The 57,671-nt window shown below is 32.8% G+C and carries 49 protein-coding genes and 2 tRNA genes (2 of these 51 cut by a window edge); 31 read left to right on the plus strand and 20 right to left on the minus strand.

Annotated features, from left to right (window positions below; all coding sequences use genetic code 11):
* Nucleotides 1-1,196, plus strand: partial view of a DUF418 domain-containing protein gene (locus NO995_RS09535; protein ID WP_258227306.1) — the 3' portion only. Its footprint begins 100 nt before the window's first position; the window shows 1,196 of its 1,296 coding nt (coding positions 101-1,296); its start codon lies beyond the left edge, outside the window; it ends in the stop codon at nucleotides 1,194-1,196.
* Between the two features lie 17 nt (nucleotides 1,197-1,213).
* Here the strand turns inward: NO995_RS09535 and NO995_RS09540 are convergent, their stop codons facing one another.
* The 7 genes from NO995_RS09540 to NO995_RS09570 form a co-directional block, all read right to left on the minus strand.
* The gene (locus NO995_RS09540; protein ID WP_258227307.1) at nucleotides 1,214-4,585 is read right to left on the minus strand and encodes a tetratricopeptide repeat protein; all 3,372 of its coding nucleotides are present in this window, start codon (nucleotides 4,583-4,585) and stop codon (nucleotides 1,214-1,216) included.
* 156 nt (nucleotides 4,586-4,741) lie between these two features.
* Complete coding sequence (locus tag NO995_RS09545; protein WP_240574561.1) at nucleotides 4,742-4,927, minus strand: DUF2892 domain-containing protein; 186 nt, start codon at nucleotides 4,925-4,927, stop codon at nucleotides 4,742-4,744.
* A gap of 18 nt (nucleotides 4,928-4,945) precedes the next feature.
* The gene (locus NO995_RS09550; RefSeq protein ID WP_258227308.1) at nucleotides 4,946-5,251 is read right to left on the minus strand and encodes a hypothetical protein; all 306 of its coding nucleotides are present in this window, start codon (nucleotides 5,249-5,251) and stop codon (nucleotides 4,946-4,948) included.
* A gap of 36 nt (nucleotides 5,252-5,287) precedes the next feature.
* Nucleotides 5,288-8,482, minus strand: a complete 3,195-nt coding sequence (locus NO995_RS09555; protein WP_258227309.1) for an efflux RND transporter permease subunit — start codon at nucleotides 8,480-8,482, stop codon at nucleotides 5,288-5,290.
* Between the two features lie 125 nt (nucleotides 8,483-8,607).
* Nucleotides 8,608-9,684: an efflux RND transporter periplasmic adaptor subunit gene (locus NO995_RS09560; RefSeq protein WP_258227310.1), complete on the minus strand. Its 1,077-nt coding sequence runs from the start codon at nucleotides 9,682-9,684 to the stop codon at nucleotides 8,608-8,610.
* 9 nt (nucleotides 9,685-9,693) lie between these two features.
* Nucleotides 9,694-11,004: a TolC family protein gene (locus NO995_RS09565; protein ID WP_258227311.1), complete on the minus strand. Its 1,311-nt coding sequence runs from the start codon at nucleotides 11,002-11,004 to the stop codon at nucleotides 9,694-9,696.
* 138 nt (nucleotides 11,005-11,142) lie between these two features.
* Complete coding sequence (locus NO995_RS09570) at nucleotides 11,143-11,985, minus strand: universal stress protein (protein ID WP_258227312.1); 843 nt, start codon at nucleotides 11,983-11,985, stop codon at nucleotides 11,143-11,145.
* Between the two features lie 225 nt (nucleotides 11,986-12,210).
* Between NO995_RS09570 and NO995_RS09575 the strand changes: the two genes are divergently transcribed.
* The 20 genes from NO995_RS09575 to NO995_RS09670 all read left to right on the plus strand — a co-directional run bounded on the left by NO995_RS09575 (nucleotide 12,211) and on the right by NO995_RS09670 (nucleotide 35,637).
* Nucleotides 12,211-12,978 (plus strand): DUF3108 domain-containing protein, encoded by a 768-nt coding sequence (locus tag NO995_RS09575; RefSeq protein ID WP_258227313.1) that lies wholly within the window; start codon nucleotides 12,211-12,213, stop codon nucleotides 12,976-12,978.
* A gap of 7 nt (nucleotides 12,979-12,985) precedes the next feature.
* A complete protein-coding gene (locus NO995_RS09580; protein WP_258227314.1) occupies nucleotides 12,986-13,498 on the plus strand; it encodes an FUSC family protein in 513 nt (170 codons plus the stop codon).
* 120 nt (nucleotides 13,499-13,618) lie between these two features.
* Complete coding sequence (locus NO995_RS09585; RefSeq protein ID WP_258227315.1) at nucleotides 13,619-14,674, plus strand: M28 family peptidase; 1,056 nt, start codon at nucleotides 13,619-13,621, stop codon at nucleotides 14,672-14,674.
* Nucleotides 14,675-14,738: 64 nt separating this feature from the next.
* Nucleotides 14,739-15,749, plus strand: a complete 1,011-nt coding sequence (locus tag NO995_RS09590) for a M28 family metallopeptidase (RefSeq protein ID WP_258227316.1) — start codon at nucleotides 14,739-14,741, stop codon at nucleotides 15,747-15,749.
* A gap of 118 nt (nucleotides 15,750-15,867) precedes the next feature.
* Nucleotides 15,868-16,044 (plus strand): hypothetical protein, encoded by a 177-nt coding sequence (locus tag NO995_RS09595; RefSeq protein WP_240574571.1) that lies wholly within the window; start codon nucleotides 15,868-15,870, stop codon nucleotides 16,042-16,044.
* 215 nt (nucleotides 16,045-16,259) lie between these two features.
* Nucleotides 16,260-16,344: transfer RNA gene (locus NO995_RS09600), tRNA-Ser, on the plus strand.
* A 280-nt stretch (nucleotides 16,345-16,624) separates the two neighbouring features.
* Nucleotides 16,625-17,845: a site-specific integrase gene (locus NO995_RS09605; protein ID WP_258227317.1), complete on the plus strand. Its 1,221-nt coding sequence runs from the start codon at nucleotides 16,625-16,627 to the stop codon at nucleotides 17,843-17,845.
* 68 nt (nucleotides 17,846-17,913) lie between these two features.
* A complete protein-coding gene (locus NO995_RS09610) occupies nucleotides 17,914-18,933 on the plus strand; it encodes a hypothetical protein (protein WP_258227318.1) in 1,020 nt (339 codons plus the stop codon).
* A gap of 87 nt (nucleotides 18,934-19,020) precedes the next feature.
* Nucleotides 19,021-19,338, plus strand: coding sequence for a helix-turn-helix domain-containing protein (locus NO995_RS09615; protein WP_258227319.1), 318 nt, complete (start codon nucleotides 19,021-19,023; stop codon nucleotides 19,336-19,338).
* A 49-nt stretch (nucleotides 19,339-19,387) separates the two neighbouring features.
* Nucleotides 19,388-19,924, plus strand: a complete 537-nt coding sequence (locus NO995_RS09620; RefSeq protein WP_258227320.1) for a hypothetical protein — start codon at nucleotides 19,388-19,390, stop codon at nucleotides 19,922-19,924.
* Nucleotides 19,925-19,934: 10 nt separating this feature from the next.
* Nucleotides 19,935-21,353 (plus strand): hypothetical protein, encoded by a 1,419-nt coding sequence (locus NO995_RS09625; protein ID WP_258227321.1) that lies wholly within the window; start codon nucleotides 19,935-19,937, stop codon nucleotides 21,351-21,353.
* A gap of 328 nt (nucleotides 21,354-21,681) precedes the next feature.
* Nucleotides 21,682-21,840 (plus strand): hypothetical protein, encoded by a 159-nt coding sequence (locus tag NO995_RS09630; RefSeq protein WP_258227322.1) that lies wholly within the window; start codon nucleotides 21,682-21,684, stop codon nucleotides 21,838-21,840.
* A 215-nt stretch (nucleotides 21,841-22,055) separates the two neighbouring features.
* Entirely contained in the window at nucleotides 22,056-24,977 is a 2,922-nt protein-coding gene (locus NO995_RS09635) for an ATP-dependent DNA helicase (protein WP_258227323.1), read from the plus strand.
* 1 nt (nucleotide 24,978) lies between these two features.
* Nucleotides 24,979-27,348, plus strand: coding sequence for an AAA domain-containing protein (locus NO995_RS09640; RefSeq protein WP_258227324.1), 2,370 nt, complete (start codon nucleotides 24,979-24,981; stop codon nucleotides 27,346-27,348).
* Between the two features lies 1 nt (nucleotide 27,349).
* Nucleotides 27,350-29,302 (plus strand): site-specific DNA-methyltransferase, encoded by a 1,953-nt coding sequence (locus NO995_RS09645; protein WP_258227325.1) that lies wholly within the window; start codon nucleotides 27,350-27,352, stop codon nucleotides 29,300-29,302.
* A 5-nt stretch (nucleotides 29,303-29,307) separates the two neighbouring features.
* The gene (locus NO995_RS09650) at nucleotides 29,308-31,974 is read left to right on the plus strand and encodes a TnsA endonuclease N-terminal domain-containing protein (protein ID WP_258227326.1); all 2,667 of its coding nucleotides are present in this window, start codon (nucleotides 29,308-29,310) and stop codon (nucleotides 31,972-31,974) included.
* A 24-nt stretch (nucleotides 31,975-31,998) separates the two neighbouring features.
* Nucleotides 31,999-32,343, plus strand: coding sequence for a hypothetical protein (locus tag NO995_RS09655; RefSeq protein ID WP_258227327.1), 345 nt, complete (start codon nucleotides 31,999-32,001; stop codon nucleotides 32,341-32,343).
* Between the two features lie 18 nt (nucleotides 32,344-32,361).
* Nucleotides 32,362-34,194: a DUF262 domain-containing protein gene (locus NO995_RS09660; RefSeq protein WP_258227328.1), complete on the plus strand. Its 1,833-nt coding sequence runs from the start codon at nucleotides 32,362-32,364 to the stop codon at nucleotides 34,192-34,194.
* Nucleotides 34,195-34,200: 6 nt separating this feature from the next.
* Nucleotides 34,201-35,328, plus strand: a complete 1,128-nt coding sequence (locus NO995_RS09665; RefSeq protein ID WP_258227329.1) for a DUF4268 domain-containing protein — start codon at nucleotides 34,201-34,203, stop codon at nucleotides 35,326-35,328.
* Between the two features lie 21 nt (nucleotides 35,329-35,349).
* Complete coding sequence (locus NO995_RS09670; protein WP_258227330.1) at nucleotides 35,350-35,637, plus strand: helix-turn-helix domain-containing protein; 288 nt, start codon at nucleotides 35,350-35,352, stop codon at nucleotides 35,635-35,637.
* Between the two features lie 39 nt (nucleotides 35,638-35,676).
* On the opposite strand, the gene NO995_RS09675 is transcribed toward NO995_RS09670, so the two are convergent.
* Entirely contained in the window at nucleotides 35,677-35,925 is a 249-nt protein-coding gene (locus NO995_RS09675) for a hypothetical protein (protein WP_258227331.1), read from the minus strand.
* A 96-nt stretch (nucleotides 35,926-36,021) separates the two neighbouring features.
* On the opposite strand from NO995_RS09675, the gene NO995_RS09680 reads away from it, so the two are divergent.
* The gene (locus NO995_RS09680) at nucleotides 36,022-36,339 is read left to right on the plus strand and encodes a hypothetical protein (RefSeq protein WP_258227332.1); all 318 of its coding nucleotides are present in this window, start codon (nucleotides 36,022-36,024) and stop codon (nucleotides 36,337-36,339) included.
* Nucleotides 36,339-37,058 (plus strand): recombinase family protein, encoded by a 720-nt coding sequence (locus tag NO995_RS09685; protein WP_258227333.1) that lies wholly within the window; start codon nucleotides 36,339-36,341, stop codon nucleotides 37,056-37,058. The genes NO995_RS09680 and NO995_RS09685 overlap by 1 nt, the downstream gene beginning before the upstream one ends.
* A gap of 125 nt (nucleotides 37,059-37,183) precedes the next feature.
* On the opposite strand, the gene NO995_RS09690 is transcribed toward NO995_RS09685, so the two are convergent.
* From NO995_RS09690 to bshB1, 6 genes are all read right to left on the minus strand, one after another.
* Nucleotides 37,184-37,444: a hypothetical protein gene (locus NO995_RS09690; RefSeq protein ID WP_258227334.1), complete on the minus strand. Its 261-nt coding sequence runs from the start codon at nucleotides 37,442-37,444 to the stop codon at nucleotides 37,184-37,186.
* Nucleotides 37,445-37,624: 180 nt separating this feature from the next.
* Nucleotides 37,625-39,895: a hypothetical protein gene (locus NO995_RS09695; protein ID WP_258227335.1), complete on the minus strand. Its 2,271-nt coding sequence runs from the start codon at nucleotides 39,893-39,895 to the stop codon at nucleotides 37,625-37,627.
* Nucleotides 39,896-40,119: 224 nt separating this feature from the next.
* Nucleotides 40,120-41,772, minus strand: coding sequence for a hypothetical protein (locus NO995_RS09700; RefSeq protein WP_258227336.1), 1,653 nt, complete (start codon nucleotides 41,770-41,772; stop codon nucleotides 40,120-40,122).
* Nucleotides 41,773-42,317: 545 nt separating this feature from the next.
* Nucleotides 42,318-42,494: a histone H1 gene (locus NO995_RS09705; protein WP_240574572.1), complete on the minus strand. Its 177-nt coding sequence runs from the start codon at nucleotides 42,492-42,494 to the stop codon at nucleotides 42,318-42,320.
* 271 nt (nucleotides 42,495-42,765) lie between these two features.
* Nucleotides 42,766-42,841 (minus strand) — tRNA-His (locus NO995_RS09710).
* Between the two features lie 143 nt (nucleotides 42,842-42,984).
* Entirely contained in the window at nucleotides 42,985-43,704 is a 720-nt protein-coding gene (gene bshB1, locus NO995_RS09715) for a bacillithiol biosynthesis deacetylase BshB1 (RefSeq protein ID WP_258227337.1), read from the minus strand.
* Nucleotides 43,705-44,059: 355 nt separating this feature from the next.
* On the opposite strand from bshB1, the gene NO995_RS09720 reads away from it, so the two are divergent.
* Nucleotides 44,060-45,901 carry an SLC13 family permease gene (locus NO995_RS09720; RefSeq protein WP_258227338.1) on the plus strand — a complete coding sequence of 614 codons (1,842 nt, stop codon included), beginning with the start codon at nucleotides 44,060-44,062 and terminating at the stop codon, nucleotides 45,899-45,901.
* A gap of 30 nt (nucleotides 45,902-45,931) precedes the next feature.
* A complete protein-coding gene (gene pckA / locus NO995_RS09725; protein ID WP_258227339.1) occupies nucleotides 45,932-47,563 on the plus strand; it encodes a phosphoenolpyruvate carboxykinase (ATP) in 1,632 nt (543 codons plus the stop codon).
* An 86-nt stretch (nucleotides 47,564-47,649) separates the two neighbouring features.
* Here the strand turns inward: pckA and NO995_RS09730 are convergent, their stop codons facing one another.
* A complete protein-coding gene (locus NO995_RS09730) occupies nucleotides 47,650-48,930 on the minus strand; it encodes a RuBisCO large subunit C-terminal-like domain-containing protein (RefSeq protein ID WP_258227340.1) in 1,281 nt (426 codons plus the stop codon).
* A 175-nt stretch (nucleotides 48,931-49,105) separates the two neighbouring features.
* Between NO995_RS09730 and NO995_RS09735 the strand changes: the two genes are divergently transcribed.
* Nucleotides 49,106-49,762, plus strand: a complete 657-nt coding sequence (locus tag NO995_RS09735) for an HAD family phosphatase (protein ID WP_258227341.1) — start codon at nucleotides 49,106-49,108, stop codon at nucleotides 49,760-49,762.
* On the opposite strand, the gene NO995_RS09740 is transcribed toward NO995_RS09735, so the two are convergent.
* The 5 genes from NO995_RS09740 to NO995_RS09760 form a co-directional block, all read right to left on the minus strand.
* On the minus strand, nucleotides 49,754-50,176 hold the full coding sequence (locus tag NO995_RS09740) for a DM13 domain-containing protein (RefSeq protein ID WP_258227342.1): 423 nt from the start codon (nucleotides 50,174-50,176) through the stop codon (nucleotides 49,754-49,756). The genes NO995_RS09735 and NO995_RS09740 overlap by 9 nt on opposite strands.
* A gap of 50 nt (nucleotides 50,177-50,226) precedes the next feature.
* Complete coding sequence (locus NO995_RS09745; protein ID WP_240574582.1) at nucleotides 50,227-50,397, minus strand: hypothetical protein; 171 nt, start codon at nucleotides 50,395-50,397, stop codon at nucleotides 50,227-50,229.
* Nucleotides 50,398-50,399: 2 nt separating this feature from the next.
* Nucleotides 50,400-50,846, minus strand: a complete 447-nt coding sequence (gene mscL / locus NO995_RS09750; RefSeq protein ID WP_258227343.1) for a large conductance mechanosensitive channel protein MscL — start codon at nucleotides 50,844-50,846, stop codon at nucleotides 50,400-50,402.
* 103 nt (nucleotides 50,847-50,949) lie between these two features.
* Nucleotides 50,950-54,132: a cytochrome c biogenesis protein CcsA gene (gene ccsA, locus NO995_RS09755; RefSeq protein ID WP_258227344.1), complete on the minus strand. Its 3,183-nt coding sequence runs from the start codon at nucleotides 54,130-54,132 to the stop codon at nucleotides 50,950-50,952.
* 132 nt (nucleotides 54,133-54,264) lie between these two features.
* The gene (locus tag NO995_RS09760) at nucleotides 54,265-54,657 is read right to left on the minus strand and encodes a group III truncated hemoglobin (RefSeq protein WP_258227345.1); all 393 of its coding nucleotides are present in this window, start codon (nucleotides 54,655-54,657) and stop codon (nucleotides 54,265-54,267) included.
* A 59-nt stretch (nucleotides 54,658-54,716) separates the two neighbouring features.
* On the opposite strand from NO995_RS09760, the gene NO995_RS09765 reads away from it, so the two are divergent.
* The 5 genes in view from NO995_RS09765 to NO995_RS09785 are tightly spaced (at most 20 nt apart) and all read left to right on the plus strand, a layout consistent with a single transcriptional unit that may run on beyond the window.
* On the plus strand, nucleotides 54,717-55,484 hold the full coding sequence (locus NO995_RS09765) for a Rossmann-like and DUF2520 domain-containing protein (RefSeq protein WP_258227346.1): 768 nt from the start codon (nucleotides 54,717-54,719) through the stop codon (nucleotides 55,482-55,484).
* A complete protein-coding gene (locus NO995_RS09770) occupies nucleotides 55,465-55,974 on the plus strand; it encodes an HAD family hydrolase (RefSeq protein ID WP_258227347.1) in 510 nt (169 codons plus the stop codon). Before NO995_RS09765 ends, NO995_RS09770 begins: the two co-directional genes overlap by 20 nt.
* Before the next feature lie 20 nt (nucleotides 55,975-55,994).
* On the plus strand, nucleotides 55,995-56,312 hold the full coding sequence (locus tag NO995_RS09775) for a hypothetical protein (RefSeq protein ID WP_258227348.1): 318 nt from the start codon (nucleotides 55,995-55,997) through the stop codon (nucleotides 56,310-56,312).
* A 7-nt stretch (nucleotides 56,313-56,319) separates the two neighbouring features.
* Complete coding sequence (locus tag NO995_RS09780) at nucleotides 56,320-57,234, plus strand: geranylgeranylglycerol-phosphate geranylgeranyltransferase (RefSeq protein ID WP_258227349.1); 915 nt, start codon at nucleotides 56,320-56,322, stop codon at nucleotides 57,232-57,234.
* Nucleotides 57,234-57,671 carry the 5' portion of a Maf-like protein gene (locus NO995_RS09785; protein WP_258227350.1) on the plus strand. The gene runs 156 nt beyond the window's last position, so the window shows 438 of its 594 coding nt (coding positions 1-438); it begins with the start codon at nucleotides 57,234-57,236; the stop codon falls past the right edge of the window. Before NO995_RS09780 ends, NO995_RS09785 begins: the two co-directional genes overlap by 1 nt.

The raw sequence follows: 57,671 nt of genomic DNA on the forward strand, positions 1-57,671 counted from the left end.
TGAATATTAACGGTATGGGACTTGCACGAGCCTATGCAGACCCTACCATTTCTGGTGGTTATACTGGCTGGGATTTAACAACCTGGATTACTGCTAACATGTTTTTTGAAGGTACCATGCGCGCTTTGTTTTCGCTTCTTTTTGGTGTAGGCATGTATATTCTGTTAGATCGCTTAGAAAAGAAAGGTGCAGGGATTAAAGCAGCAAATATTTATTTCAGACGATTATTATGGTTATTGGTTTTCGGATTGATTCATGCCTACTTATTACTCTGGTTTGGAGAGATTCTGTATAATTATGCCTTGATGGGCTTTTTAGTTTTCTCCTTTAGATACATGAATCCTAAAACACTAATTGCAATTGCTGCATTTTTAATTATCGCTGGAACAACCTGGGATTACTTCGATATTAAATCGGATTTAGAATTTGCTGAACAAGCAAAAATAGCAAATCAATACAAATCTGAAGGAAAAGAATTAACCGACGATTTAAAAGAAGCTTCAAAAAAATGGGAAGCCATGCAAAACAAAAGAACTCCGGCCTCAATTGAAGAATATAATGAAAATATGCGCAAGGATTATTTTTCGGTAGTCGCATTTTTAGCGCCATTTAACACTAAATTTAATGAACATGATTCGTATCGTTATGATTTATGGGATGTGTTAAGTATGATGCTTTTAGGTATTGCTTTATTTAAATTAAATATTCTTTCGGCTGAAAAATCTTTTAAATTTTATAGCGTAATAGCACTCATCTGTTATGCCATTGGATTATCCATAAATTACCATGAAACCAAACTGATATTAGATAACAACTTCTCTTATTCAGCCTTTGCCAAATCATTTTACACCTATCAACTAGGACGCGTACCCACATCTCTGGGACATGTAGCTCTTATAATGATATTTTGTAAGCTACCTATATTACGATGGCTAAAAACAAGTCTTTCGGCGGTAGGCAAAATGGCTTTAACTAATTATGTTATGCATTCGGTTTTTGCTATGTTTATATTTACCGGGGTTGGTTTTGGGTTATTCGGAACATTGCAGCGTCATGAACTAATGTATATTGTTTTTGCAATATGGATATTTCAACTCATTGTCAGTCCGATTTGGCTAAAATATTACCAGTTTGGTCCTTTGGAATGGCTATGGCGAAACCTGAGTTATTTAAAACGCCATCCGATAAAAAGATAAACTCTAAAATTACTTTTCTACTTCACCGGAATTGTATTCACATGATCCCAATCATCAGGTGCTCCTGAAATGGTATATTCTGCCGATTTGGTTAAAAAATATTTTGCCACCAAATCGGTTGGATGCATCGCCAATACACTATCGAACGCAACTGAAGCTTTAGGAAATTCCTTTGCAAAAAAATGAGTCATTCCCCTTTCGAATTGCTCCATAGTTTTGCGTTTCAATGCAATGCTTTCTTCCTCATCACCATCAAAACATTCATAAATCCCCATGGTATTATACTTTCCTTTCACCCTAACTTTACCTAAATATCTAAAATTAAAATCTTCTTTGTTACTTATTTTCGCCAGACTACTATCGCTGATAATAATTTTTGCTCCATAATATTTTGTTACGCCTTCCATTCTTGAAGCAGTATTTACTGTATCGGCAATAATCGCTGTATCATTTCGGTAAACATCCCCAATAATACCCATAACAAGCTCGCCGGTATGCAAGCCCATACCAACTGAAATGGGTTTAAATCCTTCAGAAACTCTACGTTTATTGTATTCTATAATTACCTTTTGCATATCGATAGTGGCCTGTAACGCATGAGCCGCATTTTCTGGAAAAAGCGCCATAATACCATCACCTAAATATTGATTTACAAAACCTTTATTCTTTTTAATTAAAGGTCCCATACGTCCAACATAAGCATTCACAAATTTAAAATTTTGTTCCGGCGTCATACTCTCTGACAGACTCGTATAATCTCGAATATCGGTAAATAAAACAGTGACGTGCTTTTCAATATGATCGCCCAAAACCACATCGGTAATGGCTTCTCGCCCTACAGATTTTAAAAATTCGGCTGGCACAAATCGACTTGTAGCTTTATGAATTCCATTTAAATTAACATGTGTTCTAATTCGACTAAGCAATTCATTTTTAGAAAATGGTTTGGTTAAATAATCGTTGGCCCCTACATTAAAACCAGCAACTAAATCGCTCACTCTGTTTTTAGCTGTAAGTAAAACAATGGGCAACTCGCTAGCGGAAAAGTCTTTTCTAATGATTTCACAAACCTCATACCCGGAAAGATTCGGCATCATAATATCAAGAAGAATCAAATTAAAATTTTCAGTTTTCATTAAATTTAAAGCTTCTTGACCACTACCTGCTTCTACAACCGAGTACCCTGCAACCGTTAAATGATTTTCCAAAACCCGACGATTTATAGGTTCATCGTCTACCACTAAAATCTTAATATCTTTGTTTTCCGAAGGCAAGACTTCTACCTTGCTATCTTCTCTATCTGCTTTAATTTTCTGAACCTTATCGTTTGATGCTACTCTTTTTATAATCGCTACATCCTTTCTATCTGTTTCACTTAAAGACAAAGTAAACGTAAACGTTGATCCTTCTCCAACTTTAGATTCTACGTTAATAGTACCACCATGTAACTCTACCAACTGTCTGGTCACCGACAAGCCTAGTCCAGTGCCACCATACTCACGCTCCACCGATCCATCTACCTGCTCGAAAGACTTAAAAATGCTTTCAAATTTATCTTCCGGAATACCAATACCTGTATCGGAAACAGAAATTTTTATTTTGTTTTCTTCCTGATGGGCCTTTACCTGAACCGTGCCTTTTTCGGTGAATTTTATGGCATTACCTATTAAATTATAAAGTATTTGCTGAAGACGATTTTCATCAGCCTCAACCAAATGAATATCTTTAGGAACAGAATTAATGAGCTGAAGCGATTTCCCTTTGATTAAACTTTCTGACACCTTCAAAACCAAATCTGTAATAGCATATAAATCGACCGGATGAACAGACAATTGTAAGTCGTTGTTTTTCAACTTTGAAAAATCTAAAATATCATTAACCAGATTCGATAAACGCTTGCCACTATTAACAATCATATCGAGATCCTCGATAGCTTTTAAGGACATGGGGCCAGCTGCACCATCTTTTAAAGATTCTGACAAGCCTATTATCCCATTTAAAGGGGTTCGCAGTTCGTGTGAGGTATTGGCTAAAAACTGGTCTTTTAACTGATCGACCTGTTTTAATCTTGTAACAACTTCTCGCTCTTGTTTTAACTTAATACTTTTACGTCTGGAGCGCCAGTAAATAAAACCAATAAGCAGCAATCCAATGGTAGTAAACACCACTAAATTGGATTTGTTGCGTTGTTTACTAATACTTTCGGCATACTGTAATTCCTGCTCCGCCTTTTGTTTGTTAAATGCAATACTATCTGCCAGCTTTTCACGCTCAAACTGGTATTCCATTTCCTGACGTGTAATTTCCTGAGCCTTTTCATTATTGAATAATGAATCTTTTGCGACAATAGATTGCTTATAATATGATAATGCCTTACTATAATTTCCCAGATTTTGCCATGCGTTACTTAAACACTCACATGCTTCCTTTTTAACCAAAAGCATTTTGGTTGCCTTTGCTAATTCTAAGCTTTTCTGACAATCTAAACGGGCTTTTTCAAATTGGTTTAAACCCATATAGGCATTTCCTCTCGTTAGGTATATACTCACCAATCCATCACTATCATTAATTTCATTTTTAATCTGAATTCCCTTATTTAAATATTCCAGAGATGTTTTAAAATCGCCTTTTAAGTTATTCAACTCTCCTATATTTTCGTAAGCACGACTTAAAGATATTTTATTATCTAATTCTTCAGATAGTTCAATACATATTTGAAAGTTCTCAAAAGCTTTATCGAATTGTCTCAAACTATTATGAACCAAACCAATGTTATTATAAGCATGAATTAAGGCACCCTTATCGCCAATTTTCTTTTTCAGATTTAAACTGTAGGTATAGTATTCTAAAGCTTTTTCATTATTATTCTGCCTGAAAAACACATTTCCTAAATTGTTAGTCAGCCGTGCTAAATTTGAAGTATCATTAGATTTTTCAGCTATTTTCAACCCTTTTAATTCATTATCGATAGCTTTGGTGAAATCGCCTAATTCGTAGTATATAGATCCAATATTATTATAAGTAGTCGATAAAGCTTTAACATCACCTAATGCTTCAAGGATATTGTGGCTCATTATAAAATACCTTAACGCCTCTTGAAAATTACCCTGATATGCATAGGTGTTTCCTATAAATCGCAGTGTGGTAGCCTCCCAGTTCTTATTTTGTTTTTGATTGGAAAACTCTAATAATGAATTTGCATAATGGCGGGCACTATCCAAATCTTTTCTGAATAATAACATGAAAGCATCAAGCCCCGACTCAAACCTTAAAGAATCTGATATTTTATCGTTTTGAAAAGCAGCTTGTAAACTGTCTAATTTAGTCGATTGACTAAAAGAAACAGCAAAAGAAAGAAGTAATACAATTCTAAAATAATTGCATTTCATTGAAATTTAAGGTTTGGCTGATTACCCTATAAAGTTAATAGTTAATATCTTACAGTGAAAATATTTTTTCACAAGAAATAACCTTAACACATTAATAACTTAAACAACATCAATTTTGAGAACCAACCAAACCTTGTTCAATTTCAAATAAAAACATTAATCTTTAACACCTAATTTCTCTAAAATGGTATCCATTAAACACCATTTGGTTAAAGAGGATTGTAATAAATTAGCGCCTACAAATGCCGTAAACCACAACCAGTTTTGATTGACATAAATCGCTAATAATAAACTTACCAGAATAAAGGTTCCGGCAATACCACGTACTATTCTATTTTTCATTTTTACCTATTTTAATTCTTATATAAATCGTTCTATTGGAAGTACAATAGCCCTAATTGGATTATTGGTTTCCATATGACTATTAAATTCTTCAATTCCCTTAAACAAAGCATCAATACGATCTTCTTCAGTAAAAGAAAAAAACATATTAGACTCATTACCTTTGGATTCTCCGGCAAACCAATTTGAAGCCACTATTAAAGGATTGGTTGTTTTATAGCCGTCAATATCCGACTCACTAAAATTTTCTATTTGCGCTTTTCTGAACAGTTTTATAATATCATTATGAAACTCCTCTACTGCTGTTACTATTACTAATTTCATGGTCTGTAATTTTTATATGAACTACCCCTCAACAGATTATTTATAATTTTTTCTTTCAATCATGTAATATACTAATGGCACTACCAACAAGGTTAATACTGTAGATACTATTGTACCTCCCATTAACGAAATAGCTAAACCTTGGAATATAGGGTCGAACAAAATAACGAATGCTCCAATAACTACGGTTCCTGCAGTTAGTAAGATTGGTGTTGTTCTTACAGCTCCGGCCTCGATTGCTGCTTGTTTTAACGGCACGCCTTCTTCTAATCGAAGATTGATAAAGTCGATAAGTAATACCGAATTACGAACCATAATACCTGCCAAAGCAATCATTCCAATAAATGACGTTGCCGTGAAAAAGGCGCCCATCATCCAGTGACCTAAAATGATACCGATTAACGATAACGGAATAGCCACCATCATAACCACTGGTGCTTTAAAGTTCTGGAACCAACCTACAATTAAGATGTAAATCAAGATAATCGCTCCTAAAAAGGCAATTCCTAAATCTCTAAATACTTCTAAGGTAATTTGCCATTCCCCATCCCATTTTACAGTATAATCATCTTCATAATCTGGTTGTCCCAAATACATTTCGTTCATCTCATAACCTTGAGGTAAATCAATGGCTTTAAGTTTTTCTTCCATACCTAAAATCGCATACGCCGGACTTTCCAGTTCCCCCGCCATATCAGCCATCACATACACCACGCGTTTCTGATTTTTTCTATAGATACTTTTAGCACTTGTCGTTTCAACAATGTCAACTAAATCCGCGATTGGCACTAAATTACCTTGTTGCGATTTCACTTTTAACTGCGAAATATCCTGAATGGTAGATTTTTCCTTTTCATCTAAACTCAACACCACACCAACCTGATTTACAGCATCTTCATCATACAAGGTTGTTATTGGACGATTTGCCAGAGCCATATTCATCGTGTACGCTATATGCTTAGGCGCCACACCGTAAAGCATCGCTTTTTCCTTATCGATTGTAAACTGATATTCTGTTTGATCGGCTTCTACCATCCAATCGATATCCACCACATCTTCGGTGTTATGTAATATGCTTTGAATGCTATCGGCTATCTGCATTTGCTTGTCGTAATCTGGGCCATAAACCTCAGCTACAATCGTTGATAATACCGGTGGTCCTGGCGGAACTTCAACAATCTTCACATTAGCATTGTATTTTGAAGCTATCTTTTGAATATCGGGACGTAACAACTTAGCAATATCATGACTCTGTGCCGAACGTGCTTCTTTATCTAAAAGATTAACCTGAATATCGGCCATATTACTACCGCCACGTAAATCATAGTGACGTACCAATCCGTTAAAGGTAATTGGTGCCGATGTTCCAATATAATTCTGATAGTTCACCACCTCAGGACGTGTCGATAAATATTGTGAAATCTCCTGTGCCACTAACGCGGTACGCTCTAATGTGGTACCTTCGGGCATATCAATCACCACCTGAAACTCGTTCTTATTATCGAATGGTAACATTTTTACCGCCACCGATTTGGTAAAGAACATCATCATAGTTCCTATCAACAAAACAAACGTACCTCCTAAAAAGATCCAGCGTTTTGCTTTATTTTCCATTAACGGACGCTCGAACTTGTTATAGAACTTATAAATTACTGTTTCTTCTAACGCTTTTTTAGGTTTCTCTTCAACTCCTTTTTTATCCTTTTCTCTTAAGAAAATATATCCTAAATATGGTGTTATGGTTAAGGCTACGAATAACGATAAAATCATCGCAATAGACGCTCCAATTGGCATGGGCGCCATATAAGGTCCCATTAACCCAGATACAAACGCCATTGGTAATACCGAAGCAATAACAGTGAACGTCGCTAAAATAGTCGGGTTCCCCACCTCGTTAATGGCGTATAAAGCCGCTTGTTTAAATGGCAGACGCTTCATCTTGAAATGCCTGTGCATATTTTCGGCGATAATAATGGAATCGTCGACCACAATACCCGTAACAAACACTAACGCAAATAAGGTAATTCTGTTAAGTGTATAATCTAACATGTAATAACTTAACAGCGTTAAGGCGAAGGTAATGGGTACCGATAAGAATACCACTAAACCACCACGCCAGCCCATGGCTAACATCACCACAAACGTTACGGCAATAATAGAGCCGATAAGGTGTAACAATAATTCCGATACTTTATGCGATGCGGTTTCACCGTAGTTTCTGGTAATTTCAACATGAACATCGTCCGGAATTAAATTTTGTCTTAAATGCTCTACTTTATCAATAATCACATCGGCAATTTTCATGGCATCAGCACCTTTACGTTTCGCTACCGAAATAGTAACTGCAGGATACTCCGAATTAAAATCTGATGCCTTTTCACTACCCTGACCAAAGCCCAGACTCACATAGTTTTGAGGTACTTCTGGTCCGTCAATAATTGAAGCTACTTGTTTTAAGTATATTGGCTGATTTTGTTGTACACCAACTACTAAATTCTCCACATCGGTAACACTTTCTAAAAACCTACCGGTGTTGACTACAAACTCGGTATCATTCTTATCGAAGGTTCCTGAGTTTAACTGCGTGTTATTAGCCTTAATCATTTCAGAAACCGATAAGAAATCCAGACCACTGGCGGCTAACTTATCCTTATCTAAAACCACGCGAAGCTGGCGGCTTCTTCCGCCTATTTTATGAGTTATGGCAACATCATTCACCTTTTTAATTTCAGCTTCCAACTCCTGAGCCATTAACCCTAACTGATAATCGTCGTAATGTTCACTCCACAGCGTCAAACCTAACATCGGCACATCGTCAATAGCACGTGTTTTCACCAACGGAAAAGTAACCCCTTCCGGCATTTGGTCCATGTGCTTATTAATCTCATTGTACAGCTTTACAAACGAGCGCTCAATATCTTCACCCACGTAAAACTGAACAATCACCATGGCTTGTTCTTTCATCGAGGTTGAATACACATACTCTACCCCTTTAATATTCGAAATTAATTGCTCTAACGGCTTTACCACGCGCGATTCTACCTCTGTAGGACTCGCTCCCGGATATCCCACAAAAATATCAGCCATAGGCACATCAATTTGTGGTTCTTCCTCACGCGGAATTAAAAACGAACTATACACTCCAATAACCATAAAAACGATCATTAAAAGCACAGTAAGCTTAGAGCCTATAAAAAGCTTGGCTATTTTTCCTGCTAAACCTTCTTTCATTGTTTTAATTTTTTGGGCGTTTTAACGGGCTGTACGCTGTATCTTTTTTATTGTTTTGCATTTCGACTGCGCTCAATGTGACAATAAAAAAGGATGCCGCTGCCATCCCTAACGCAGATTTATAGTTATTGAATTGAAATTTTTGCGCCGTTATAAAGCTTACCTTCAGCCGAAACGATATACGATTCATCAGCCGATAAACCAGATAACACTTCCACCTGGTCGCCAAACGTTCTTCCTAAACGTAACCAGCGTAAAATAGCCGTATTACTTTGGCTTACGGTATACACACCAGACAACTGTCCATTATTAATAACCGCATCACTGGGTATTAAAACCATTGCGGTTTTAGCTTTGCGTTCCACCGGAAATTGTACGGTTGTAAACATACCAGATAAAATATTCGCATCCGTTTTCTCTAAAACCACTTTTACTAAATACTGTCCACCTGTCTGACTCGCCGATGTACTTACTTCGGTCACTTTACCTTTTAAACTCTGGTTGATAGATTTCACTAAAACCGTTGCTTCTGTTCCTTTTTTAATCGCTGAAATTTCAGTTTCAGGAACCATAGCCATCACTTCGTAACTTCCTGGTGCTTCAACGGTAATAAGCGGCTGACCTGGATTGGCCATATCCCCTTTTTCTGCCATTTTACTGGTTACAACTCCAGAAAAAGGCGCTGTAATATTAGTATAAGCAAACTGTGCATTCACTTCATTTTCCATCTGTTTAGCGCCTTCTAAACGTGCTTTAGCCATTTCGTAACGCGCGGTCATATCGTCGAATTCTTTTTGTGAAGCACTATTGTTATCGTATAAACTTTTAAAACGATTATAATCTTTTTCGGCGTTATTAAAAGCCGCGGTTGCTTCGGTAATACCGGCATTAACCTGCGCTTTTTTAGCTTGTAAATCGGTATTATTAATGGCAACTAATAGCTGTCCTTTTTTAACGTTGTCTCCAACATTTACCAATACATTATTAATGTACCCCATCGTTCTGGTGCTTAAGGTAGCGCTGTTCTCCGCTTTAATTTTTCCACTTACGGCCAAAAATGGTGAGTTTCCATTCTCTGAAACCTGATTTACGGTAACCGCAATTGCAGGTCTGTTATCTGCAACGGACTTCTTGTCATCACTTCCACAACTAGCGAATAAAACAGCTAGTGATAGTATTGTTAATGTGTATATTTTTTTCATCTCTTATCCTTATTCTTTAGTTAAAAATTCTAAGTATGCCTGCGCATAGTTATATTCAAAAATGGTTTGATAGTATTCTAATTGTTTTTGTGAAAACTGGGTTTCAGCCATCAATAAGTCTGAAGTTTTCTCTAAGCCTTCTTTAAATCTGTCTGTTCTGATTCTTAAAGATTCTTCAGATTGTTCTAACGCCAGTTTTGTTAAATTCAGCTTGTTTTCAGCGTCCTGCAACATACGTTTTGCCTTGTTAAGCTCTAGTTTGCTTTGTGATACATACTGATTGTATTCTAACTTCGATTTTTCGTATTCAGCTTTACTTTTCTGTGCTTTACCAAAACGTTTCGACCCCTGAAAAATATCCCAGCTTAATTGCGCACCAACCACATAACCACTGGCATCGGCTCTAAATATTTTATCGTCGTACATCTCGTAACTACCAAAAGCATTTAATCGAGGCAAAAACGTCATTTTATCAGCTTTACTCATGTCCTTATAAGCCTCACTTGCTAATTCCATAGCCTTGATATCGCTACGGTTTTCTGAAATACTTGAATTTTGAAAATCTAAGGCTTCAACTACCAAATCTTCGCTTGGCTTGTAAACCACATAGGTTTCATCGTTCATTAAAAACGATAGGTAATTTGAGGCATTCTGAACGTTACTTTTCGCATGTTGTAACTGCGCCTGAACTTCGCTTACACGAACTTCCACGTTAAGGACATCGGCACGTTGTAAGTAGCCTTGCTTAAAACTATTGTCAGCTAAGGTTTTATTGGCATTGGCAGCCTCTAAAGCTTTATTTAAAACATCAACCGCTTTGTAGGCTAACTGCAATTGCATATAAGCCTTATCGACTTCAAGCGCTAAATAATCTGAAGTACGCTGCGTTTGTAACGACATCGCCTCCATTTTTGTTTTAGCAGCTTTACGCTGATAAATACCATCGGCATTGATTAAAGGTTGCTGAACTTCAATTTTCGTTGCGAAGTTTTGAGTTTTTGACGGATCGTTTAACAAGGCCGGATCGAAATCTGAAGCCGTTAAAATCTCCTGGTTTAATTTAGAACCAAAAGCCATAAGCGGATTTGTTGTAGAAATTCCGGTATGGCTTGCAGTTATATTTGGTAAGAATACAGCATTTGTTTGCCTGAAATCGGCCTGCGCTTTATTGAATTCTTCCTCCGATATTTTTATCGATGTGTTTTCTTCCTGAACTCTGCTTAAAGCTTCTGCCTTAGATAACAGAACAGTTTCCTGTGCCTGAGACACCAAAGCGAGACTGAGAAAACTAAATATTAATACACCTATTTTGTTCTTCATAATTACTTAAATTAATAATTCAAAAGTAGGTCGGTAGATATTTATTTTCAGTAACTTATGTTACTTCAATGTGTAACAAAGGTTACATAATCAATTATCTGGAAGAGATACCAATCTTATTTAATATGTATTTGTGGGCTATTCGCGTTTTGGTAAAACTAATAAAGGAATATTTATATTAAATGCGAAAGTTTCTGCCTGATGTTCTACAAAAACCGTTTCTAAAAACGAGTGTTTTTTATTTATCATGGCAATTAACTTTATATTGTTATTGGTTATATATCCCTGAATGGCATCGAAAATATCCTGAACATTAGTTTCTATCATTTTATAAGATACATCTTCAAAGTGTTCATTGAAAAAGTCAACATCTCGAAACAGTTCTTTAGGATCTGAATTTTCCAACACCACATGTAAAACGCTAAGCTTACTACTATTTTTAGCTATAATTTCATCAAGCAGTCTTAATTCCTGCATGTTATATAAGGATTGAAAACTGGTGGTGAAGGCTACATCCTGCAAACCTGTAAATTCATATTCATCAGGAATTACCAATACCGGAACTTCACAGTGTTGCAATACTTTAACCGTATTACTACCAAAAAGCTTTTTGCTTAAACCTGATGCTCCTTTGGTTCCCATAATAATTAAATTCACATCATTATTAATGACCGCCTGATTTATGGCATCGGTAAAATTATCATAATCGACTAATGAAAAGAATTCATGTTTTTCATTTTTATAGGTTTTAACCAACTTAGCTATTAATTTGTCAACAGATACTTTTGCTGCTTCAACAACTGTATCATAGACAACGCCTGTTGGGTTTGCCATCATTAAATCATCAGATATATAAGATCCCACACGCTGTACATTCATAATATAAAAGTTACAGGTTTGATTTTTAAACATCTTCATTGCATAATCGATAGCATTTAATGAATTATCTGAAAAGTCCGTAGGTAATAAAATCGTTTTCATAATTAAAAGTTTTTCTTGTCACTCGCTGTTTCCTGTCTGAATAATAAACAATTAAAATTCAGATATATAAAAATACAATTTGTTAGGCATACAAATCATGACAATTATCAGTATTCCTACATCAACACTTACAAACAAACAAAAATTAGCATAATAGATTAAAGCATTGTATTTTCGGCACAATAAATGATAATCCTGTCGTTATACATTATAATCTATAATCATATGAAAAGCATCCCATTTCTATTCATGCTATTCTTAGCATCTTTAACTGCCATAGCACAAAACACAGCGGTTGGTTATAACGAAAAACTAACCTATACCGCTTCTTACAATATGTCTGGTGTATTAAACGACATTGCAGAAGTGACTATGGAAACCAGCCCGGTAAAAACGTCTAAAGCAACTTTATTACGTTTAAAATGTACAGCCGTAACTTACAGCAAGTGGGACAACTTTTTTAAAATAAGAGATTTATACGAAAGTTATGTAAGCCCAAAAACTCTTACTCCTTATTTATATTCACGCGACATTAACGAAGGTGGCTATTATAAATACATGAAATATACTTTTAGCCATAGCACCGGAACCGTTAAATCGTTAATGAAAAAGAAAAATAATTACGAGGAAAACAAAACCGTAAAAATAAATGCAGGGACAAAAGACATTGTTTCTACGATTTATAATCTAAGATTAATAGATTTTAGTGCCATGAAAGTTGGTTCTAAAAAAAGTTTTACTATTATCTTTGACCGCGAAGAAACCAAAGGTCAGGTAACATACTTAGGTAAAGAAACCATTAGTACAGCTATTGGTAAAAAAGAATGTTACAAATTAGCTGTTGGATCTAGTGACAATGTGTTACAAGGAACAAACAGTAACCTTATTTGGCTTACTGCCGATGCTAATAAGATTTTGGTTTACGGTAAATTTAAAATTCCAGTGGGTAACGGTGAATTAAAAATTAAATCGGCTACAGGATTAAAAAATTAATTTTAGAATGAAAAAAACACTAACCATATTTGCTGTTATAGCTTCTGTTTTCGCTGTCATATTATCAGTATTACCAGTTTCTAATCTCGCTATTTTCCCGGGAATTGCAGCTCTTTTGCTTGCCGGAGGTGCCTTCTATTTAGGAAAGAAAACAGGAGAAGTAAAAAAATTAGTTCAGTTTTCATTTCTATTAACTATAATGGCTTTGGCGGTTACCACTTACAAAGCCGCTTTTACCGTTACAGAAGTAGAAAATACGGAAGCATTAGAAGCTAAAGAAGAGGAGTTTGAAGAAGCTGCTATTGAAGAATTAGAAGGTCTAGAACTTGAAATTGATGAAGCCGAACTAGGTGATTTAGAAATAGACGACGCAGCCATTGAAACTATTGAAATCGACGAACCTCAAATAGAATCTTTAGAAATTAATGAGGCTGAATTAGAAAATCTTGAAATAAAAGCTAATGAGATTATAGAATCTGAAATTGAAGCTTCAGATTTAGAAAACTTAGAAATTAATTAGTAAGTAATTTCCTGTTTTTATTATATTTGGGATAGGAACAAAAAATGAAACTCACACTTTCAACATTTTTCTGCCCCAAGGAATGATGGTTGTAAGTTTCATGTGATATAACACAAACACATGAAAATCTTCTGCATAATCTCTGCACTTACCCTCGTGGGTACATGTGCTACACCTAAGTATACTACTAAAATTGAAAATATTAAAAATAGTATACAGTTGGTCGATAAGCCTTGGGTTACCAAATATGCAAGCACCATCACTTCAGAAGAACTAAAAACACATCTCTACAAGTTTGCATCTAAAGAATTTAAAGGGAGACGCGTAGGTGAACCGGGACAAAAAAAAGCGGCTCATTTCTTAAAATCCTATTATCAAACAGAAAACATAACCTCCCCTTTGGGAGATACCATTAATTATTATCAAAAAATACCTCAAGATTTTTTCCTTAAAGACATAAAACCTACCGAAAATGTCATGGCATTTATTGAAGGAAGTATAGTTCCTGAAGAAATAATTATTATATCTGCACATTTAGACCATTTAGGCATTAGCGATAAGGGGGAAACTTATTTTGGTGCCGACGATGATGCCTCGGGAACAGTGGCGCTTATGGAAATGGCACAGGCTTTTAAACTGGCTAAAAAAGAAGGTCACGGTCCGAAACGCAGTATTTTGTTTCTACATTTAACCGCCGAAGAAATTGGAAAAAAAGGCTCAGAATACTATACCTTACATCCCGTATTTCCGTTAGAAAACACCGTAACTAATCTGAACATGGATATGATAGGTCGTATAGACGATGTTCATAAAAACAATCCCAATTACCTTTATTTAATTGGTGCAGACCGGATTAGTAAAGAATTACATTATATTTCCGAAGAAGTAAATAACACCTTCTTTCATATCGATTTAGATTACCGTTATAATGCTGAAAATGACAGAAATCAGTACTATACCAGATCTGATCATTATAATTTTGCGGCTAAGGGTATCCCGGTTATTTTCTATTTTAATGGCGAACACAGCGATTACCACCAACCTACAGACACACCAGACAAAATAGAATTCGATTTATTAGAGCAGCGTACACGATTTATTTTTGCCACCGCATGGCAAATTGCAAATCAAAACCACCGATTACTAACCGATGAGAATAACCATTTGTTAAATTAATTTCAAAATCGGGTAAGCTATAAATTCATTTTTGTAATATTAGAGTCTAAATAAATTTAACTTCATGAAACGACTAAGTGTCTTTTTATGTACCGCCCTATTAATTACATCGTGCGGTACATCGCAAAACAATAAGCAACAAGATAAAGAAGATTTATCTGCAACTTATGCTGCAACCATAACTTCAGATGAATTAAAAGAAGCTTTGTATACCTATGCTTCAGATGATTTTGAAGGTAGAAAAACAGGTGAACCTGGACAAAAAAAGGCGGTAAACTTCCTAAAAGATCACTACGAAAGTTTAGGTATAGAATCACCAATTGCTAAAGGCGATTATTTTCAAGATATTCCAGAGTCGTTCTTTTCAAATAAGGCTAAAGCTTCTGAAAATGTAGTGGCTTACATTAAAGGATCTGAAAAACCAGATGAAATTATAGTAATTTCAGCACATTTAGATCATATTGGTGTTAATGGCAATGGAAAAATTAATAATGGTGCAGACGACGATGGTTCAGGAACCGTAGCCATTTTAGAAATTGCAGAAGCCTTTAAAAAAGCAGCCAATGAAGGACACGGACCAAAACGTAGTATTTTATTTTTACACGTTACTGGTGAAGAAATTGGTTTATTTGGTTCAAGATACTACACCGATGTCGACCCTATTTTTCCATTAGAAAATACAGTTGCCGATTTAAATATCGATATGATAGGACGAGTTGATAAAAAGCATGAAGATAATCGTAACTATGTGTACCTTATTGGATCAGATAAACTAAGCACCGAGTTACACAACATTTCTGAAGAAGTAAACAAAAAGTACATTAATATGGACTTTGACTACAAATATAACGACGACAACGATCCTAATCGTTTTTATTATCGTAGCGACCACTACAACTTTGCAAAAAATAACATTCCGGTTATTTTCTATTTTAACGGCACCCACGACGATTATCACAGACCATCGGATACTCCTGATAAAATTCAATACGACTTATTAGAAACCCGCGCACGCCTGGTATTTCATACTGCCTGGGAACTGGCTAATCGAAAAGAAAGAATAAAATTAGATTAAACTGATAATTCATAAAAAAGCCTCTCATTAAGAAATGAGAGGCTTTTTTATTTTCCTCAATTTCATATCAAAACCCAGTAAACTTTTATAAAACGCCTTAATTAATTAGTTTTACAGCATGGAATACACAAAATTAAAAGACCAGCTACCCGAAGACGAAGGTAAATACAACGTAAATATTAAATCAGGAAAAGGATTTAGAGAAAGCATAGCTATCTGGACACCTCATGTTGGATTTGTTCTAATTGATGATAGTTTAGTAAACGATGAATATATTGAAGGATGGCATATTTAATAGTCTAAAACTTGACCAATATCAAAACTGAGAGAAGAATTATGGACTTCATAATCACTTTTCAAAAATTATTTAACATACAATTTACTAAAGCCCAACATGTTTACTTTCCGGCATGAAATTTAAACAAACTAAAACGTAAAAATGTTTGATATAATAGTAAAAGGTTATTATATTTGCACCCGCAATCAGGAAATACCTGATGAGACACTCAAGGAGAAATGGCAGAGTGGTCGAATGCGGCGGTCTTGAAAACCGTTGAGGGTCACACCTCCGGGGGTTCGAATCCCTCTTTCTCCGCTGATAAAGTAGTCAAAAGACGCTTTAAAAATCAAAACCCTTTAAACATCAGTGTTTAGAGGGTTTTTTATTTTTGGCAAGTACTCAAAATACCCATTAATTGTCAAATCTAAGTTACCCTATAGGTTACCCTAGCCTAGTTACCCTGATAATTACCCAAGTTGTTACCCTGACAAATTTAAAAATATTGGGTAACTGATAATTCAGGGAATCCTTGGGAATCCCTAGCTATACCGTTGTTTTACAAATAATTTTACCAAAATTTTAAATTTATAATATTATGATTAAAACAATTTTCTATTTAAAATCGGACAAAGAAAACAACAAAGGTGAATCTGCTATCTATGCAAAGATTTCATTAAGGGGTAAATCAACAACTTTGGCTACGGGAAAATACATCTCGAAAGAAAGATGGGACTTTACAAATAAACTCAAAAATACTGTAAGATTAAATCCCGAAAAAGTATGTCAACAAACCTTAGAACGACTAGATTCTAAAATTGAAAGTATATATCTTGAATTATCAAAAAACAACTACAATGTAACTCCTCTTGAAGTAAAGAATAATTTAACTGGAAAAACTGAAAAAATTGAAGGTTTAGATATTCTTAAGCTTTTTGATAAACATAATAACTTCTTTCAAAAACGATATAATGCTGGTGAACGCTCGAAAGCTTCACTTCAAAAATATAAAAGAGCAAGAGATTTAATTGCAAGTTTTATTAAAGTGAAATATTTTAAAACAACATTTCCATTAATAGAAATAGACAATAAGTTTATTTATAGTCTTGAAGATTACTTAAAATACGAATCTTCGTTTAATGGAAAAAAAGGAATAAGTCATAACTCTGTTGTGAAATATTTTCAATGTTTCTCGACTATGTGTAATTACGGGATTAAACATAGTATTATCAAGTATAACCCCTTTTCTGTGTACGATGAAAAGTTAATAATTACAGATGCTGTATTTCTTACTAAAGAAGAATTACAACGAATAGAAAACAAGGAATTTGAAACAGATAGACTTAACAAAGTTAAGGACATATTCTTATTCTCATGTTATACAAGCTATGCGCCATGCGACGTTGAAAAGTTAACCAAAAACAATCTTATTAGGGATAATGAAGGTGTATTTTGGATAAAGACGAATCGTGCAAAAACAAATACTAAATCTAACGTACCGTTAATACCACCAGCGAAACGAATACTTGATAAGTATGAATATTTAGATGAAAAAAAGTTACTACCTAAAATATCAAATCAAAAAATAAATGAATACCTCAAAGAAATAGCAACCTTATGTAAAATCAATAAAAAGCTCACCCACTATGTAGCTAGGCACACCTTTGCTACAACCATAACTTTAGGAAACGGTGTTTCCCTTGAAAATGTTAGTTCAATGATGGGGCATACCAGAATAACCATGACACAACATTACGCTAAAGTTCTGGATGAAAATGTAAAAAATGACATGGAAAAATTAAAACATATATATTCATAATTCTTTATTTTTATATACTTTAGAAGCTCTTCAATATTGAAGGGCTTTATTTTTTATTAAATATTCAAATGAAAAAAATCAATGACCTATATTCTGAAATAGAATTAATTATCAATCCAGAAATTGAATATTATCATGAATTAAAAAACATTAAAATACATGATAAATGGATAAATGAAATAGATTATTTATTCTTCAATGAATGGGAAGAAAAGCTAAAGACGAAAATTAATGAAATAACTGATTTAGAAAGCCCTATAAAAATTAAATTAGCTAAAGTTTTTCATCAGGAATTATTAACAAAATACGATGACTTACTCAAATTAGATTACACTAATATTAGCTATTTAAAAGCTCTACCTAGAAATATTTTCATGAACAATTTTTTCATGAAACGACCGATTTCTAAATGTAAAGATTTCTATTTCTCTCCCGATAATTCAGATGCTTATGAAGAAATCTTGACTAAAATGTCTGAAGTATATGGATTTGAAGATTTTTTCGAAAACTTTCCCCAAGACACTTATAGCCCTGAAGAATTAAAAGATATTTTACAAGATGAAATTCTTTTTAAATTAAATGAAAAAGAAGAAAACCTTGATATGTTATATTCCTATGCATACTTATCTCTTTTTCTTGAGAACCAGAGGAAAATGTTTGGGAGAATCACTAAGTACCTCGATAACTTAATAAACTTCATTAAAAAGCTTGAAACCTTTAAAGAAGATGACATAACATTAGATGAGGTTTTGGTTAATAACCCAAATAATTTAAAGCTTGAATTTAAAATAAGTAAAAAAGAAATTGCCATATTATTCAAAAACTTAAGCGATTGTGAAATTTTTCATGTTGACAACACAGGATTTAAGCACGAACATACTCAACTTAAAAAATATATTGATAATGCCAACATGTATTTTTCTCACAATGGTGAACTAAAACCTGTTAAAGGTATAAACAAGGAATTTGCTAAAATTTATGGCACAGAAGAAAGAATAATGCATCGAGATTTTGAAAAAAAATTCCTAAAAGGTTTAATAAAAGATTTAACAAAAAGAATAGAGGAAATAAACTCCGAAGAACTTTAAAAGTTATAGGGAATGCGAGGGAATCCCTCGCTATACTTACAAACATGCAGGATATTTGCATCATATTAATTTCAAAAACAGATTTTTATGAATGCAAAAGACTTAAATTTTCAATTCCTTTCTAAGGAAGAACTTAAACATCTATTAACTCCTATTGTCTCTAAATTGGAGTCAATAGATAAAAAACTTAACCAAACAACCTCTACCCAAAAAAAAGGTTACTACCGTACCAAAGACCTAAAAGCAAAGTTAGGCTTATCACCAAATACCATCATAAAATATCGTGAAGCTGGCATCATTCCCTATACCCAATTAGGAGATGTCTACTTATACCCTATTGAGCAAATTGAAGAAATTCTTAAAACTAACTCAAATCTAGATTTATTCTTCAAAAAAGCATCTTAAATAAATTCTTCCCAAGAGTTTAATTTCAATTAATATCTAAAAATAAAAAATGGAAAATATATTATATCAAGTAGCCAAAGAATTACAAAAAACTATTGAAGATAAATCCATTAATGAACCTGTTGGTGCATGCTACCTATATGGACATTGTCTTACTGAAATATTTGGTCGAATGGGGCTTCAGAGTAGAAAAGTATCAGGGAAACTAGCCATTCTACAGAAAAAAGGTAAATGCAGATATATTACATATGGAAAATTACCATTTAAGGGACAACAGGTTGGAGTTTATCACACTTGGTGTGAAGTCATTATTGATAATGAGGTTTTTATAATAGACCCAAGTCTCAAATCTAATTTAAATTTTATTCAAAAAACATTTAAAATTAAAATTGACCGAATGGTAGAGCAAGATGTTTTAGTCACTAGTACATCAAAAACTTACTATTATAAATATTTTGAGGATACTTCTTTAGAGTCAGCTTCTAACACCTCTTTAATCTCATTAACTACTCCAGAGCAAGTAGACCTATTAATTGATATTACGCTTGAGGGAGTTCAGAAATCGTTAATAAAAAAATCAGCATAAACGTAAAATTATGATAACACATATAAATAAACAGAAGCTTGGAGTTTGGTTGCCAAATAAGTTATTCCACGCCCTTGAAATAAAGATTAAAGATTATAACAAATCAACCACTGGTATGAAACTAAATTTGACTAAAGCATCATATATTTTGAATCTATTATACTATATCCCTTTAAGTACAAATGAAAAATATGAAGATGGTTGGATACCTATTTGCAGTCAGGCTTTATTAAGGATTAAAGGATATAAAAAGTATATCGCATTCCTTCAGAATGAAGATTTCTTAAATAAAAAATGTATTGAATATAGCACAATATCCAATGCATGTAAAAAATATAAGATAGGTGATGCCTATATAAAACATTTGATTGATTTTCATTGGTTAGAGGATAATTCAAACTTCATAAAGAAATCGAATGAGATTAAAATTAGTAGAATGAATGTAGCAGATGAAAAGTGTTCACATTTAACTAAGTGGCTTAATCCAGAACTATTATCAATAGATTCCCTTTCAGCATTGAAATATATACAAGATACTTATATAAATGATTCACAGATAAAAAATAAAAACAAAAGAATCTTCATTGTTAAATCTATTCAGAATAAATGTTGGTCATTTAGTAGAGAAGGACTAGATAATAGGTTGCATTCAATATTCACTGCAATACCGAAAGATTTAAGAAAATATGTGAAATATAAGGGAGAACAATTAATATCCTTAGATATTAAGAACAGTCAGCCTTTTATTTTAGCTTCAATTTTAAAACAAATAATAAAACCAAGTGTTAATTTATTAAATAATTATTTATCTAATGAATATAATACACTACATGTCTCTATTATGTCAGACCTTTTATATGGTGACCAGCATAATGAAATTCAAACCTTTATCAATCAAGTATTAGATGGTACATTTTACGAACATTTTGGAGATATACTTTATAACGAAGGATTGATATCTAAAGACATAAACGAAGAATGCTATATAGGAATACCAAAAAAGATAAGAGGAATTTGGATTAAAAAACATACTAATTACGATAATTTAAGAAAGGTCAGTAAAGATGTGGTTATGCAAATTCTGTTTTCATCTGAAAAGCATAGTTCAGAATTCATAACCGTATTCAAAAAATATTATCCTGAATTGTATAGAGTCATTCAATCTATTAAAAAAGAGAATGAGAAGAATTTCTTTCCTGTTTTATTACAAAACATAGAAGCTGATTGTATTTTAGACCATTGTACGAGGTATATTTCCTACAAACACCCAGATATGCCATTATTTACTATTCATGACTCTATTGTAACTACAGAGCCTTATGAGGCTATATTAGAAGAGGAGTTAAATAGACTACTTGGTATTTACTTTGGCCTAAAACCAAGATTGGAAAGTGAGCTTTGGACTCAGCAATTTGATGAGGTTGGTTAAGTAATAACCTCAACTAAATAATGAATTCGATTAACCTTTAACTAAAAAAAATCTGTCTAAAATTTTTAAAAAATTTTTTAAGACATCCGACCTATTGTATATACACTTGAATTTTCAACCTAGATATAAGGGAGGATACGCAAGAACACTTTTTCTTTACACAATTGAAGGCACCTCCCTTCTAAAATCACCATACGACACCAAAAACTCATAATACATGCATGTAAATACACTCTTTAACTTGTTGTGAAGGTACCACTATAGTACCATAAATTCCCTTTTGAATGTTTTGAATATTCTAGATATTTATAATAAAAAGGAGTAAACTATGAAACTACCAAATCCATCTAAAGATGAAGTTTTACTAATTAGAATAAGTAAAAAAGAAAAAGAACATTTAAAAGAATTAGCTAAAAAAGGCAAACATGGAACAAATGCCAGTGAAGTTGTTAGAAATCTAATTGAACGTGAATACTTTAAAAAGTGATGATGCTTAAAATTTTTCTTAATAGATATTTTGCATCTAACTTAAAAATGGAATAAAGTATCACATTTATATCTCTGGAATTAAGTATTCAAAAAAAAGAAATTTAAAACATAAGAAAGTTCATATTAACTGCTTTTTTTGAAGTAAAGTTCTTATATTTATTTTCTCCCTAAAACAACGTAATTGATATTCAATTGAATTTTCATTTTAAATAAATGCTAGAATATAACTTAGATTCGTTAAACGTTGATAATGAAAAAAAGGAAGCTATTAGCAGCACAGAAGGTCCTTTATTAATTATCGCTGGTCCAGGCTCTGGAAAAACCAAAACTTTGGTTGAAAGAATTGTATACCTCATCTCTAAAGGAATAAAACCTGAAGAGATACTCGTTGCTACTTTTACTGAAAAAGCTGCAAAAGAGCTCATAACAAGAGTTTCTAATAGGCTTTTAGAACTAGAAGTTAAAATAAACTTGAATGAAATGTACATCGGAACTTTACATTCAATTTTTTTAAGATTTTTAGAAGAACATAGAGAATATACTAGGTTAAAGAGAAGCTATAAATTATTAGACCAATTTGACCAAAGGTTTTTTATCTACAGAAATATTAAATCTTATTTAGATTTAGATGGAGCAGAAGCTTTATTAGGGGATTTTAAGGTATCCAACTGGATTAAAGCAGACAAATTAATTGGCTATATCAATACCGTTGGTGAAGAAAACCTTAATATTAAAATCCTCAAAGAAAGTGATGACATAGGAGTTCAAACCATTGGTAAGTTTTACGAAATATACTCTAAACAGGTTGAAGAAGATAACTCCTTGGACTTTTCATTTATCCAAAGTGAGGCGTACAATTTGTTTATCAACCATCCTAACATTCTTAATGAAATACAGAATAAGATAAAATATTTCATGGTGGATGAATATCAAGATACAAATACAATACAAGAAAAAATAATACTTCTCTTAGCCAATAAAAACAATAATCTGTGTGTTGTGGGAGATGATGACCAAGGGTTATACCGATTTAGAGGAGCGACTATTCGAAATATATTAGAATTTCCTCAAAACTTTTCTAGTGGTCTTTGCAAACAAGTCACCCTGACAACAAACTATCGTTCTCATCCAGAAATAATCAGTTTTTACAATAGATGGATGGCTGAGTTAGATTGGACCGAAAATGGTAAACAATTTAGATATGACAAATTAATTCAACCAAGAACTGACAATTTTATTGATAATGCATCAGTAATAAAAGTATCCAATGAAGGGTCCATAGAAGATTATTATGAGGAAGTTTATCAATTTATAATTGATTTAGAAAAAAAGGGAGTACTTAAAGATAGAAATCAAATTGCTTTTTTATTTAAGTCTGTTAAGAATCAAAAAGTAATTGGTTTATCTGAGTATCTTGAAGAAAAAGGAATTCAAATTTTTTCTCCACGCTCGTCTTTATTTTTTGAGCGTAATGAAGTTAAATTACTTGTTGGTGCTATTGTATTTGTATTTCCAGATTTATTTGAAATTTTAAAGTGGTCAGATACAGCAAAACTTGAAATTTGGGACTATTATAATCACTGTAAGATTCTTTTCGCTAATGCAATTAGAAACGACCTTGAAAAGCATAAAACCCTATTACAATGGTGCCAAACTAGAGCTAAGCAGCATTTAACTTTAACCGAGGGAACTAATTACAGTTTTGCTGCATTAATTTATCAACTTCTGGAATACCCTATGTTTTCAGAGTATTTAGATATAAAGTTAAATGCAAACAAAACAGATTTAAGAGCTTCCTACAACATCGCATTATTTACAAAATTACTTTGGAAATTTGAATACCTCAACAATGTCACAGTAATTACACCAGAAAATAAAGAAAAGCTATTAAAAAACCTATTTAACGAATTCATAAGGTTTGTCTATGATGGTGGTATAGAAGAATACGAAGATTTCGATGAGTATGCTCCTTCTGGTTGTGTTTCATTTATGACTATCCACCAATCAAAAGGTTTAGAATTTCCTATTGTTGTAGTTGGAATGCCTAATAATAGACAGGGACCAAGAACACAATATACTGAAACCGATGCAATCTTACAGGAAAACTATTATGATAAACCACCTTTTGAACCACTTGAATTAACCAAGAACTACGATTTCTGGAGACTTTATTATACTGCCTTTTCTAGACCTCAAAATCTTTTAGTTCTGAGTTGCCGAGAAGAAAAAAATAAAAATGGTAGTTTTAGTTCTCCTAATAAATTATTTAAAGATTTATACCAAGAAACACCTTCTTGGAAAAGAGATGTTTTTGATGCAACTAAGTTGGAATTAGAAACCATCAAACCAACCAATATAAAACATGAATATTCGTTTACATCACATATCCTCCTTTATGAAAATTGTCCTCAACAGTATAAGTTTTATAAAGAATTAGAATTTACAGAGGTTAGAACTGGAGGTGTTCTAGGTGGGCAACTTTTACATCAAACTATCGAAGATATTCATAAAGCTGTTTTAAAAGGACAAGTCGAAACCCTGACAAATGAGAATATAGAAAGCTGGTTTAACACCAATTATCACTTATTATCTAAACAACAGCGCTCCTATTTGCATAAACCTCAACAAATAGCCCTATTAAAACAAATTTTAAACTACCGAGATAAAAACTCTAACGATTGGGATAAGATAGTTGAGGCTGAGGTAGATGTTTCCTTAGTTAAAGAGGATTATATATTAAAAGGAACTATAGACCTAATTAAAGGTCAAAATGGAACGGTTGAACTGATAGATTTTAAATCAGGCGACAAACCTGATGTAAATGCTACTGATGAATTAACAAGAAATACTCTAGACCGATATAGAAGACAATTGGAGGTTTATGCTCATTTAGTAGAAGAAAGAACTGGGCATAAAGTAAGTAAGATGCATCTACATTATCCAAAAGAACAAAATGGCAGTCCTTTTGTTAGTTTTAATAAAAATGAAAACACAATAAACCAAACGATTGAATCCTTTGACAGAGTTGTCAAAAACATTGAGAAAAAGAACTTTGATAATTCACATATTAAAAAGAATGAAAAGCAATGTTCTGATTGTGATATGAGATATTACTGTAACCCAAGACAATATTAAGATGACTGTTTTAGAATTAAAATCAACTTGTATAAATGGCACTCAAGTTTACTTGGATTGGTTAATTGAAAACGACAAAGGATTACAGACCATTGACATTAATTCTATTACCACAAAAGATAAAATCCACTATAAATTTAAATTATCATCAAAGTTATTTGATTCAGAATCTATCCTTATTAGACATGTACCAAGCTCAAAAGACTATAGCGACCTTTTTAAAATAATCGAATATGATGCCGATAAAAGAGTATTAATTTTAAAAAAGGACAAAGAATTTCCATTTGAAATAAGTAACGAAAAGCGAGATAATATTAAGATTGTTTCAAGTCTTAGGTTTTTAGTTCAAAATATCATTGACTGGTACCAACAAAACGGAGACAAACTTAAATTACCAACTCAAAAATCTCCTCTTTTTAATTCCTCTTCGAAAATTGAATTTGAAAACAACACTTCAAACGAACAAAAGGAAGCTATAAAAATGATTTTCGAAGCGCCGTTTTCATATGTTTGGGGTGCCCCAGGTACTGGTAAAACCAGATGGGTTTTAACCCAAGCAATGCTGCAATACATAAACCAAGGTAAACAAATAGCTATACTCGCTCCTACTAATAATGCAATTGAACAAGTATTGGAAGCTATTATTCCAATTGCTCAAAAGAAAGGAATACCACTTAAAAAGTTTATACGGCTAGGAAACCCAAGTTCAAAATTTTCTGAACTTTATCCAGATATCTGTGAAATAGCAGGTTTAGAAAAGCAACTAAAACAAATTGATAGCAGAATAGATTTTTTAAATAGGCATTCTTCTTCAGTCATCGAACAAAATAAGATTCAAACTGCTAAAACTTCAAAATTATTAGTCAAATACGAATCTTCGTTAGGCGACTATTTACTTTGTGAATCAAAAAAGAAAGAGCAAAAGCAAACCATTAAAGAGTTAGATGAAAAACTAGATAACCTAAGAAAAGGTCTTAAAAATCAAAAGCAAGGACTTTTAAACGTTAAACTTCAAAGGGAAAGTTTAATTAATAAAATTGGCGCCTTTTTTGGCTTAAATAATAGAGACTATGACTCTGAAATAAAAGAATTAGATAAATCTTGTGATACATCAAACCAGCAAATTATTAATACTACTCAGAAAATCGATATTGAAAAACAAGAATTAGATAAGATTAATATACACTCGTATAATTTAGACCTAGCTAACCAAACTGATTATAAAGAAGTATTAAATACATTCTCCTTTTTATTTGATGAAAACGAAAGTCATTTAAAGCATCCTATTAAAATCTCAAGAACTGAAATAGAAATAAAATCCAGAATTGAAAAACGCCTTTCTAAATTTGAATCAGACGCTCTTTTAGCATTAGAGTATAGTAATTTGGATGCATATGGTATTGAAAAGCTTATTCTTGAATTAAAAGAGAAAAGAGACAACTTAGCTGCAATGACTACAGCGCAACGACTAGAAAGTGTTTCAGTAGTAGCTTGTACCCTAGATAGCTATATAATGCGTTTTGTAGATACTCATTTAACTGTTAATCATATTTTCGTTGATGAAGCTGGATATGCCAATGCTTTAAAAACGCTACCTTTATTTATAAATAATATCCCTGTTACACTTTTAGGGGACCACAAACAATTACCTCCTGTTTGTGAATTAAACGATTTTGTTATTGAAAAAGATAAGACATTCTATGATGCCTATTTATGGCATTATACAAGTACATGTATCGATAGCTTATTTGTTCAAGACAAAAATGAAACCTACAGTAATTTTGTAAATAAAGTACAGCTAACTAAAAACCAAATGTTGTACAATGCACTAAGAACAACATATAGATTTGGAAGCAACTTGGCTAAGGTTTTAGGAGATTATATTTATAGTATAGATTTTAAATCTGGTAGTACTATCAATAATACGGAGATTTTCTATATAAACGCTCCCAAAAGAATGGATGAATTACGTAGTAGAAAAAGCGACAATGAAATAAACGCAATAATGAAATTAGTTGTACAATTAGATGCTAGTAACGAAGAATATGCCATTCTTTCTCCGTACCGAAAAGGGCAACTGTATCAACTAAGCCGTAGTCTACCGAATCAAAGAGATAACGAGCAAATTCTTACTGTTCATGGCTCACAAGGAAGAGAATGGAACACTGTTATTTTATCTGTTGTGGATACTAGCGACATGTATTTTACTAATACTTCTAGACCAAATGCTATCGGAAGAAATTTAATTAATACGGCTGTGAGTAGAGCAAAAAAAAGGCTTATTATTGTAGCAGATACTCATTTTTGGTTGAACCAACACAACCAATTGATTTCTGAATTATTAAGAATAGGAAAAGAAATAGAAATATAAGATGGAGCAAGGTAAATTAGATATACAAGTAGAGAAAAAATTAGAAACTGTAGAAGATTATAAATTTGAACCAATCAAAGGATATGCAATGCTTCATTGGAAAGGTAAACGACCTTTTACCTCAACACAGTTCTATCCTGCTCAATTAAAAGAAACATATGGAAAAGAAGTTAATGGATGGTTAAACAAAATTTTTTGGGGAGATAATCTTCAAGTGATGTCCCATCTTCTTAAAGAATATAGAGGTAAAATTGACCTAATTTACATTGACCCCCCTTTTGATTCCAAAGCTGACTATAAAAAAAGTATAGGCATAAAAAATAAAACCTCTACCACAGATATAAATGCTTTCGAAGAAAAGCAATATACTGACCTATGGAGTTCTGATGGATATCTTCAATTTATGTACGAAAGAATAATCTTATTAAGAGAATTATTGAATGAGAATGGAGTAATTTCTCTCCATTGTGACTGGCACAAAGTACACAATCTAAGATGTATTATGGATGAAGTTTTTGGGCATGAAAATTTTGTAAATGAAATAATTTGGCAAAAAATACGAACAGCTAAATCTCAAAGTACATCATTCGGCAATATTCACGACACTATCTTAATTTATTCTAAAACAAAATCCTTTACTTACAACAAACAATATTTTGAACCAGATTTCAAAAAATTAAAAAAACATTATAGTAAAACAGATGAACAAGGTAGAATTTATCAACCCGTTTCATTTACCCAAGATGGACAAGGAGAGCCCCGAGATTTTGGTGAAAAAGGAATACTTATACCTCCTCCAGGCAAACATTGGATATGGTCCCAAGATAGAATTTGGGATGGATTAAAAAAAGGACTAATTGAATTTTCTGATAATGGTAATCCTAAAAAGAAAATGTTTCTTGATGATGTTAAAGGAACAGCTATTGGTGATATATGGACAGACATATTTCCTTTAAATTCAATGTCAAAAGAAAGAACCGATTACCCAACCCAGAAACCTGAAAAATTATTAGAAAGAATAATTACTACATATACTAATCCAGGAGATTTAGTGTTTGATTCATTTATGGGGTCTGGAACAACACAAAATGTATCGATGATATACGGAAGAAGGTTCTTAGGTTCAGATATTAATTTAGGAGCTATAGAAACAACTATTAAAAGACTCTTAAAAACCTCAAAGTCAATAGAAATACAATCTCCTTCAATCAAAGTAAATTCTGACAATGAAAACGATTCGTTAGTTGATATATTTTACACTGGTTATTCAGTTTTTAATGTAAACAATTATGATGTTTTTCGAAATCCCGTTCAAGCTAAAGAAATCTTAAAACAAGCATTGGAAATACAACCATTACCAAATAATACTATTTATGACGGTGAAAAAGACGGTAGAATGGTAAAAATAATGCCTGTTAATAGAATTGCAACCAGAGCAGATTTAAATGAATTAATTAGTGGTTTTAACATAAAATCGTTCGAAAAAAAGTTCGAAACATCTCCTAACAAACCTGTAGAAAATATATTGCTTATTTGCATGGGGCATGAACCAGATTTAGCAGCCACTTTACAAAAAGAAATGCACCCTTTTAAATTGGATGTTGAGGTAGTAGACATACTTAGAGACAAAGCAAATCTAGAATTTAAGCGAGATTCTGAAGCTGAGGTAAAAATTACAGATGACACATTGGTAATTGAGCAGTTCTACCCAATGAACTTGCTTCAGAAACTTTCCTTAATGAAAGAGAATGTTGAAGATTGGAAGGAACTAACTGAATCTGTAAAAATAGACTTTAACTACGATGGTGCTGTTTTCGAACCACAAATTGTAGATGTTCCTGAAAAAAATGAATTGGTATTAGGGGAATACCCTATTCCAGAAGATGCTGGAACAATTAGAATAAAAATAACGGACTTACTATCAGAGTCTTTAGAATTAACCATTGAAAACTAAAAGTGATGGCTAAAAAAAAGACAAATTCAGATATAGATTTTCCTTTCTATACCTATCTAAAACTTTTTCACGATAATAACAAGAAAAAAGTATACAACTCATATAAACCTTTAACCAAAAAGTTTTTAGACTTTAATAATCCTGAAAACCCCACAGCATATTTGCGCCAACCTCAGTTCGAGGCATTAGAAATGTATGTTTTCCTTAAAGAATTTTTGGAAAACAACTACCTATATGAAGTTTTTGAAAATTGGTTTAACAAAACTGGTAAATTCGAAAAACGTGATGATGTTGGTATTTCTAAAACGAAAGGAACTGTAGGAACCCTTAACATGTTTGGTCCTTCTGAGTTCCAAAATGAAGATAAATTAGTTTTCAATGAGGTGTTTAAACAAATAGAGTCTTTTAAACAGATATATCCAAACTACATTTTTGCTTTAACAATGGGACTTGGAAAAACTGTATTAATGGCAACCTCTATTTTTTATGAATTTCTCTTAGCTAATAAATACCCTAAAACAAACAGATATTGCCATAATGCACTGGTATTTGCTCCTGATAAGACAGTATTACAATCACTTAAAGAAATTGAAACTTTCGACAAGTCAAAAGTGATTCCACCTGAATATGCTAACTGGTTAGACACGCATTTAAAATTTCATTTTTTAGATGATACAGGGGTCTCCTTAAATGCATTAGATAACTCAAAGTTCAATATTATCATTTCTAACACACAAAAGATAATATTAAAAAAACAGCACAAACAAAAGTCACCCTCTGAAAGCTTATTTAACGACGGTGGTGCGTTACATAAAGCAAAGTCTCTAAATAAAGATTTCGAGGACCTATATGGCTTCGAAATTGACACAGATGTAGAATTACTATCGAATCAAAGATTCGCTAAATTAACTCGCTTAAAACAGCTTGGGATATATGTAGATGAGGCACACCATGTATTTGGCACCAACCTAGCAAAAGATTTTGGACTTAAAAAAACCTCAACCAGTCTTAGGGTAACTATCAATGAATTAGCAGAAGCTTTAGATGAAGCAGGTTCAAGGGTTGTTGGCTGTTATAATTACACGGGGACTCCTTACGTTGGAAAAAGATTATTACCTGAGGTAGTTTATGCTTATGGCCTAAAGGAAGCTATTGATAATAAATTCTTAAAAAAAGTTAGAATTGAAGGTTTTGAGAATGTTAAAACTCAAACAAAAGCATTTGTTAGAGCAGCTATTTCAGAATTTTGGGAAAAACATAACGGCAAACGATATGAGGGTATGCTCCCTAAATTCGCTTTTTTCGCTTCATCAATTGATGAGCTCCAAAATGAATTAAGACCTATTATTGAGGACATTTTAGTAGAGTTAAACATACCTATTAACAAGATATTAGTTAATGTTGGAGATGATAAAATCACAAGTAATGATGACCTTCGAGAATTTAGAAACCTTGACAGACCTGAATCTAACAAACAATTCATATTACTAGTAAACAAGGGTAAAGAAGGTTGGAATTGCCGTTCCTTATTTGGTGTAGGATTACATAGAGAACCTAAATCAAAAGTATTCGTTCTTCAGGCTGCTATGAGATGTTTAAGGGCTGTAACCGAAGTGCAACAAGAGGGGATGGTATATCTTTCAGACGAAAACATAAAAATACTAGAAAACGAATTAGAACAAAACTTTAAACTTTCGGTTGATGAACTAACAAGTGCTGGAGACAGTAAAGATTTAGTTGAAATTAGACTGGTCCCTCCCCCTGTCAAGATTAAAGTTAAAAGAATCAAAAAACTCCATCAATTAAAAGAAAATAAGATTAAAGATGGTGTTAACCTAGAAATTGATAAAATCGATTTCGAAGCTTATAAAATAAGAAGAACGGTTAGAGATATAAGAGATTTATCAGATGCCAAGAAAAACGGAGAATTAACGGATATCGATAAAAGGGAATTCTCAGAATACACCTTAGTTTCTGAAATAGCAAGATACTTATATCACCCTGAAGGCGTTGACAACCTAAGTAAAATAAGCTGTTTAGAAATAAGAAAAGTCTTAACCAACTCTGTTGATGGTATAAAAAAAGTCTTAGAAGCGGTTAACAAACATAATGAAGTCCTTTATGACTGGGTTATCCCCAAACTATTCAATTCATTCTACACTATAGACTCTTTTAACAAAGAAGAGGAAGAGGAAATTGAATTGGTAAAAGAACCAAAAGAAGGGTTCTATAGAATGAAAGCTAAAGCTGAATTAATTGCTAATATAGAGGACCCTAGATACTCTTTATATAAAGAGAAGTCATTTCATTTAGATAACTATTGTTTTGACTCATTGCCTGAATCTTCAATGTTTACCTCTCTTTTAAAAGATGAGGTTATTGAAAAGGTGTGGTTTACGGGAATGTTAACACATGGACAATCTGATTTTTTAATTAGATATATTGACCCAGAATCTCATACTGTAAGAAGTTATTACCCTGATTTCCTAGTCAAAGTTAAAACTGAAGACAATTCTGAGAAATATGTTATCATCGAGGTTAAAGGAGACAACAAGATAGATGATGCCGTAGTAAAAGCTAAATCTGATTATGCATCACAATTAGCAACTGCCAGTGGAATGACCTATCAAATTGTTAAAGGTTCAGAAGCAGCTAATGGTATAATGGTTTAATTAAATAATAACTAAAGTTAGGCTATGGAGGTATTGTATTTTCAGGTTGGAATATTCTTAATTATTGTAATTGCTGGATTATTTGGAAATTCTTCTAGAAATACGGCTACAATTTTAGCAATTATTTTCACCATTGCAATGGTGTTCACCTCTCAACTAATGATTGTACAATTCATAACCATTGTCATATCCTATATTGTTTCAAGAAGCATATCAAAAAATTCTAAGGATAAAAATCTTGATGATTACGAAAAGTACAGGCAGAAAAACCAGAATAAAACAAGTTTTGGGGATAAATTGGGTTGCATATTTATCTCCCTTTTGGCTCTCCTAACAGTGTTAGCGGTAATAATCGAGAAGGTTAGATGATAATTATAAATTTCTTCTATGTCAAATAATCAATTAGAAAATCAATTTTCAATTAAAGCCAATACCTTTACCCTGAAGCAAAACATTGATGATAATAAAAATGTAGTACTTAACGAGGATTTAAAATATGTAATTCCAATTTATCAACGTCCCTACTCATGGACTGAAGAACAAATAACAAAATTTATTTCAGATATTTTTATCTCCTTTTACGGCTATGATAAAAATTCAAAACCAGAACCCATGTTTATTGGAACGATGCAACTTTCTGGTCAAACAAAACAAAATGGGCATAAAATAGAGCAAGAAGTTGTAGACGGGCAACAAAGACTAACTACATTTATTTTACTTCTTAAACTACTGTCTAAGGAATTTAACGACAACAACGAACTTAAAAACCTCAACTTTGATTGGCTCGAAACTAAGGTTAACAGCGGAGAACAACAAAAATTTCTCACCACTTTTTTAAATGCTGAAACCTACCCTATTTTAAATGAAGAGACTCTCAATCCTTATTTAAAAAATGCTGCTATTATTCAGCAACTTTTAAATGAAGAATTTAAAGATGAACTTGGTAACTCTATAAATTTTGATATTGATGCCTTTATAAATCACTTATATTCCAATATCTACTTTGTGATTATAGAAACTTTTGCAGGGCTTTCAAAAACACTTCAAATTTTTGATGCAATAAATACAACGGGGTTAGACCTTAATGGAAGTGATATTTTTAAGATAAAAATGTACGAGTACCTTAAGGATTTTGAAAAAAAAGATGATTCGGTATTTGAGGAAATAAGTTCATTATATGCAAAAGTAGATAGGCTGAATTTGGAACTTGATTCCAATATTGCATTTTCTGAAATTTTAGGAATTTATAGTGATATACTAATTTCAAAATATAGTCTGAACACATCTTTATATTCTTTGGGAGCTGATACTTTCTTTGAAAGATTATTTGATACTATTTTTAATATAAAAGTTTGGAAAGATTTTAATAATGCCCATAAAGTCCAATTAAGTATTGATGAATTGGAAAAAATTATTGATGCCAGGTTTTTATGGGAAAAATTGCCATATCCAACTTTTGAAGACTCTTGTTTAATGCACATTACTTGGTGGTCAAGATATAGACGATTTTGGACGATAATTATTATTTTCATTTATAAATACAATCCCCAGAAGAACGACTTATTTTTATTCACCAATCGCTTAAATAAATTATATTTCTTGTATAGTATATATTTCGACAGAGCTATAAATAATATATATACATTCACACATAGGCTAATTGATAAAATTATTAATGATGAAAATATTGTTGATATAATAGAATCAATAGAAAATAAAATTCATGGTGAAGTTCCTTATTATGAATTAGAAGGTAAACTTGTATTTGAAAAAAACTTAAATGGGGATATTGTTTATAACCCTAAAAAGAAAAATTTGATATGCAGAGTTTCTGCAATGTTAGATGAAGAATACAAGAAGCAAACGAATTCCGATAAATTAAAAGAATACTTTTTTAATAATGCAAAGTTCCCAAATGATATTGAACATATCCAGTCTTTTAATGATGAAAATTTAAGCTTAAGGGATAAAATTAAACAAGAATGGGGTGAAAATTTAAACTCAATTGGGAATTTAGTCATCCTTGAAAGAGATATCAATAGAAGTATTAGTAATAATTGTTATCCAGAAAAAGTAAAAGAATACACTAAAAGTAAATTCAGTATTGTTCAAAAACAGGTTAAGAACCATAAAGAATGGACTTTAGAAGATTGTAAAAATAGAAAAGAAAAAGAAATAACTAAATTATCATCTTACCTATTTGATAGCATTAAAAACTAACTAATCATGTACAAAATAAATAAAGGTGAAAATAAAATATCCCGATTAGAAGAGAAATCTTTCAAAGAATTAGGCTTTACAGAAAGAGCTCACCTTCAAGAATGGCTTGCTGATAATCCAACAGCTTTAGGTGAAGAAATGCTTATTATCCAAAAAGAATTTAGTGGCTTTAATGAAACCAATGAACGTTTGGATTTATTAGCCCTAGACAAGCAAGGTAGCTTAGTTATCATTGAAAACAAATTAGATGATAGCGGAAAAGATGTCACATGGCAATCTCTAAAATATGCCTCATATAGCTCTAGTCTAACAAAATATCAAATTAGAGATGTTTATCAGGATTACTTAAATAAATACGAGAATGGAGATAATGCTGAAGATAAACTATCCGATTTTTTTGATGGAAAAGATTTTGAGGAATTAAGCTTAAATGTTGGCACAACACAGCGTATTATGATGGTTTCTGGAAGATTCAGAAAAGAAGTTACTTCAACCGTCCTATGGCTAATGAGCTACAATATACGTATCCAGTGTTTCAAAGTCACTCCTTTTGCGATGAATGACGACCTTTTTCTTAATATAGAACAAATCTTGCCTGTTAAAGATGCTGAAGATTTTTCCATCTCTATGGCTAATAAGGTTCAAGATGAAATTGCTGCTCAAGAATCTCTAAAAAACAGGCATCACGTAAGATTAGCTTTCTGGAAAGAATTTTTAAAAGAAATAAATACGAGTAATAATCTTTTTTCTAACATATCTCCTTCAAAAGATAATTGGTGTGGAATTGGAATTGGTTTGAGTGGCGTTAACCTAAATGTTGTTGCTACTAAAAAATCATGTAGAGCTGAAATATATATTAATAGAGGAAATAAGGATGAAAACAAAGAGTTTTTTGATTTCCTTGAAAAAATGAAACCTGAAATAGAATCTACTTTTGAAGATAATCTCATCTGGGAAAGAATGTCAGACAAAGTTTCCTGTAGAATTAAAGCTCAGTTAGATAATGTAGATATCTTTGAACCTAACGATTGGGAACAAATGATATCATTTTTAACAGACGCTGCTCAGAGAATGAACAAAGCTTTTAAAAACCCTATTAAAAAGTTAAGTAATTACGCTAAGAATAAATCGTAGTATTTTATTACTCAAGTCAAAATGGATATAACTAGCCTTAAATTCGAAGATTTACCAGAAGCAATGACCTTATTGCTTAGTAAAGTTGAAAAGTTAGAAGACGAATTAAAAACTTTAAAAGAACATTTTCAACCCAAAGAGCCTTTAGAACTTATGTCGGTAAAAGAAACAGCCGATTTTTTTAAAGTTGGCACTTCTACCCTATGGCGCTGGAACAAAATGGGTAAATTAAAAGCCTATGGTGTTGGCTATAGAGTCTATTATAAAAGAAAAGAAATTGAAGAAGCTCTAATTTTAATCAATGGCTAACTTACGTAATAAGAGAACTTATTTCTAATAGTGAGATAATTATTTTTTAAAAGCCTTTACCATTTCAATTGCACCAGCAGTTACAAAAAGTATTATTGCAAACAGTAGATTAAGAATTAAATTCATCACCCCTAAGGTATTCACAAAAGAATTCGAATTGTATTTCCTTTCCGCACTTTGAAACGAGCGATACCAGTGGTCAGCCTCTAAATCGTATTTTGTTCGAGTTCTTACACTTTCATCATTAGGTCTCCATAAATACTCAGTGCTTTTACTATGATTTTCCATGAATTAAAATTTTATACCACAAATATAACAAATTGCTAACTAATGTTTGCAATTTGTTATAAAATATTTTATCTTTGATTATATAACTTAAACGTCATGAAAACCAACACTTCAATTCAAATTGCTCAAATTATTTTAAACCAAATTAAGTCTATTGATAGGTCTGCACTTTTTGCATGGGGAGCAAAAAACTATTTGGCTTTACCAGAGTCAAAGGATTTTCAAGGAGGTGTTACCTTTAAAGTAAACGGTTTAACATTTAAAGGATGGGTTAAGGTTGAATTAACTTGGCTGGATGAATACAAAGTATCTTTCATCAATAAAAAAGCCGAGGTTGTAAAATCTTATGAAGGCGTTTATTACGACATGCTTGTACATATCATAGACTATATAGAGGGTAAATACGCTGCCTAATGAAAAGTTACGTAGCATATTATAGGGTCTCAACCCAAAAACAAGGAAATTCTGGGCTCGGATTACAAGCTCAGAAAAATGCCGTTTTCGCTCACATAAAGGAAAACGGTAATTTAATTGGCGAATTTACTGAAATTGAATCTGGTACTAGAAAAAAAAAGCGTGTAGAGATTTATAAAGCTATTGAACTTGCTAAATCCTCTAAAGCAACCCTGATAGTCGCCAAACTTGACAGATTAGCTCGTGATGTGGATTTTACTAGAGCCCTTTTTAAAGGTGGAGTAGATTTTATTTGCTGTGATAACCCAAATGCCAACAAATTAACTATCCAATTACTTTCTGTTATAGCTGAAAATGAAGCTGAAGCTATTTCTAACCGTATTAAAGAAGCTCTACAAGTTAAAAAGGAGAAAATTAAACAAGGTATCTACACTAATAAGGATGGTTCAACAATGACTCCCATAAATGGAGAAGTTAGACTTGGCAATCCAAATGGTTTTGGGGAATTTCAAAAACTTGGAGTTGAAAAAATCAAAGAAAACGCTCGTAATAATAAAAACAACATTCAAGCAATGGATATCATCTGCTCAGCTCGGAAAGAAGGTATGACTTTCCAAGCTATTGCAGATAAATTAAATAAACTTCAGTATACTACCAGAAAAGGCAAACAGTTTAACCCCATTCAAGTTCATCGCCTTTTTAAGAAGTGTGAAGATTAAACTAATACAACAATATTTATACCTCAATTATATTCAATGTTGTCCATGAGCTTTATATCCTTTATTGATGATATTCAATCTCCTTAATCTTCCCTCTTTGATTCCGAATCTATAATTTGTTTATTCTACAAACTTCCTTTTTTTGGGATAAAGGTTATATCCTTTTCTTCTTCATAATATTCCCAACCTATTTCATCACATACTTTATTTAACCAACCATTTTGCATAGCAACATCAAAATATTCTGGAGCTACTTCTTTCCATTCGTACACAGTTTTATATTGTGATTTAGGTTTGGAAACTTTTTTTAATATTTTCTTTTCTGAAACCTTCGCCCTAATAATTGCTTTTTCAGAAACCTTAATACTTGTTTTTTTTTCATTCATAATGTAAAAATTTTAAAAGTTTTAAAAAATTGTTTAACAATGATGCAAATATCGGGTATCATCACAAGTATAGAGAGGGATTCCCAAGGATTCCCTCAAAATTAAAAATGAAAAAAAAATTAACGAATTTAGGAAGTCAACTTCCGCTCGCAATGGATATCATATGGCTAAATTCTGGTTTTATTCAAGTGCTTTAATGTCATTCAATTCACTTAAAATACCTTGCTCTCGGAATTGGGAATAAATATTAAATTGAATAACATTTCTTTGGTTTTTCCATATTATTAATGTTTTAAAAGCAATTGTGATTTGGACTTGCTTTCTTAAATCATTTTCGGTTTCTCTATCCAACCATCTTTTTCTAATCTCACTATTTTCCTCTAAATTTAAGTCAAGAACTGAGGTGTAAACATTATTTTTTCTTGTGGTCAATGAATCAATTTCAATTTCAGATTTTTCAAATTCTAAATTTTTGATTGTTGGTAAATCATCTCGTTTAAGAATGAAAAATGTATCTTGAACTCTGTTGTTGCTAGACCGAAAATGAATAATTAAATCGTTAAACTCTTTAAGTAAATCCAATTTTCCAAATGATGGATTTATAGCAACAATAACATAATCTGAATTAACTTTTAACCTTTTAATTGCAGAATTTAAATCACTTTCTTTAAACAAATATCGTTTTGTCCTTGACGAAAGAAAAGAATTTGGGATATAATAGTCTAATTTATTTTTAACTACTTGACTTGCAAAAAAAGTATCAAAATTTAAGTGTGAATTATCCTCTGTAAAAGCTTGTTTTGGATAATTAGTTTGCAATCCATTCACACCAAATTTGGTAACATCTTCTTCATTTGATAAATCTTTAGGGTTTTGAATTACTTGATATTTATTGAACGCACTCTCTAATATCTCATCAGTCTTTGAATTAAACTGTTCAACTTTAGGTTTATAAAGCGTAATGTTGTTTTCGTTGTATTCAATTTTTTCTTGAATTTTAGTTTTAAGCTCTTCTAAAAATATTGAAAATGTATTTTCTCTAGCATCTTCTTCAATGATTGATTGATAACCTAAAACTTCCATTAGTTCTTCGTTGATTTTAACTTTTTCTAGGTTGTTTTCAAAAACTAAAATGTTTCGCAGCCAATAATTAAGTTCATTTGTGCCTTTAGGTAAATTAGGTAAACCTTTAAAATCGTGAAAGGTATAAAAAGGGCGTAAAGTAAATTGACGAATAAACAATAATGCCAAAAATGAATTAATCCAAAACCTGATTTTTTGCCCCCAATAGTCGTCAAGTCCAGAAAAAGGGTACATGAATTCTAATTTATCTTCTAATAAATAATTGTTTTCTGAAAAATTGTGTAACATTTCAAAAATTTCAGTCATATGAGTAGGAAGAAGCACATAATTTGGTGGTAGACTGGTTGAGTGATTAAAAACAAATTTAATAGCCTCATAATTACTTTTAAACATTAAAAGACCGCCAAAAGCAAAATTGAATTCTTGAAATTCTTTTCGTTCTTCAATTCTTTTATTTATTGCTTCTTGATTACTGTAAAATCTTGTTTCGGTGTTGTATTCTTCTCCTTCAATATGTCTTAATTTGTGGTCATAATGTTGATGAGCTCGTTCCCAATACATTTTGACGAAATCTGTTCTGTCAACTATTAAATTGATATTTCTCCATAGCCAAGTATAAGACTCTTTTGAAGTAGATATAGAGCTAAAGCCTTCTCCTAAAATCCAGATTCCGCTAACCGCTCTATGTTCCAATACTCGAAGTTTGTTTTTGTGACTATCTACCAATTCTGAAGTTACGTTATAGTTGAATTGATAAAGGTCAAATGGGTATATTAAAGCTGTTTTATTATCGTGTGATTTTTGAAGTTTAGAAAATTCGTCAAAATAAAAACTCACTAAAGTCTTCTGAATATGAGTGTCCTGATTGCGAATGGCGTAGTAGGCAAATTCATTGATAGTTTTTAAATGGTAATTCTCTTCTATATCAGAATCCTTAGAATCATTATATTTAGATACAAGATAGTTCAATAGTTTTGTGGACTTATGATTGTAAATCGAAACTTTATTTAGCCAAATAAAAAAAAGAATAATTAAAACAGAAGTTGTTAAAAAAACTAATAAATCGGCAGAATTATTTACAATCCAATACTTTTCCCAACCAAATAAAGGCTCAAACATAAAAATAAGCGGTATAAATGATATTACCGTTGAGTAAATCGCTAGAATGAAATATGAAATTTCCCTTCCTAGAATCTTTACTTTCTTTTGCGGAAATTCTTTTTCAAATAATTCTGAAAGATAGTCTGATGAATATTTACTCCCAATATTCGAAATTTTGTCAATTATAATAGGATAAGCAATACCAATTATTGCTATGTCTAACGCAACACAAATTGAGACAATATTATCTATTTCGGGTACTTTCATTTATTACTATAGAGTTTGTTTTAATTTATAAGAACGATTTAGTTATCAGTTATTGGTTTTGAAATGTGTACTGTATTAATAGCAATGTTTTCTTATATCCTTCAGCGGTAAGCAAATGACCTTTCCAATTAGATTAAACCAAATGTAATAAAAATACTCGGACGTTAGGATTTGTTATTAATCACATTATTTTGGATGTAAATTGTTATGCACTAGGATTTGATTTATTTTAAATTCACCAATCCAAAAAAGTTTGACATTTCTAATAAATGTTTTAAGTGAGCTTCGAAATTTTTAATGTGCACAATTTTATAATTTACATTACCTGAGAATGGTTGAACAGTATCAAAATGATACTTTCCGTCAAAATATTTTTCATTATCTACAACATAAATCATTTCAATATTTTTGTTTAGGCATTTCTTGAGTTTTTTATTATCTCTTTCTACTATTTCCGATAATCCATTATCACCTCCAAAAAAGTCTAATGGTTCAAAATGTTGAATGCCTTGACATTCAATAGCTATATTGAAATCAGGTAAATAAAAATCTAAATTCTGTCTCCCCAACCATTTAAATCTTTTTTGCATTTCATGTATAACGCTATACTTTTCTAGATAATTAAAAACTGCCCTTTCCAACTTACTCATTTTACAAGCTGGACAACCAGCACCCATTAAATGATTATTAGCCTTCTGCCAAAATTTATGGTCACATTTTTTACATTTAATGTGGATTTTAGACGCAGCTGTCATGTAACTAGTTAGGTATTCATATTCATCAGGAAATGCTTTCTCAAGAAATTCCTTATTACTTAAACGACTTAATCTTCTTGTTTGGCGCAATGATTCTAATCCACATTTAGGACATCCATGTTGCGTTAAGAGGGTATTAGGAGTTTTATAAAATTCTCCATGTTCTTTTCCTGTTTCAGTGTCTTTATTATAACATATGATTGTCACTTTAGTAGATGAATCTACGTAATCAACTAATGAATAATCATATAATGGGGCTCCGCTTTTATCTTTATAGATTTCATTTGCTTTTTGTATAAAAAAACTCCTATCCATATAATTTCCAGTACATTTAGGACAGTTTTTGCCACCGAGGTGATTTGATGGTGACTGCCAAAAAACACCATGTTCTTTACAAATGATAGAGACTTTAGAATGAGTTTTTTTATAGACTGTCTTAGAATAATCATATCGATTACCATGTACTTTCTCCGCTTTTTCAATCCATTCTTTTGTGGTAGGTGAATAAATGTTAGCGCATTTAGGACATCCATTACCTCTTAAATGACTATCTGGAACTTGTAGAAAAAGTCCATGCTCTGAACAAATAATATTTACTTTTTTACGTGCAGTTTTATATTCAACTTCTGAATAGTCATAATGGTTATTATGAATTACTTTTGCTCTTTTTATAAATAGTTCTTGAGTCATATAATTCCCAGTACATTTGGGACAGTTTCCTCCTACAAGATGATTAGATGGTTGTTGTAAAAACCCTCCATGTTTTTCACCTGTTATTTCATCTACATTGTGACAAATAATACAAACTTTTTCAGTAGCTCTAACATACTCTACTTTTGAATAATCATATTTGTTTCCATGTTTTTTTATAGCCTTTTCAATAAATTCTTCAGTATTAGAAAACGCTTTCTTAATTGCTATTTTTCGCGCACATTTCAAACATCCTTTACCTCTAGAATGAGAATTTGGAATTTGATAAAAAGGTCCATGTTCTGGACAAATAATACAGACTTTTTCTGTTGCTCCTACATACTCTACTTTTGAATAATCATATTTATCCCCATGTACATTTATTGATTTCTCAATAAACTTTGATGCTCTGATATGTAAATTTTTACTCATAACTTCGATACATCATAGGTACTAATGAAAAAACTTGAATCCATATTCAATGTTCGTGTTATACCGTTTGCGCATAACTGTGCTCTATGAAATATAATTAATTATTTATCCCAAGATTAAATGATGATAAACATAATAATAATAATAATAATAATAATATGTATTACCTAAAAACAGAATTCCCTATTAAATGATATTAATAATCATATTTCATAATCCAACTAAATTAATACATCATATAACGGAAAAATAAATTCATATATTTGTTATATCAAATAAAACAACAAGAGTTACCCTATAGGTTACCCCAAAAGTACAACCTCTGGGAAGCATTATAAATATTAATGTTTAAAGACAGGTGGAAGAACCTCTTTCTCCGCAACAAAAGCTCGTAACAGTAATGTTTACGGGCTTTTTTATTTTTGGTTGATATTATAGTTGACAGTTCTCTTGTCTTTATACCGAAATTAATGCAGTGAGTCCATTGGATATAAAAAAATCCCTTTAAGTTATTAAAGGGATTTTAATTAGAATAATTAAAGATATTATTTCTTTGAAGCCTCTAAAGACACCTTACGAAATTCTTTCATTAATTTAGTCATTTCTAAAGTAGCTTTACGAGCTCTTGTTCCTGCAGCTTTATTTCCACTTTCTACTTGAGCATTAGCGTCTTTTGCGAATGCTTCAAATTGAGCATTGATTTGTTCTAAAAGTTCTTTCATGAATTAAAGGTTTTAAATTAATGCTAGCGAAAATAGGGTAAAAAGATTTTTAAAAACAATCTTTTTTACAAAAACAACAAATAATTATTAGTTCTATATCAGTTATAAAACCCTTTCCTACCAAAAACAACTAATAAGTCATTGTAATCCATATTTTTAAGAATAAACACAGATAGCAAGTAAACTTGCACTCCAAACAGAATTTCTAATAACCTTAAATATTAAAGCACAAAAAAAGCCTTTCAATTAAATTGAAAGGCTTTTTACTTTTGGGTGGAAGATCGGTCTCGAACCGACGACCTCCTGAACCACAATCAGGCGCTCTAACCAACTGAGCTACAACCACCGTGTTGTGCATTTCGTAATGCGAGTGCAAATGTAAACGTTTTAAGCGTTTCTGCAAAAGTTTTTTCGAAAATTTTTCAAGTATTTTTCACTTTTAAAACTAACTTGTTCATCTACTCAAACTTACATTTAAAAAAAATTCACGCTAAATTAAATCGAATAGACTATTTACCCCAACATAACGCTCTACCGTGAAACCTTCGGCATACTCGACACCTATTAAACGCCCTAAATCTCTGGCTCGATAAATAACACTATCTGTAAAATTCTTGCTTGAAATAGGCGTTTGAGGCTCTTTACTATCTTCACTAAAAAACTGAGTTTTATAAGCCAACACCGATTTCATCTTTAAATCAATAAAATCGGAAACATCGACAACAAAATCCGGTTCTATATTCTTCCATTGAATAAAATGATACACTTGCTTTGGTCGCCACGGTTTTTGCACTTCTTCCTTTTCATTTAAAGTTTCAATTTTAAGTAATCCACTTAAAAAACAAGCATCACTTGCCAATTTACTACCTTTTCCATGATCAATATGTCTATCGTCAATAGCATTGCAGATTACAATATCTGGCTGGTATTTTCTAATTTTTGAAATTAAGGCCAACTGATGCGCCTTATCATTTACAAAAAAGCCATCCGCAAACCTCATATTCTCTCGTACCAGGACATTAAGAATTTCTGCGGCAGCTAAAGCCTCCTCGTCTCTTGTTTCAGCAGTACCACGAGTCCCTAATTCCCCTCGAGTTAAATCTATAATACCAACTTTTTTTCCGTTAGCTACCTCTTTTGCTATGGTCGCACCGCATCCTAACTCAACATCATCTGGATGGGCCCCAATAGCAAGTATGTCTAATTTCATATGCTATAATTTTTATTAAAAAGAACCTGATTTCCCTTACCAATAAGTTACTTATTCCTGAAAAATTTTTAATTTTTATCAAAAAAACAAAAAAGCTTACAAACAATTAACTGTGATAATCTTTTAAATCCATAAAAAACAGAATTACTACCACGTTTTCGCTTACGTTTTTACTACAATTTTACTATTAAAACTTCTAATAATTGAAAAAATAACACTTAATAAAAAGTATGACTTTAGTCATAATTATTAGTACCTCTGTACAGTAATTTTAACAAAGAATTAAGAACCAAACCAGATAAAGCCTACCTTTAAGGAAAATGGTTATTGTAAAATTAATAAACAAATATTAGATATGATCTATTTAATGCTCTTCATTTTAGCTGCAACTATTGCCCTTTTCATTTGGGGAAAATTCACTCCTGATATCGTTGCCCTAATCTCAATGTTAGCCTTATTTTTAACTGGAATTTTAGATGCCACTGAAACATTAAGCGGATTTAGTAATCCTACGGTTATTATGATTGCCGCCCTCTTTATTGTAGGCGAAGGTATTGCCCAAACCGGATGGACAGCTATGGCGGGTAAAAAGTTTGTAGAATGGGCGGGCAAAAGTGTTCCTAAACTTCTTGTAATCATCACATTGGGAGCAGGAATATTATCCGGTTTTGTTAGTAACACCGGTACTGTAGCAACACTAACTCCTTTAACCATATCATCAGCCTGGAGCATTGGTACGCTACCTTCAAAAATGCTTATGCCTGTTGCTTTCGGTTCAAATACAGGAGGACTTTTAACTTTAACAGGAACGCCTCCTAATATTATTGCAAGTAATGCTTTAGTGGAATCAGGTTTCGAAGGCTTTTCATTCTTTGAATTTGCTTTAATTGGTATTCCTCTGTTAATTGTCTGCCTACTTTACTTCAGATATATAGGGTATAAATTATTACCGAATAACAAAACAAACAACAAACCTGTAAATATAGAATCTACCCTTCACAACTGGATTGAGGCCTATAAGGTACATGATGACTACTACAGACTACGTATTCGCTCCATATCTCCTCTTATTAACACTAAAATGGAAGAATGGCAGTTTGAAAAAGAATATAATGTTAATATTATTCGAATTAAACGCAGACATCCTAATGTGTTAAAAGGTATTAATAGTTTTATTGAATTTCCTAATCCTCAAACCGAATTATACTATCACGATATCATTACGGTTAAAGGAAGTACAGAAGCCATTAATAAATTAATGATTAGCTTCAGACTTGGTTTATTACCACTGGAACCTATTACAGACGAGTTAAAACACAACTTGATTAATCAGGAAGTTGGTATGACCGAAGTTATTGTAAATCCTAATTCTATGTTAGTAGGTAGAAAATACAAATTAGGAGACTACTTTAAAAGATATGGTATTCAGCTTTTAGCAGCTTCACGAAATAATAAACCTCTTCAAGATAAAGACATTGTGGTAAAAGCCGGAGATGCCTTTTTATTACGAGGAACCTGGGAAGCCATTGATGATCTTAAAAAACAACACGAACACCTTGTTATTATTGGTAGTCCTGAAGGTATGGCTAAAAACGTCGAGAACTTAAACTTTAAATCTTATATCGCTTTAGGCACCTTAATATTCATGATTTTATTAATGGTATTTAAAGTAGTACCTGGATCTATTGCTGCATTAATTAGTGCAGGTATCGTTTTACTAACAGGTTGCGTACCTATTTCAAAAGCATACAAAGGTATAAGCTGGACTAGTGTTGTGATGATTGCCGCCATGATACCAATGGGTATTGCGTTACAAAAAACAGGAACAGCTCAATTAATTGCTAACGGATTGGTAGAACATTTAGGAGGCATTCACCCTATTGTACTTTTAGGTGGTATATTTTTACTTACCACAACGTTTAGTCAAGTTATTAATAATTCAGCTACAGCGGTTTTAATGGCGCCAATTGCCATGCTGGCCGCAAGCTCATTAAATTTAGATCCGCATCCGTTTATGATTGTCATTGCAATTAGTGCTTCAACAGCCTTTTTAACCCCGATAGGCACCACAACAAATGCCATGGTTATGACAGCCGGAGGATATAAGTTTATGGATTATTTTAAAGTAGGTGCCCCCCTATTACTCCTGCTATTTATATTAACATTATTATTAGTGCCTGTAATATGGCCATTATAATATTATCAAAACATTTAAAACCAATTACAAATGGAAGACTCAGCAACTATTGAAGTTCATGCTAGCTTAGAGCAGTATGGCTTAAAAGATGTCAATGTACATTGGAACCTACCACCAGAAGAGCTTCAACGTATCACTGTTGAAAACAAAATGGGAAAAGAAACCGCTAATGGCACCCTAGCCGTTAATACTGGAAAATTTACTGGACGCTCGCCGCAAGATCGTTTTATAGTAAGAGACAGCTATACCGATAAAAAGGTATGGTGGGGAAAAACCAACAAGCCAGTTTCTACTGAAAACTTTAACAGTTTAAAACATGAAGTCATTCAATATCTTTCTGGAAAAGAAATTTATGCTCGGGATGCCTTCGCTTGCGCGGAACCAGAATTTAAAACAAAAATTCGCGCCATAACCGAACTACCCTGGTCAAACCTGTTTATCTATAATATGTTTTTACGCCCAAGTGCAAAAGAACTTGAAAACTTCGAAGAAGACTGGTTAATCTTATGTGCTCCGGGTTATGTTTGCCCAGATCCTGAAGCTTATGGCATTCGTCAAGGGAATTTTTCAATCATCAATTTTAGTCAAAGAGTAGCGTTAATTGGAGGTTCGGCTTATACCGGAGAAATGAAAAAAGGTATTTTCTCTGCTCTTAATTTAATTTTACCGGTGGAGCGAAATGTACTCCCAATGCACTGCTCTGCCAATGTCGGGAAAAAAGGTGACACTGCTATTTTCTTCGGTTTATCGGGCACAGGAAAAACCACGCTTTCGGCAGATCCTGAAAGAAAACTTATTGGTGATGACGAGCATGGTTGGACAGAAGACAATGTTATCTTTAACTTTGAAGGCGGATGCTACGCTAAGGTTATCGATTTAAGCGAGGAAAAAGAACCTGATATTTATAGAGCAGTAAGACCTGGTGCTATGCTCGAAAATGTTGTTTTTAAAAATAATGGAGAGGTAGATTATTTGGATAGCTCTATTACACAGAATACACGTGTAAGCTACCCTATTTATCATATTGATAATATTCAGGAAACACTTTATGCTAATAATCCTAAAAATATCTTTTTCTTAACCTGCGATGCTTTTGGTGTATTACCACCGGTATCCAAATTAACTCCTGGCCAGGCAGCTTATCACTTTATTTCTGGATACACCGCAAAAGTTGCCGGAACAGAGGCTGGAATTACTGAACCTGTACCGTCATTTTCTGCATGTTTCGGTGAACCGTTCATGCCTTTACACCCAACTATATATGGAGAAATGCTGAGTGATAAAATGCAGGAAGCTGGTGTTAATGTGTGGTTAATTAATACCGGTTGGAGTGCCGGACCATACGGTATAGGATCTCGTATAAAACTAAAATATACCAGAGCTATGATTACTGCGATTCTTAACGGAGATTTAGATAACGTAGATTATGAACAAAACCCAATTTTTGGTTTATTCATGCCGAAATATTGTCCCGGCGTACCATCAGAAATACTTGACCCAATGAATACCTGGTTGCAAAAAGGAGCCTATATAGGAAAAGCTATTCAGTTAGCACATTCCTTTCACCTAAACTTTGAAAAATTCGCCCTTCAGGCCTCAAAACAAATAATGGAAGGTGGTCCATTAATTGACGAACACCACCACTTAGAAGAACATATTTAATAGTTGTTTTTTTTATTGGAACTGTACAGGAAACTTAAATTGGTCGTTTCCTGTACAGTATTTTTTTTCTTAATAATTAAAAAGGGTTAACCTTCATTAACACTCACTTTATTTAATAACTCCTTATTTCCAAATTTCAATACAGATTCTCTAAATTCCTTATAATCGTTTGCTGTTTCCTCCAAAGTCATTCCGTTAACCGCTGCATTCCAAGCCTGTTTGACAGACAAAACTCCAGCCTCAATTCCTGAGGAATGTCCAAATATAGCATCTCCAGCCATATACAATAAGTCGGTAGACTTTATACGTTTATAAGTTTCAAACGCCTGACCTCCCCATTGCTCTGAAGATACCACTGGTAAAACCGCTTCGCTGTTCAAAAAGGGTTTAAGACACGATTTTATAGAGCGCACGGCCGAATCATTCGACTCCCAAAATCCATTATCAATTCCATTAACATACATTTGGTCTATACCTGCTAATCTGGCAATTTTATCATAGGCCGGGAAGTTTATTCCCAAATAAGGATGTCGATTAAACATTCCCCAACCGTTTCGATGTGCATGAATGGACAAACCTCCCCAGTTACAAACTTGCTTGGTCGCTGTCCAGCCAACACTATTTACACTTAGCATCGCACAATTTCCTCCTGCATTTACAACCGTTTCATAATTAGACTGCATTGTTCTAATATCTCCTGTGATATTGAATCCGTACATAATTTTCTTTCCTGTCTTATCGGCATGAGCGTTAATAACATTCATCACTTTTTCAACACGCTCAGCAAATGGAGAGTTAGATGATGATGTTAAAAGCTCATCATCTTTAATAAAATCAATTCCGGCTTCTGCCAATTGCTTTACCAAAAAGGCCGTATGTTCTGGTGTTACGCCTAAACTTGGTTTAATAGCAGCTCCTATCATAGGGCGTTTTAGGCCTACACCAGCCAAAGCTTTTGTTCCGCGCATCCCAAATTTTGGTCCTCTAAAGTGCTGCCTATAAGAATTAGGCACTTCAAAATCATCTAATTTAAGTCCTGTAAATTGTCTTGATTCATATAGACTTCCAAGAAGTGTAGTCATTAATGCCGGAATATTATATCCAAAATTCCCAACAGGCCAAGACACAATAACTTTAGCGCGTTTAAACAATGTACCTGCAGTAAAATCTCCAGGAATACTTGGTATTGAAACTTCATCTAACAGTTCAATATGTTCAACTTGCGCAGCTAAATGTTTCTTAAGTTCTTCTGCTTCTTTCGGAACAAATAATAAAGTTTCTTTTAATGGTTCACCCGCCAAAACTGCGGCTGCTTGTTCTACCTCATAGGGTGTTTCTATAAGGTAGGTTGCGAAAATTCTTTCCATTTTAAATAATCAGCTATCAATTAATTTAATTAGGGTTGTAGGTAAAATTGGCGCAAATTTTTGTTAATACTATCCTGCTGTAACCTGTTTCGAAATCGGTCGTTAGCAAATTCTATAAAAGATACGCATTTTTAGTCATCTATCATAGTATATCTTTATATTAGCGCAAAAAACGATGTTAAAGGCTGTAATTTTTGATATGGATGGTGTTATAATTGATAGTGAACCCCTACACTACAAGGCTTACCATAAAATGTTTGAAGATGTAAAGGTTGATGTTTCTCCTGAACTTTATGAATCCTTTACCGGAAAATCCACCCTTAATGTCTGCAAACAGGTATGTGATACTTTTAATTTAAATGAAACACCAGAAACTTTAGTTAGCATAAAAAGGAAACATTACGAATATATTTTCGATAACGATAAAGACTTCGATTTAATCGATGGCGTTTTGAATCTGATAAAAGATTATCACGCTAACGGACTGACTTTGGTTCTTGGTTCTTCGGCTTCCATGCCTAATATCGAGCGTATTTTTAAACGTTTTGATTTGAACCAATATTTCAAAGCGAAATTAAGCGGTGCCGATTTAAAAGCTTCTAAACCGCATCCTGAAATTTTTATTAAAGCTACCGAAGCTTCAGGATTTCAAGCTCACGAATGTATGGTTATTGAAGATTCTACAAATGGTATTGAAGCCGCTAAAGGGGCAGGTATTTTCTGTACAGGTTACGACAGTAAGCATTCCAAAAATCAGGATTACAGTAAAGCCGATTTAGTCGTAAAGTGCTTTAGTGAAATTCCTTATGATCGGGTAAAAACCTTAATTTAGTACCGCATAACCAAAGTTTACTGAAAAAGGAACACACCATATGATAACATGATTGTATTGATTATAGTCTATATTATCAGGTAAGTTATATTCGTAATTTCCTTCAGTACCTTTTAAAGCACCTAATGAAACATAACTGGACGCCGATGTATCTGTTGCAAGATACACTTCTAAACCCGGTCCAGAGTCAGTTTTAAAATCACTAAAGGATACTATTTTTTTATCTTTATCAATAGTTACCTTTCCTGAAGTAGGATGAGCACTAGAAATAAAATTTCCAGAGTAAGCAACTTCGACTGAAGACATCTCCTCCATTTCCATATTTTCTTCTGATAACATTTCAGAATCATCGGAAGTTGAACAAGACATAATTAACAATAATAAAATAAAACCAAACAAATAAGGACGTTTCATAACAATCAGTTTTAGTTAGTTCCTTAATTGGTCGAAATTAATTTAGAAGTTTACACCTCATCATTACCATCATCTTTACTTTCTTTAATTTTTTGCTTCAAAGCTTTAAGGCGCTCTTTTCGTAATTCAGCTTCCTTACGTTTTTTATTCTTTTTCTGGTCAACCAATCTGGAATGTTTGGCTTTATTTTTCGTGTTTTTATCCCGACCTGTTTTTGCCATGCTTATTTATTAGATTTTATTAAATTATTCTGCTCTTCCATCAACTTTGTAAGCTTTGCTAATAGCTCAATATCTTTAGGTGTAGTGACTGTTTCATCTTCGACATCCTGCGATTTGTTTCGAAGGCGATTCATAAACTTTACAACAATGAATATAGTAAACGACACAATTAAAAAATCTATTAATGTTTCTCCAAGAATCCCATAACCTATAGCCACTTCATCAGTTACAATTTTCCCTGATGTATCTAAAACCGCTTCTTTTAAAATGATGCGCTTATCGTGAAAATTCACGCCATTGGTTAATAACGACAATGGTGGTAAAAATACTTGTTTCACTAATACATCAATAATTTTATTGAAAGCTGCCCCGATAATAATTCCGACAGCCATATCCATCATATTACCTTTAACGGCAAACTCTTTAAATTCTACAAATAACTTCTTCATAAGTTCACATTTTAAATATTACGTTAACTTTAAAACTAAAAAATCTTGCTAACATAAAAGCACGTTAGCAAGATTAATAACTTATAAATTGGTTTTAAAACCTTTATTTTTTGTAATATTTACTGTATCCGCGGTAAGCAAAGAATCCTAAAACTGCTACAATTGCACAAGCAATGCCTATAAATTTCAAGCTTACAATCTGATCTCCGCTGGCGTAACTGTGTAATCCTGCTAAATAGAAATTCACCCCAAAATACGTCATCATAATGCTTGAAAACGCCACAATAGACATTAAGTTATAAAACCAGCGTCCGCGTAAGCCCGGTACCAAACGCATGTGAATAACAAAGGCATACACCATAATACTAATTAATGCCCAGGTTTCTTTAGGATCCCAGCCCCAGTAACGACCCCAACTTTCGTTAGCCCACATACCACCTAAAAAGTTTCCTATAGTAAGCATGGTTAAACCAACAGTTAAAGCCATTTCGTTAATTATGGTAAGCTCCTGAATATTTAAATCTAGTTTCTTTCTATTCTTTTCGTTAGTAAAAATCATCAGTAATAACGACACCACCCCTAAAATCATTCCCAGTGTAAACGGACCGTAACTTGCCACGATAACCGCCACGTGAATCATTAACCAATAACTATTTAATACGGGTTGAAGGTTAGCGATTGCAGGATCCATCCAGTTCCAGTGTGCTACCATTAAAATCATTGACGTTACAAAAGCGGTTGACGCCAAAGTTAAATCGCTTTTTCTTCCAAAAGCCAATCCGAAAAACATGGTTGCCCAAGCGACATAAATCATAGATTCGTAAGCATCACTCCAAGGTGCATGCCCCGAGATATACCAACGTGCAATTAATCCTGCGGTGTGCAGTAAAAACAGACCAAGAATAATGAATTTAAATACTGTTACCGATATATTTAAAGTCTTGTTTTTTTCTTTAAAAATCTGAATAATCAATAAGATAAACAGCAAAGACCCCGCATACATATACCAGCTAAACAGCTTTTTAAATACATCGTATTTATTGTATAATATTTCGGTTTTTATTTTTTTATCGCTTAGCATGACAGAACCTCCATACTGATGCTGTGTTTTCTTAAAGGCTTCTAATAATTTTGATGCTTCTGAAAAATCTCCGGATTGCTTTGACTGATTTAGCGTAAACAAATAGGCTCTGAAACCATTTCTAACAAAATTAGAATACAGTGAATCCTGAATTTTATAGTTTCCGAATTTATAATCGTAAGCCGATACCCATTTATTATTTGCATCGTTTGGAATTGGGAAAATCTTTAATGAAGCTCCTTCTATAGTATTGAATAATAAACGAACACGTTCGTCGGTTTCCTTAATTTTTTTCTGATACCCATTTGGTACAGCTACACTGTAAGCATCATCTAAATAAGGCTCTAATTTATAGGTTCCATCTTCATTTAAAAAATCGACTAAAGCAAAATGTTTCCCTTCCTTACTAACACCAATAATGCTTCGTAATGAATCGGTTTCCATGGGGCGTAAATAAATAACAGGTACATTATACCATAGTGTCGGGCTTTCCTGAATAGATAAAAATACCTGGTTCGCATCAAAACCTTCATAAGTATCACTTTTACTCAATTTACGCAACATTTCAGAAGCATACGTATTCACTGGCATCATACGTCCGCCAACATCCTGAATTACCAAATGTCCAAATTCATCGGCAACATCTTTTGGCGTTATATTGGCCGCTAAAATAGAATCTATTTGCGATTTAGAAGGTTTGGTATGATCATGACCATCGTGCTCTGAATGGGTTTGCGCAAACGTCGAAAGTCCAAAAAGCAATACAACAACACCTAGCATTTTTGCTTTTTTAGCTTTTACTTTTTCAAGCATTACTTTTAATTCTCCAAAACGCGACCCTTTAACAAATAATATGGCTAATAATCCTGCATATAATAAGAAATAGCCAATGTACGTTAGTAATGTTCCCCAGTAATCATGGTTTACAGAAAGTATGGTTCCTTTTTCATCGGGATCAAAACTCGATTGGAAGAAACGATATCCGCGGTGATCAAGAATGTTATTCATGAAAATTTTATAATCGAAATTTCCTTCCTGTTCATCAATAACTGTTACTTTACTTGAATACGCTGAGTTTACATTCGATCCCGGGAATTTTTCGGCTTCAAAATCATTCAATTTTATTGAAAACGGTAATTCCAAAACTTTAGACCCATATTTAAAAGCAAAATCAAGACCTCCAATTTTTATTTGCTTGAAAGCGTTATTCATCCCTTTTCCGCCTAACAAACCAACGCGTTTGGTTTCTCCGCCTGTTGTTACTTTTAAAACCACTCCATCAGAATCATTTTTCAGCATTTGCGATTTCTGAACAACATCGAATTCTCCTTTAATAACAGGCTTTGGAAATACCATTTGCATATCGCCAATCACATAACGTGAGCGCAACATTAATGGCTGCAGGCTGTCTTTTACCAATTTACCCTGAGCCATGGTTGCCATAACCATGTATTCGCCTTCAAACGGCGATTGTATATTTAATTTTCCGTCTTGGTAAGTAATATTAATGGCTCCCGGTGTTGGCTTATTTAAAGCAAACAGTACGCTGTGGATACTTTGAATTTCACCAACCTTTAAAAAGTGATTATGTGGCGCACCGCCTCCGGCTTCAACAATTTTTAAATATTCTTCGCCATCTTCAGTTGGTACAATATCTTCTTCGGCGCCTTTTACGAATTTCTCTAATTCGATAGTTACCGGTTGCTGGTCGTATCTGGTTTCTATTTTAAAATCATTGTCTAAACGACCCGAAAAATCTACTTTATGCTCCAGAGGTAAACGTTGCGGTACACCATCAATTTCGTAATCTCCATCAATGTAAGTCGTGATGTATGTTTCTCTGGATAAGAATGCATTTTCTGTTTCGCCTTCTCGAATAGCCATCATCCCTTCAAAACTCACATAGCGCGTAATACCGGCACCAATAATGATAAAAATAAAGGCTAAATGCAGTAATAAAGTGGCCCACTTTTCTTTTTTATGCAAACGATATCTGAAAATATTACCAAAAAAATTGATAACAAAAAGCACCATAATAGCCTCAAACCACCAGGTATCATAAATTAAATTTCTGGTATATGCTGTTGGTGATGTATCTTGTCCGGCATCTAAAAACGTACCTGTTGCCATAGCTGCGGCAAAAGCGATAAATAAAACAGATGTTAGGCGTGTTGAAAAAAGAATTTTGGAGAGTTTATTTTGCATAATTGGTACCCTTTTTTGAGGTCGTGCAAATTTAAGTATTTCAATTAACTTAAAATTGTTAAAATTGGAAAGAATTGTTAATCAAATCCTAATGTTTAAAAGGCAACTTAATTTATAATTTAAGATGAAAGATCACTCACATTGGCGTGCTTTAAAAATTTCCATGTAAAGAAACGTTCCCATTTTTCTGGCACGTCGTTTAGCATTTCCAGCATAATCACCTTGAAAAAGTTCATCGATGGTTTGAAACCAAAGATTTAACCATAGTCCGAAATGTACATCGGTAATCGAATGATTATTCTCCTGATCAACTTTTACGTGTACCTCTAACGGATTACCTAAATATTTAGTCTTTAAGAACAAACTCGATTCCCAAAAGGTTGTTAGCTTTTCAATATGTGCATCCCAATCGGTAATAACGTTATTAAAAAAGGGGCCTAAAACCGAATCCTTTCTAACTTTAGTATAGAACGAAGACACCAATAAATAAACATCTTCACGGGTAGTGATATCTTTTTTAGTCATAGAAAACAAAGATATGGCTTTGGGTTTTTATATCGCGCAATATTCTCTATTTTTGCCATATGATTTCAGTAGTAATTCTTGGTGCTGGCAATGTGGCCACACATTTATACAAAGCCTTTAAAACAACCGGTGACGTTAAGGTTACACAATGGTATAATCGTAATATAGAAGCTATTAATGCGTATAAAAATGAGGTTTCTATTACCGATGATTTATCGCAACTTGTAGAAGCCGATGTGTATATTATTTCAGTTAGTGACGACGCTGTAAAAGGATTGACAAAAAAATTGCCTTTTGAAAACCGATTAGTTGTTCACACTTCGGGAACGGTTAAAATTAGTGACATCGATAAAAAAAATCGTCAGGGTGTTTTTTACCCATTACAAAGTTTTAGCAAATCGGCTAAAATGGATTTTGCTAATGTACCTTTCTGTATCGAAGCTATTAAAAGTGAAGATTATCACTTATTGAAAGATATAGCCATTGCCTTAGGAAGTCCTTCTAAAAAAGTAAACAGCGATCAGCGTAAAGTGTTACATTTAGCCGCTGTATTTGTAAATAACTTTACGAATCAGTTGTACCGGGTAGCTCATGAAATTACAGAAAGTGAAGGTGCCGAATTCGAAATGTTAAAACCTCTTATTTTAGAAACTGCTAAAAAGGTACAGGATTTATCACCATATGTGGCGCAAACCGGTCCGGCAAAACGCAACGACAAAAAAACATTAAACAAACACGCAAAACTTTTAACTAATCCGCATCATAAAGACATTTATGATTTGCTGACAAAATCAATTCAACATACCCATGGAAGAAAAAAGCTATAAAGAGTATTTACAACACATAACAACCTTTATTTTTGACGTTGACGGTGTTTTAACCGATGGTTCTTTAAATGTGACCACAACAGGTGAATTATTAAGAACCATGAATGTTCGAGATGGTTTTGCTCTTAAATTTGCTGTAAATGCTGGTTACAACGTAGCTATTATTTCCGCTGGACAAAACGAAGGTGTAAAAGTTAGATTAGAAGCTTTAGGTGTTAACCCAGTATTTTTGAATGCCAGCAATAAAGCCGAAAAATTTACAAACTACACTCAGGAAAACAACATAAAACCTGAAAATGTACTTTATATGGGCGATGACATTCCTGATTACGCTGTAATGCAATTGGTTGGTTTGCCTACTTGTCCACAAGATGCTGTTCCCGAAATAAAAAGCGTTTCAAAATATATTTCTCACAAAAAGGGTGGCGAAGGCGCTGTTCGTGATGTTATCGAACAAGTACTTAAAGTTCAAGGAAAATGGGTATTTTAACGGCTTAAATAATTTAAGTTTTGAAAAGAATAAGCAGACGGATTGCCAATAATTTTGGTTACATAGGTTTTGGTAATAGCCAAAACGTATTTAATCAGAAATCGGCAATCCCGTTTTCTACGTTAAAAGATAAACTTCACAGCACATCACACGACCATCACCAACTTGATTTTCTACATCACAGTCTTACCAAAGCAGAAAAGGAAAACATAAAACAAAAAATCAGAAGAGAAAGTAAAGAACAAAATCAAAAAATCTTTACTGTTTTTATTGTGCTTTTTATAGGTGTGCTATACTTTATAAAGACACTTATAGATAGTTTAATGGCTAACATTTAATTTCCCCTTGAAGTTTTTAAACCTAATTCGCTGGAAAAACCTACTCATGATTGCCTTTGTGCAATTACTTATTAAATATGCACTTTTAGAACCATATGGTGCTTCAACAAGATTAGATAGTTTTGGAATTTTCATTCTAATAGTGGCAACTATTTGTATTGCAGCGGCAGGTAATATAATAAATGATATTTGTGACATTCATACAGATTTCATCAACAAACCTGATAAACTCATTGTAAGCAAAAGCATTTCTGAGCAGACCGCTTACAACTTATTCATTGCTTTCAATGTTATTGGAGTTGGATTGGGCTACTACATGTCATACAGTATAGGCAAAAGTGGTTTCTTTGCCATTTTCGTTGTTATCTCGGCGTTGCTTTATATTTATTCAACTTACCTGAAACAACTGTTTTTAATAGGTAATATTGTCGTTTCAATTTTGGTTGCTTGCAGTATTTTGATCGTTGGTCTGTTTGATATTCTGCCCGAAATAACAGAATTAAACAGGCAAACGCAATTGTTCTTTTTTAAAATTATTTTCAACTATGCCGTTTTTGCATTCAGCATAAATCTACTTCGTGAAATAGTAAAAGATTTAGAAGATATTGATGGAGATAAAAAAACGGGAATGCACACATTACCCATTGTTTTAGGAGAAAAATTAACCAAAAACATTTTGTTCACTTTAAGCCTTCTAACGGCCACAACTCTGTTTATTTATGTTTTCAATAGTTTATATAAAAACATCATAGTCAGCCTGTATTTTATCACGTTAATTATCGGTCCTGTAATTTTCACCTCCATTAAAATCTTTAGTGCAAAAGATAAAACCACTTATGGTCAAGTGAGTAACCTTTTTAAAATAATTATGCTTTTCGGAATGCTTTCACTACTTTTATACAAGTATATTTTACTTAAATAATGCTTAACGAAAAACTAAAAAATCACCATATTATATTAGCCTCAGGTTCACCAAGACGACAGGATTTTTTTAAAAATCTGGGCTTAGATTTTGAAATTAGATTAAAACCGGTAAAAGAAGACTATCCTTCTCGCCTTACCCATTTTGAAATCAGTAATTACCTGGCACAGTTAAAAGCGCTACCGTTTAAAAATGAATTAAAACCTAACGATATACTAATTACCAGCGACACCATAGTTTGGCATGACAACAAAGCTTTAGGGAAACCTGAAGATGAAAATGAAGCTTTTAGCATACTAAAATCGCTGAGTGATAAAACCCATCAGGTGATTACATCGGTTTGTTTTACAACTACAAGTTTTGAAAAAACCTTATACAGTATTACCGACGTCACTTTTAAGGCATTAACCGACGAAGAAATCTGGTATTATATCAAC

It is taken from the genome of Aestuariibaculum sp. M13, from assembly GCF_024723255.1.
Taxonomy (GTDB): domain Bacteria; phylum Bacteroidota; class Bacteroidia; order Flavobacteriales; family Flavobacteriaceae; genus Aestuariibaculum; species Aestuariibaculum lutulentum.

Coding starts and splice junctions, on each gene's coding strand:
- NO995_RS09540 (WP_258227307.1), bottom strand. CDS start 4,585: ATGAAATGCAATTATTTTAGAATTGTATTACTTCTTTCTTTTGCTGTT.
- NO995_RS09545 (WP_240574561.1), bottom strand. CDS start 4,927: ATGAAAAATAGAATAGTACGTGGTATTGCCGGAACCTTTATTCTGGTA.
- NO995_RS09550 (WP_258227308.1), bottom strand. CDS start 5,251: ATGAAATTAGTAATAGTAACAGCAGTAGAGGAGTTTCATAATGATATT.
- NO995_RS09555 (WP_258227309.1), bottom strand. CDS start 8,482: ATGAAAGAAGGTTTAGCAGGAAAAATAGCCAAGCTTTTTATAGGCTCT.
- NO995_RS09560 (WP_258227310.1), bottom strand. CDS start 9,684: ATGAAAAAAATATACACATTAACAATACTATCACTAGCTGTTTTATTC.
- NO995_RS09565 (WP_258227311.1), bottom strand. CDS start 11,004: ATGAAGAACAAAATAGGTGTATTAATATTTAGTTTTCTCAGTCTCGCT.
- NO995_RS09570 (WP_258227312.1), bottom strand. CDS start 11,985: ATGAAAACGATTTTATTACCTACGGACTTTTCAGATAATTCATTAAAT.
- NO995_RS09575 (WP_258227313.1), top strand. CDS start 12,211: ATGAAAAGCATCCCATTTCTATTCATGCTATTCTTAGCATCTTTAACT.
- NO995_RS09580 (WP_258227314.1), top strand. CDS start 12,986: ATGAAAAAAACACTAACCATATTTGCTGTTATAGCTTCTGTTTTCGCT.
- NO995_RS09585 (WP_258227315.1), top strand. CDS start 13,619: ATGAAAATCTTCTGCATAATCTCTGCACTTACCCTCGTGGGTACATGT.
- NO995_RS09590 (WP_258227316.1), top strand. CDS start 14,739: ATGAAACGACTAAGTGTCTTTTTATGTACCGCCCTATTAATTACATCG.
- NO995_RS09595 (WP_240574571.1), top strand. CDS start 15,868: ATGGAATACACAAAATTAAAAGACCAGCTACCCGAAGACGAAGGTAAA.
- NO995_RS09605 (WP_258227317.1), top strand. CDS start 16,625: ATGATTAAAACAATTTTCTATTTAAAATCGGACAAAGAAAACAACAAA.
- NO995_RS09610 (WP_258227318.1), top strand. CDS start 17,914: ATGAAAAAAATCAATGACCTATATTCTGAAATAGAATTAATTATCAAT.
- NO995_RS09615 (WP_258227319.1), top strand. CDS start 19,021: ATGAATGCAAAAGACTTAAATTTTCAATTCCTTTCTAAGGAAGAACTT.
- NO995_RS09620 (WP_258227320.1), top strand. CDS start 19,388: ATGGAAAATATATTATATCAAGTAGCCAAAGAATTACAAAAAACTATT.
- NO995_RS09625 (WP_258227321.1), top strand. CDS start 19,935: ATGATAACACATATAAATAAACAGAAGCTTGGAGTTTGGTTGCCAAAT.
- NO995_RS09630 (WP_258227322.1), top strand. CDS start 21,682: ATGAAACTACCAAATCCATCTAAAGATGAAGTTTTACTAATTAGAATA.
- NO995_RS09635 (WP_258227323.1), top strand. CDS start 22,056: ATGCTAGAATATAACTTAGATTCGTTAAACGTTGATAATGAAAAAAAG.
- NO995_RS09640 (WP_258227324.1), top strand. CDS start 24,979: ATGACTGTTTTAGAATTAAAATCAACTTGTATAAATGGCACTCAAGTT.
- NO995_RS09645 (WP_258227325.1), top strand. CDS start 27,350: ATGGAGCAAGGTAAATTAGATATACAAGTAGAGAAAAAATTAGAAACT.
- NO995_RS09650 (WP_258227326.1), top strand. CDS start 29,308: ATGGCTAAAAAAAAGACAAATTCAGATATAGATTTTCCTTTCTATACC.
- NO995_RS09655 (WP_258227327.1), top strand. CDS start 31,999: ATGGAGGTATTGTATTTTCAGGTTGGAATATTCTTAATTATTGTAATT.
- NO995_RS09660 (WP_258227328.1), top strand. CDS start 32,362: ATGTCAAATAATCAATTAGAAAATCAATTTTCAATTAAAGCCAATACC.
- NO995_RS09665 (WP_258227329.1), top strand. CDS start 34,201: ATGTACAAAATAAATAAAGGTGAAAATAAAATATCCCGATTAGAAGAG.
- NO995_RS09670 (WP_258227330.1), top strand. CDS start 35,350: ATGGATATAACTAGCCTTAAATTCGAAGATTTACCAGAAGCAATGACC.
- NO995_RS09675 (WP_258227331.1), bottom strand. CDS start 35,925: ATGGAAAATCATAGTAAAAGCACTGAGTATTTATGGAGACCTAATGAT.
- NO995_RS09680 (WP_258227332.1), top strand. CDS start 36,022: ATGAAAACCAACACTTCAATTCAAATTGCTCAAATTATTTTAAACCAA.
- NO995_RS09685 (WP_258227333.1), top strand. CDS start 36,339: ATGAAAAGTTACGTAGCATATTATAGGGTCTCAACCCAAAAACAAGGA.
- NO995_RS09690 (WP_258227334.1), bottom strand. CDS start 37,444: ATGAATGAAAAAAAAACAAGTATTAAGGTTTCTGAAAAAGCAATTATT.
- NO995_RS09695 (WP_258227335.1), bottom strand. CDS start 39,895: ATGAAAGTACCCGAAATAGATAATATTGTCTCAATTTGTGTTGCGTTA.
- NO995_RS09700 (WP_258227336.1), bottom strand. CDS start 41,772: ATGAGTAAAAATTTACATATCAGAGCATCAAAGTTTATTGAGAAATCA.
- NO995_RS09705 (WP_240574572.1), bottom strand. CDS start 42,494: ATGAAAGAACTTTTAGAACAAATCAATGCTCAATTTGAAGCATTCGCA.
- bshB1 (WP_258227337.1), bottom strand. CDS start 43,704: ATGAAATTAGACATACTTGCTATTGGGGCCCATCCAGATGATGTTGAG.
- NO995_RS09720 (WP_258227338.1), top strand. CDS start 44,060: ATGATCTATTTAATGCTCTTCATTTTAGCTGCAACTATTGCCCTTTTC.
- pckA (WP_258227339.1), top strand. CDS start 45,932: ATGGAAGACTCAGCAACTATTGAAGTTCATGCTAGCTTAGAGCAGTAT.
- NO995_RS09730 (WP_258227340.1), bottom strand. CDS start 48,930: ATGGAAAGAATTTTCGCAACCTACCTTATAGAAACACCCTATGAGGTA.
- NO995_RS09735 (WP_258227341.1), top strand. CDS start 49,106: ATGTTAAAGGCTGTAATTTTTGATATGGATGGTGTTATAATTGATAGT.
- NO995_RS09740 (WP_258227342.1), bottom strand. CDS start 50,176: ATGAAACGTCCTTATTTGTTTGGTTTTATTTTATTATTGTTAATTATG.
- NO995_RS09745 (WP_240574582.1), bottom strand. CDS start 50,397: ATGGCAAAAACAGGTCGGGATAAAAACACGAAAAATAAAGCCAAACAT.
- mscL (WP_258227343.1), bottom strand. CDS start 50,846: ATGAAGAAGTTATTTGTAGAATTTAAAGAGTTTGCCGTTAAAGGTAAT.
- ccsA (WP_258227344.1), bottom strand. CDS start 54,132: ATGCAAAATAAACTCTCCAAAATTCTTTTTTCAACACGCCTAACATCT.
- NO995_RS09760 (WP_258227345.1), bottom strand. CDS start 54,657: ATGACTAAAAAAGATATCACTACCCGTGAAGATGTTTATTTATTGGTG.
- NO995_RS09765 (WP_258227346.1), top strand. CDS start 54,717: ATGATTTCAGTAGTAATTCTTGGTGCTGGCAATGTGGCCACACATTTA.
- NO995_RS09770 (WP_258227347.1), top strand. CDS start 55,465: ATGGAAGAAAAAAGCTATAAAGAGTATTTACAACACATAACAACCTTT.